Raw genomic sequence first — 57227 nt, 5'->3', positions numbered from 1 at the left:
GGCGGTCGGCTCGCTCAGCGGCACCATCAACGACTGGGTGCAGCCGTACATCTCCCTCGGCGCCGGTGTGAACACCATGGGCTGGCCGGCGATGAACGCCAACGACAAGCTCGGTCACTTCAACGGCCAGCTGGCCGAGGTCGCGATCTTCTCCGAGCCCCTCCCGGCCGACGTGATCAAGACCCAGTACGACTCCGCCACCCGGTCGGCCGGTCTCCTCCAGAAGATCACCACGCCCGGCGGCAAGACCCAGGCGTCGGTCGTCTACGACACCACCGACGACCGCGTCCTCCAGTCCACCGACGGCAACGGCGGCACCTGGAAGCTCAACCCGCCGACCATCACCGGCTCGTCCCAGGTCTACCGCTCCGCCGTCATGGGCTCCGCCCCGGCCGGCTACTGGCGCATGGACGACACCCAGGGCGCGGCGCAGGCCGCGAACCAGGTGAACACCGGCTTCGGCACGTACAACAACGTCATCCAGGGCGCCGAGGGTCCCTTCGGTCCGGGTGACGCGAGCGCGGCGACGTTCGACGGCTCGACCTCCTTCGTGGAGGTGCCGTACGGCCCGCTGCACGCCAAGGCCGACCGCTCGGTCGAGCTCTGGTTCAAGACGGCCGAGCCCGGCGTGATCATGAGCGATCAGAGCGTCGCACCGAACAACCCCGGCGGTGCCACCGGCAGCTGGAGCGACCTGCTCTACGTCGGCGCCGACAACAAGCTGCACGGCCACTGGTGGAGCTCCACCTGCAACGGTGCGGCCACCCTCGGCTCCACGGGCACGGTCACGGACGACAAGTGGCACCACGCGGTCCTCTCGGCCGCCGGCACCACGCAGACGCTCTACCTGGACGGCGCGAAGCAGGGCACCTGCACCGGCGCCCCGAGCGACCAGACGACCTCGCGGACGTTCATCGGCGCGGGCTTCGGGAAGAACTGGCTCAGCTCCCCGGGTGACGTCTCCTTCTTCACCGGCTCCCTCGCCGAGGTCGCGGTCCACGCCAAGGGCCTCACCGACGCGGACGTGGCGGCCCACTGGTCCGCCTACAAGGCGTCCTCGGGCATCGCCCCGGTCAAGACGGTCAAGCTGACCGACCCGAAGGACAAGACCCTCACCTACGTGTACGACGCCGAGATGGGCAACCGCCTGCTCGCCGCGATCGACACCGAGGGCGACCGCACCACCTACGGGTACGACACCGGCGGCTTCCTCCACACCATCACGGACGCCAACGGCAACCGCTCCATCACCGGCCACGACGTGCGCGGCAACACGGTCTCCCAGACCACCTGCCAGAACACGGCCGCCAACAAGTGCTCGACGGAGTACTACACCTTCTACCCGGACTCGACCACGGCCTTCCCGCCGATGGACCTCCGCAACGACCTGATCCTCACGGAGCGGGACGGGCGCTCGTCCGGTCCGACCGACAACGCCTACCTCACGAGCTACTCCTACGACGCGGGCGGCAACCTGCTGTCGGTGACCACGCCCCCCGTGGCCGGTCACCCGAACGGCCGGACCGCCTCGACCACGTACACCACCGCCACCACCCCGGCGGCGGAGGGCGGCACGGCGGTCACGCCGGCGGGTCTCGTGTCGCAGGTCGTGACGCCGGGCGGCCGGAAGACGACGTACACCTACTTCGCCAACGGCGACCTGGCGAAGATCACCGACGCCAACGGCGCCACGGTGGAGTACACGTACGACAAGCTGGGCCGCGAGATCTCCAAGAAGGAGGTCTCGGACGCGAACCCGGGCGGTCTGGTCACGTCGCAGACGTACGACAAGAACGACCAGGTCCTCACCGAGACGACCCCGGCCGTCACCAACCGGGTCACCGGCGCCAAGCACCAGGCGAAGACGACCACGGGCTACGACCCCGACGGCAACGTCCTGTCCCAGACGGTCCAGGACCTCACCGGCGGTGACACGGCGCGCGTCACGTCGATGACGTACGACGCCACCAACCAGCTGGCGACCAGGACGGACCCGGGCGGCGACACCACGTCGTTCGAGTACGACGTCTACGGCAACAAGGTGAAGGAGACGGACCCCGCGGGGACCGTCAACACCTACACCTTCGACGCCGAACAGCGCCCGCTCACCACCAACCTGCTCGACTACACGGGCGACCCGTACAACCCGACGGCTCCGACGACGCTCGTCCAGGAGTCCCGGGCCTACGACCCGGCCGGCCGCCTCGCGTCGATCACCGACCCGCTGGGCTGGCAGACGGTGTACACCTACACCGACGACGGCCTGTCGGCCTCCGTGGTCCGCAAGGACCCGCAGACCGGCAAGTCCTTCACGGAGCAGGCGAACACCTACGACGCCGCCGGCAACCTGATCGAGCAGGTCACCAACGACGGGCAGACCCGCACCACCTTCACGGTGGACGCGGCCGACCGTACGGTCTCCGAGATCCTCGACCCCAACGGGCTCGCCAGGACCACGCAGACGAGCTACGACCCGGACGACAACGTGGTGTCGGAGACGGACCGCGACCCGGCGACGGGCGACCTGTCCACCACGGACACCCGGTACGACGCCCTGGGCAACATCACCGGAACCACCAGCCACGACGGCACCACGGCGCCGGTGGCCCGCTACAAGCTGGACGAGACGACGGGCTTCGGCCTGGCCGACTCCTCCGGCGCCAACAACACCGGTACCCACGGCACCGGAATGCACTGGAACACCGACCGGGGCGGCAACGGCGCCTTCGACGGTGACGCCAACTCGTGGGCGCAGACCAACGGCCCGGTGGTGAACACCGCCGGCAGCTTCACGGTCTCGGCCTGGGTCAAGCTGACCAACACGACAGCCAACCGGACCTTCCTCGCGCAGGACGGCAAGGAGGCCTCCGGCTTCCAGCTGTACTACTCGACGGCCTACGGCTGGACCTTCAACCGGCACGCCACCGACACCTACGACCCGGCCATCGTGCGGGTCTCGTCGGGCACCGCCGCCGTCACGGCCAACACCTGGACCCACCTGGTCGGCGTCTACGACCAGGCGAGCTCCCAGATCCGGCTGTACGTGAACGGCGTCGCGAGCGGCACCCCGGCCACCTTCGGCACGCCGTGGGAGGCCACCGGCCCGCTCCAGCTCGGACGCCGCTGGTACAAGGGCGCCTACGCGGAGAACCACCTCGGCGGCCTGGACGACGTCCAGGTCTACGGCGAGGCGCTCACCGCGGCACAGGTCACGGCGCTCAAGGGCGGCACCCTGCCGGCCGCGGGCTCCACGGTCCGCACCACCACGTGGAAGCTGGACCAGCGCGGTCTGCCGCTGAACCAGACGGACACCGCGGGCAACGTCACCGACTACGGCTACGACGAGCTCGGCCAGCAGACCTCGGTCACCGAGCCGGCCGTCATGGCGGAGCAGAACGGCGGGACCCCGGTCTCCGTCCGGCCCGTCACGATGACCGGGTACAACACGTACGGCGAGGCGACGGAGTCCTCGGACCCGCTCGGCAACGTGGTGACGACGGCGTACGACGCGGAGGGCCAGGAGCTGTCGACGACGACTCCCGAGTACCTCGCGCCGGGTGCGTCGGCCCCGATCCGCGCCACCTCGTACAACGAGTACAACAAGCTCGGCCAGGTGACGGCGGAGGTCGACCCGCTCGGCGGCCGCACCACCTACACGTACACGCAGCTGGGCGACCTGGCCTCGGTCACCGAGCCGGGCGGCGGTACGACGAAGTACACGTACTCCACCAACGGCGACCAGCTGTCGGCCACCCGGCCGAACGGCGCCCGCCAGGAGATGACGTACGACTACCTGGGCCGCGAGCTGACCAGCACGGACATCGTGCGCCAGCCGACCCAGCGGGCGTACACGGCGATCAACGAGTACAACGCGCCGGGCGGCGAGCTGTCCCGGATCGTGTCGCCGCAGGGCGTCACGGAGTCGTACAAGTACAACGCCGAGGGCGAGGTCACCGAGGTGACCGACGGCGCGGGCAAGGTCTCGCGCTTCACGTACGACATGGACGGACAGCCGCTCACGGCCACCGAGCCCGACGGCACCAGCACCCGCAACACGTACGACGGCTTCGGCCAGCTGGTGAGGACGGACGACCTGGACGAGACGGGTGCCGTGCTGCGTACGGCGAGCACCGGTTACGACCGGGGCGGCAACATGGTCTCGGCGACCGATCACCGCGGTCACACGAAGACCTTCACGTACGACTCCTCGGGTCTGATCACGAAGGTCGTCGAGCCGGTCTCCGCGACCGAGTCGATCACCACGACCTACGGGTACGACGCGGCGGGCAACCAGACCCGCTTCACCGACGGGCGGGGCAACCCGTTCCTGACGACGTACAACACGTGGGGTCTGCCGGAGTCGCAGATCGAGCCGTCCACGCCGACCCATCCGAACCTCGCGGACCGGACGTTCACGGCGGTCTACGACGGCGGCGGCCGGATCAAGGAGTCCCGCTCTCCCGGTGGGGTGAGCGCCTCCTTCGAGTACGACGTGAAGAGCCGACTGGTCCGCCAGTCGGGTACGGGTGCGGAGGCCGCCACGGCCGACCACACGTACGCCTACGACGCCGACGACCGTGTCACGGCCGTCGCCGGTCTCGGTGAGGAGAAGAACACCTTCTCCTACGACGACCGGGGTCTGCTCCTGACCGCGAACGGGCCCTCGGGCTCCTCGTCCTTCGCGTACGACGGCGACGGCGGGATGACCTCCCGCACCGACGCCTCGGGCACGTCCACCTTCGGCTACGACACCGCCGGCCGCGTGAAGACGGCGAACGACGGTCTGACGGGCTCGACGGCGACGTACGGCTACGACGTCAACAGCAACGTGACGTCGATCGACTACGGCACGGGCAAGGCGAAGCGCAGCTTCGGCTACGACAAGCTGGAGCGACTGACCAGCGACTCGCTGACCTCGCCGACCGGCAAGACGCTCGCGTCCTTCACCTACGGGTGGGACGCGAGTGACAACCTGACGTCGAAGACGACGACGGGGCTCACCGGTTCGACGGCCAACACGTACACGTACGACTGGGCCGACCGCGTCATGTCCTGGAACAACGGGACGACGAACGAGGTCTACGGCTACGACGCGTCCGGCAACCGGACCCGGGTGGGTGGCGACACCTACACCTACGACGCCCGGAACCGGCTCACGTCGGACGGTCACAGCGCCTACACCTACACCGCGCGCGGCACGCTGAGCTCGGTGACGGACGAGGCCAGCCGGGTGACGACCATGAAGGTGGACGCCTTCAACCGCGTCATCCAGGAAGGAAACCGCACCTACACGTACGACGGTCTCGACCGTGTCCTGAACGCCAAGGACGAGACGGGCACCGAGCTCTACGCCTTCAAGTACAGCGGCGACGGCAACGAGGTGGCCTCGGACGGTCTGTCGACCTACAGCCGAGACGCCGGCGGCGCCGTGGTCGGTGTGAAGAACGCCGTCAGCTCCGTGCTGGCCCTGACGGACCTGCACACGGACGTGGTGGCGCAGTTCACCACCACGGGCGAGGCGCTGACCGGATCGACGACCTACTCGCCGTTCGGCAAGGTCGTCCAGTCGGCGACGATGCTCGGTTCGCTGGGCTACCAGTCCGGCTGGACCGACCCGGAGACGGCCAAGGTCAACATGGCCGCGCGCTGGTACTCGCCGGAGACCGGCCAGTTCAACAGCCGTGACACCGTCTCCCTCAGCGGGGTCCCGAACTCGATCTCGGCGAACCGGTACGCGTACGCGGACGGCAACCCGATGACGGGCATGGACCCGACCGGCCACTGGCCGGGCTGGGCCGACAAGATCGTCAAGAAGGTCAAGAAGAAGGTCACCAAGACCGTCAAGTCGGCCTACAAGCACGTCAAGAAGGCCGTCAAGAAGGTCGCCAAGGTCGTCAAGAAGGCCGCGAAGGTCGTCAAGAAGGCCGTCAAGAAGGTGGTAAAGCGGGCCAAGCGGGCGGTCAGAAAGGCCGTCCGGTACGTGGCCGACAGCGTCCGGAAGGTCAAGAGATACGTCAAGCGGGTCTACAAGACCGTGAAACGTGTGGCCCACAAGGTCGTCAAGCATGTGAAGAAGGCGGTCCGCAAGGTCGCCAAGGCCGTCAAACACGTGGCCAAGAAGGTGGTCAAGGCAGCCAAGAAGGTCGGCAGAGCCGTCAAGAAGGCGGCGAAGGCCACAGCCAACTTCGTCAAGCAACACGCCTCCACCATCGCCTCGGTCGCCGTCGGCATCGCCGTCTTCGCGGGCTGCACCGCGATCACGGCCGGCGTCGGAGCCATCGGCTGCGCCGCCCTCGCGGGCGCCGCGGGCAATGCCGTCGGCTACGCGATGAGTGACGGACCCAAGTCGGTCGGCGGATTCCTCGGCGCGGTCGCCATCGGCGCCGTGACCGGTGCCGCCGGTGGCGTCGGCGGCCGTCTCGCGGCGAGCGCCGCGGGCAAGCTGCTCTCCGGCACGGCCGGCAAGATCGCGACGAACGTCGCGGAGAGCGCCGGCGAGGAAGCCCTCGCGGGCGCGGTCGAGTACGGCACCTCGTGTGTGAACAGCGAGGAGGGCTGCTCGGTCGCCGGAGCCGCGAAGGCGGCGACGATCGGCGCGGTCATGGGCGGCGCGTTCGGAGCCAAGGGCAGCGGCAAGGGTCCGAAGGCGAATGATTCGCCCGGTGGCTCCTCCGGTCCCGGGTGCCCGATTCGCCGTGGCAGTACGCCGCACAGCTTCACCGGCAAGACGCCGGTGCTGATGGCGGACGGCACGACCAAGCAGATCTCCAAGGTCAAGGCGGGCGACAAGGTCCTCACAGCCGAGCCCGGCAAGAAGACCAAGGAGATCCACGAGGTCAAGCAGGTCATCGTCACGAAGACCGACCGCGACTACGTCGACGTCACCATCGTCGCGAAGGCCGGCCGGAAGACGATCGAGACCACCAAGCACCACCAGTTCTACGAGTCCACCCGCAACGCCTGGACGCAGGCGGGCGACCTCAAGGTCGGCCAGAAGCTCCAGAACGGCGAGGGCGCGCCGAGGGTCATCGTCGACGTCACGTCGTACAAGGCCGACAGGACCACGTACGACCTGAGCGTCGAGGGTCTGCACACGTACTTCGTGTTCGCCGGTGACACGGTGATGGCGGCCGACCCGGGCGACGCGGTGCTGGTGCACAACTGCGGTGGCAGCAACCCCGCCCACTCGCGCACGTGCACCTGTGCGGCCGGAAATCAGCCGCGCATGGCCAACGGGAGTATGGGCGCCAACCCGAACCCGAATCCGAGCCGGCTCAACCGGGACAACCAGTACCCGTCGGGATACTGGGCGGAAACCCACCGGGAAATGGCGAGGAACTGGAAGGACAGCGCCGGAAACTGGTTGGACAACGAGGGTAATATCGTTCCGGACGCCGAACTCACCTACGAGCACACGTATGCGGTCGTCGACCATTGGAACGCCGAAGGTCATAACCAGAGCAGAAGCGAGCGGGCGAAGTTCTTCAATGACACCACCAAAATGCATCCCATGCGCCGAAAGGCGAATTCAAGCGGTGGTGGTAGCATGACGGCTCGTTATCAGCAGAACACAGGTCCCAAATACTCGAATTAGAGGAGGCCTCGGGTGTCATTTGATGTGGAGCAGGCTGTAAGTGAAATTCCGAACGTAGAGAAATTCCCTGGCCTCGCACGCGCGTGGCGCTGGTCGCCCATGTTCCGGTTCGTGTTCTCCCTGGCGATGAACGCGGAGGGGACGCGCATCCATCAGGTGAACGCCCGAGACTCCTTCGACGAGGACCTGGCCCGGGCGGTGCTTACGTTCGCACGTGAGCACCGTGCCGGGCTCGGGGAGGACCCCCGCCCGTTCGAGGTCGTGCCCGGGTTCTCCCACCCGGGTTACGACTTCGACGCCCTGGTGGCCATCCAGCCCGAGATCCATGGCTACTACGTGGGCCGGAACGAGGAGCTCAACGAGGTCGTGGTCGGGGTCTTCCCCGCGTATGCCCGGGAGTTCTCCGGGAACGAGACGCCGGATGAGGCGTTCTTCCGATTCAAGAAGATGCTGAACACGGCGGACATGACGCGCGAGGCCGTGCCGTTCCTCCGGATGAAGTTCGACAACACGAGGACCGGTGGTGGCAGCGAAGGTGACCTCCGCGGCTTCACCACCCCCGACGTGCTGCTTCGGGAGCTGGAGCTCCTGGAGGGCGCGCCCGGCAGCTTCGTGGAGTACGAGAACCGTCACGGACGGGTCTGGCGGATCGAGTGGAACGGCTCGTGGGCCGTTGACGGCGAGGCCCGGGAGCACCAGCCGGCCCCCGCCGAGATCCTGGAGACCCTGAACTGACCTCGTCCTCGATTCGAGGACGAACCCTGCTGAAAACGAGGGCCGTCCACCCGGAACGCCGGGTGGGCGGCCCTCGTGCTGTGCGGCGGCGGCCGCGACGACGGCACGGTGCCGTCCCACCCGCCACTGCGGAGGTGCAGGCACCCCCTGCCCCTCAGCCCGTCTTCGCCCAGTCCCCGCACCCCGACGACTTGAAGTACCCGTCCGACGCGCTCACCTTCACGACCGCCGTGCCCGTCACGTTGTCGTTCGCCAGGATCGAGTCCGTGCCGTGGCTCGCGTCCTTCGCGCGCTCCCAGTAGCACTCCGCGTCCTTGTTGCCCGTCGACTTGTACGTGCCCGGGGCGATGTCGACGCCCACCTTGAACATGCCGCCGTCGCCCTTGAGGGTCGTCCCGGGGGTGCCCTTCGCCTTCGCGTCGACCGCTTCCCACGTGCCGCAGCCCGTCGACTTGAAGAGCTTGTCCGTCGCCTTGATCTCGACGTACGCCGTGCCCGTCACGTTGTCGTTGGCGAGGATCGAGTCCGTCTCGGACGAGGCGTCCTTCGCGCGCTCCCAATAGCAGCCCGCGTCCTTGTTGCCCGTCGAGCGGTAGAGGCCCGGCTTCGCGTCGGAGCCGACCTCGAAGTCGCCGTCCCCGTCGATCGTGGCGCCCTTCGGCTTGTCCTGGGCCTTCTTGTCGCCGCCCTGCTTCGCGGGCTGCTCCTGCTTCGCGCCCGCCGTGGGGGTGTCGGTGTCGCCGCCCCCGCCCATCGCCGCGCCGATCGCGATGACCGCGACGACCGCGCCGGCCGCGGTGAGGACCTTGTGGCGGGCGAACCAGTTGCGCTGCTGCTGAGACATGGCTGTGGCACCTTCCGGGCGCTTGAGGACTCCGCTTTCGGGACTCCGTGTTCCGATGGAGTAATCACAGCAGAAGCTGTGAACCGAGTCAACACCGTTCACGCGTTGCGAGTTTGCTCACGCCGTGAATCGGTTCGGCCGCTATGCTCGGTGTGTTCACACACGTACGAGGGGAGACGGACAGATGCCCGAAGACAGCACGGCAGAGGTCACCGCCGCCGGCATCGCCCGGCTCGCGGGGGTCGGCAGGGCCGCCGTCAGCAACTGGCGCCGGCGCCACGCCGACTTCCCCAAGCCCGTCGGCGGCACCGAGACCAGCCCCTCCTTCTCCCTCGCCGACGTCGAGCAGTGGCTCCGCGACCAGGGAAAACTCGCCGAAGTGCCGCTCCGCGAGCGGGTCTGGCAGCAGCTCGCCGGCCACCCCTCCGGCACCGTCGCCGGCCTCGTGCACACCGGCTGCGTCCTGCTCCTCCTCCGCGCCCGCCCGGGTGCCTGGACCGAGCTGGCCGCGCTCCCCGACGACCGGCTCGGCGAGCTCCTGCCCGGTGTCTTCGAAGAGGTCCTCACCGCCCGCTTCGGTCTGCCCAGGTCCGTTCACACCCCCACCCCGGCCGAGACGCTCCCCGCCGTCCCCCTGCTCCGCGCCGCCGTCGAGCTGGCCGGCGAGCTGGGCGGCGCCCGGCAGGCCTTCGAGTTCCTGCTCGGCCGCCACCTGGACGCCAACCCGCGTCAGTACACGCTCACCCCGCCCCCGCTGGCCGAGCTCATGGCCGACCTCGCCGCCGCCGCGGCGGCCACCGACGGCCGTCCCCTCGCCACCGTCCTCGACCCGGCCTCCGGCACCGGCGGCCTGCTGCGCGCCGTCCCGCACCCCACCGCGCTCCACGCCCAGGACGCCGACCCCGACCTGGCCGCCCTCTCGGCCCTCCGGCTCGCCCTCCACGGCGACGCCGACGTCCGCGCCGCCACCGGCGACACCCTCCGCGCCGACGCCTTCCCGACCCTCCGCGCCGACGCGGTCCTGTGCCACCCCCCGTTCAACGAGCGGGCCTGGGGCCACGACGAACTCGCCTACGACCCCCGCTGGGAGTACGGCTTCCCGGCCCGCACCGAGTCCGAGCTGGCCTGGGTGCAGCACGCCCTCGCCCGGCTCCGCGACGGCGGCGCCGCCGTCCTCCTCATGCCGCCCGCCGTCGCCTCCCGACGCTCGGGCCGCCGCATCCGCGCCGACCTGCTGCGCCGCGGCGCCCTCCGGGCCGTCGTCGCCCTCCCGGCCGGCGCCGCACCCCCGTACGGCATCCCGCTCCACCTCTGGGTCCTCGTCCGCCCGGGAGGCGGCGAACGCCCCCCGGCCGAGACCCTGTTCGTGGACACCGCCGGGCTCGTCCCGGACGCCGGACGCGACAGACTCCCCTGGACCGTCCTGCGGAACACGGTGCTCGACGCCTGGGCCGGCCGCGGCGGCGAGGAGTCCGTCGCCCGCGCCGTCCCCGTCATCGAACTCCTCGACGACGAGGTCGACCTCGCCCCCGCCCGCTACCTCGCCGCCCCCGCCGCCGGCGGCACCGCACCCGAACTCGCCGCCGTCCGCGACCGACTCGACGAGACCCTCCGCCGCACCCGCGGCCTCGCCCCCACCCCGGTCCCGGCCCGCCCCGCGCCCCGCCCCCTCACCACCGTCGGCGAACTCGCCCGCACCGGCGCCCTCCAGCTCCGTACGGGCGGCTCGGGCACGGCCCCCGCCGGCGGCGGCGTGCCCGTCCTCACCGAGCACGACGTCCTGTCCGGCGGCGCGCCCTCCGGCACCCTCCCCGCCGCCGGCGCGGAGGGCGAGGAGCGCGAGGAGCCCGTCCTCGTCGCCGAGGGCGACGTCGTCGTCCCCGTCCTCGGCGGCGGCTCCGTCGCCCGGGTGGTGGACGCCGCCACCGCGGGCGCCGCCCTCGGCCGCAACCTCCAGCTCCTGCGGCCCGAACCGGCGGCCCTCGACGCCTGGTTCCTCGCCGGATTCCTGCGCGGCACCGCCAACAACCGGCAGGCCAGCAGCTTCGCCTCGACCGCGACCCGGCTGGACGTGCGCCGGCTCCAGCTGCCCCGGCTGCCCCTGGCCGACCAGCGCCGCCACGGCGCCCACTTCAAGTCGCTCGCCGAGTTCGAGGAGGCCCTGCGGCTCGCCGCGCGCCTCGGCGAGCAGCTGGTCCAGGGGCTGTACGACGGACTCGCGGACGGAAGTGTGGAGCCCGCGTGAAGGCCGTCATACTCTCTTGGTCCGACTTGGTCCGGTCAACCGCAGAGGCCTGATCGTCCGTCCTGGGGGAGCGTCGTATGTACGGTCAGGTGCCCACACCCGCGGCCACACCCGCGCCCGTGCCGCCGCGTGCCACCGGCCCGACAGCGGCCACGATCACCGTCCGGGTCCTCATCACGGTCCTGGTGGTCCTGTCGCTCGGCTTCCTCGCGTGGGTCGCCATGCTCCGGATCGCGATCATGCGGCGCACCGGGCGCGACTGGGCCCTCTTCTGGGGCCAGTTGGTGCTGAACGTCGGGTGTGTGGTGCCGCTGGAGCAGCGGTTCGCCGGCACCTGGATGAACACCGCCGGCATGATCGTGCTGCTGGTCCAGATGGCGCTCGTGACCTGCTACTTCCTGGTGGTCGACATCCGCCACCACCAGCCGGCCCCGGTGGTGATCATGGTTCCGTCGCCGTCGCCGCCCCTGTCGCAGCCGTACGGGTACGGCACGCCGCCGCCGGGTTACCCGGCGCCCGGGTACGCCACCCCGGGGTACGGCTATCCGCCCGCCGCCGTGACGACGCCGAGCCCGAGCCCGAATCCGCATCCGAGCCCGGGCCCGAATCCGTACGCCTCCACCCCGCTCCCGGCGACACCGCCCCCGTCCGTCCCCGCCCCGCCCGCTCCCTCGGGCGCCCCCCGTATCGAGCAGGTCCGCGCCGAGCTCGACGAGCTCAGCGACCTGCTCCGGCAGGCCGGGGAAGGCGACGGCCGGGCATGAACGGGCGCGTGATCGGCGGGCGTTACGAGCTCGCCACCGTCATCGGGCAGGGCGGCATGGGCCAGGTCTGGACGGCGTACGACCGCAGGCTCGACCGCCGGGTCGCGGTGAAGCTGCTCAAGCCGGCCACCATGACGGGCCCGGCCACCGCAGCCGACGAGCTGCGCCGCCGCTTCGTGCGCGAGTGCCGGGTGACCGCGCACGTCGACCACCCCGGCCTCGTCACCGTCCACGACGCGGGCAGCGAGGGCGAGGACCTGTACCTCGTCATGCAGTACGTCGAGGGCGCCGACCTCGCCGACCACCTCGCCGAGCACGACCCGTACCCCTGGGAGTGGGCGGTCAGTGTCGCCGCGCAGTTGTGCGCCGTGCTTGCGGCCGTCCACGCGGTGCCGATCGTGCACCGCGACCTCAAGCCGCGGAACGTGATGGTCCGTCCCGACGGGTCCGTCCTCGTCCTCGACCTCGGCGTCGCCTCCGTCCTGGACAGCGACACCACGCGCCTCACCCACACCGGTTCGCCGATCGGCAGCCCCGCCTACATGGCGCCCGAACAGGCCATGGGCGGCGCCGTCGGCCCCTCCACCGACCTGTACGCGCTCGGCGTGCTGCTGCACGAACTCCTCAGCGGAAACGTGCCCTTCGCCGGGTCCACGGCGCTCGGTGTCCTCCACCGCCATCTGTACGAGCCTCCCGTGCCGCTCCGCCAGCTGCGGCCCGAGGTGCCCGAGCCGCTCGAAGGGCTGGTCCTCCGGCTGCTCGCCAAGGACCCGCGGGAGCGGCCGTCCGGTGCGCACGAGGTGTACGAGGGGCTGCTGCCGCTGCTTCCCGCGCGCGGGGCCCCGGCCGGGCCGCTGGACCCGACCCGGCCGTTCCTCCGCCCGCACGCGCCCTGGCCGGACCGCCCGGCGACGGCGACGGCAACGGCTCCGGCGGCGCCGGTCGTCCCGGTCGTTCCGGTCGTACCCGCCGTCCCTGTGCAGGTCCCGCCGTCGCTGCCTGTGGCCGCTCCCGCGGTCGCTGCCGGGAGCGACCCGAGGTCCTCCTACCGGCCGCCGGCCGCCGGCGCGCCCGTGCCTGCCGCCGCCTCCGCGCCCCATGGCGCTCCCGTGCCCCCGGCCGCCCCCGCCCGGCCCGACGTCGCCGCCGCGGTCGACGAGGTCAAGCGGCTGCTGGGGGAGGGGGCGCTCACCCGGGCCGTCGACATGCTCGGCGGGATCCTGCCCGCCGCCGCGGCCGAGCACGGCGAGCGGTCGCCGGTCGTCCGCATCCTGCGCAAGCAGTACGCGTCCACGCTGATGGACGACGGCCAGTACCGGCGCGCGCTGCCCGAGTTGCGGCGTCTCGCGGCGGACCGCGACGCGGAGGCCGGGCCGGCGGATCCGCAGGTTCTTCAATTCCGTTATGACGCCGCCCTGTGTCTGGAGCAGCTGGGGGAGACGGCCGCCGCGCTCGCCGAGTTCCGTGCGGTGCTGCCGTACTACGAGGGCGACCCGGCCCGTGCCTTCGACATCCGGCAGCGGATCGCCCTGCTTCTCGTGGCGACGGGCGAGCACGCGGCCGGGCAGGACCAGCTGCAGCGGCTGCTGTTCGACGCGGAGCGGGCGTTCGGGCCGTATCACCCGCTTCCGGCGGACTTGCGACGCGTGCTGGAACACCAGCGTCAGTTGGGGTCCCGGTCCTGACGGAGCGACAGCATCACGACTCGACAACTGATCGGTCAATGGATCTTCGTGATCCCCTTTGTCCTTTTTGGTGCATGTAGCGTTCGCGTCTGATCATGTTCACGTCCCCAAGGAATCCCTCATGGCGACGCCGCCCGCGCCCTTCACCCCCGAGCAGCCCCTCGCTCCGGAGCAGCCCGCCCCCGCGAAGAAGGGCAGCCGCATCCTCAAGAAGGTCGGCGGTGTCGTCCTCGCGATCGCCCTCGCCCTCGGCGTGAAGCTCGGCCTTCCGTACCTCACCGGCGACGCCCCCGTGCACGCCAAGGCCGGCGAGTGCGTCACCGTGACGGGCCCGGACAACGACCCCAAGGTCGACACCACGGACTGCTCCTCGGGCAAGGCCGACCTGTACAAGGTCGTCAAGGTCATCGACGACACCTTCGACGTGAACCAGTGCGGCGCGGAGCTGTCGGCGCTCGCGCAGCAGCTGGAGTCGGACAAGTTCGTGCTGTGCCTGGAAGAGGTCGCCGCGAAGTAGCGCGAAGCAGTCGGCGCGCACCCGCACGTACGGGAAGGGCCGGGACCCCCGCGGGGGTTCCGGCCCTTCCTGCGTGCCGGACCCTTCCGGCGTACCGGGCCCGGCCGCCGCCTACGGTCGGCCGACGGGCCTCGGGTCCGTCGGGGACGCCGGGTCCGCCGGCTCCGCCCCGGGCTGCGGCTCCGCTCCGGGCTTCGGCACCGCTCCCGGCTCAGGCTCCGCCCCGGGCTGCGGCACCGCCCCCGGCTTCGGACCGTTCTCGGACGGCCGCACCGCCCCCGGATCGGGGGCCGCGCCCGGCCCGGTGACCGACGGGGCGACCGGGGAGGGCTCGGGCGTGACCGGGGACGTGCTGACCCCCGGGGGCCGGGCGGGCGGCGCCGGGGTGGGGGAGACCGTGCCGGCGGGCACCAGGAGGAGCAGGTACGCGACCGCGGCGGCCGCGGCCGCGGCGACGGCACCCAGCGAGGCGAAGGCGACGCCGCGCACCCGCCGCAGCCCCCAGCTCCGCCCCTCCGGGGGCTCGTCCCGGCGCAGGTCCCGGTACGTGACGAGGGCCGCGCGCGCGGCGAACGCGGCGCGCAGCCGCTCCTCGGTGACGGTGCGGGGGTCCTCGGCGCGCGGTCTCATCGGCCCGCCTCCAGCTTCTTCTCCAGGGCGTCGAGCGCGCGGCTCGCGGTCGACTTCACCGTGCCGCGCGAGAGCCCGAGCGTCTGGGCGATCTGCGCCTCGGTCAGCTCCGACCAGTAGCGCAGCACGAGGACCTCACGCTGGCGCCGGGTCAGCTGCGCGAGCGCGTCGAGCACGTACCGGTGCTCCTCGGCGAGCAGCAGCCCCTCGTCGACGGGCGGCTCCGAGACCGGGTGGGGCGGGGTATACGCGCGCGCGGTGCGGCGCCTGCGCAGTACGGAACGGGCGGCGTTGACGACGGCGGTGTGCAGATACGCCCCCGGGTCCTGGAGCCCGTGCAGGGAGGTGCCGTACGTCCGGCACACGGCGGCGAACGCGTCCTGGACGACGTCCTCCGCGGTGTGCAGGTCGTCGACGAGGAACAGCGCGAGCCGCACCATGTCGAGCCGCCGTGCCCGGTACAGCTCCGTGAGGGTGGGCGGCGGCCCCTGGTCCTCCGGGCCGTCCACCGCACGCAGATGCCTTCCCCGTACGGCCCCGGGGGCGTCGTCGGTCCGAGGCCGGGGGCGGGTCCGGGGCATGCGGGCGAGCAGCCGGGCCCACCAGGGCGACGGCCGGTCCGGGTGTCCGGGGACGGGTACGGGCACGGGTATGGCGTACGACAACTGCACGGTCCTCGATCCGTTGCGGGACGGAGGGGCGGCCCGGCCGGACCTGCGCAAGTCCGGCCGGACCGCCCGCTCCTCGGTGCTACCGCGTGCCGCTACTTCCGGACGCGGGGCGCGGGGGCGGCCGGAGCCGGGGCGGGCGCGGGGGCGGCCGTCGGCTTGACCGCCGGGGCCGGGGCAGGGGCGGGGCGAGCCCCCTGGTCGGCGGGGACGGGCACGGGCGCGGGCACGGCGGCCGGGCGGGGCTTGCCGGGCGAGACGACCTTCGGCGCGGCGCCCGGGGCCGGGGCGGCGACGGGCTTCGCCGCCGGGGCGGGCGCGGCGGGCACGGCGGCCTTCGGAACGGCCTTCGGCGCGACGGCCGGAGCGGGGGCGGCGGCCGGAGCCGCCGGGGCCGCCGGGGCCGCGTCGGGGACCGCGACCTTCGGCGCGGCGGGCACGGGCCGCGGACCGGAGTCGGCGAGGGCCTGCGCGGCGAAGCCGCCGCCACCGAGAAGGAGCGCGGCGCCGGTGATGACACCCAGGATGCGGGGGCGGGGGCGGAAGGTCCGCTTGGCGTGGCTGGACATGGGTTCTCCCGAGGAAGGGACGGACACGGTCAGGTGGATCGGGTGAAGGGCGCCTTCACCCCACCAGACGTGCGTCACCCCACGAGGTTGCGACCGGCTCCGAGAAAGTTTCCTGCCCCTTCTGCCGACCCCGCCCGGCGGCTCCTAGTCGCCCAGCAACCGCCACGCCGCCAGGGCCATGCGGGCCCTGGTCAGGCCCGTCGGGGTGGTGAGGTCCACGGACAGGGCCCTGCCGATCAGGTCGACGCGACGGGCCACGCTGCTGTGGTGCAGGTGCAGGGCGTCGGCCGCCCGGCGCAGCGACCCCGCCGCGCAGTACGCCTCCAGGGTGTTCAGCGTGTCCAGCGCCTCCCGAGCCTCCCGGGGCGTCTGGGCCTCCCGAGCCTCCCGGGGCGCCTGGGCCTCCCGGCCGTCCCCGTTCCCCCGGGCATCCTCCTCGGGATCGCCCGGGGCACCGGCCAGCCGGACGAGGGCCGCGACGTCGGGGTTGCCGCGCAGCACCTCCCTCGGCACCTCCGCGAGCAGCGCCAGCGCACCCAACTCGGCGTGTTCGAGAACGGGTTCGCGCGCGGTGGTGAGCCGCAGGGCGGTACGGGCCTCCCGCCACGCCAGGTCCGGCCGGTCCGCCGCGCCCAGGCCCGCGCGGACGCCCGCCGGGAACCGGTCCCGGTCCACCGCCGAGGCCAGGAGCACGCCGACCCCGCCGATCCGCGCCGCCTTCACGGTCCCGCCGGGGCAGACGGCTCCGCCCACCTGGTCGAGCGGCAGTCGCGGCGACCGTACGGCGGCCACCCTCACCACCGGCCCTGCGGCGAAGCCGAGGAGCCGCAGCGCCCGGGCGCGGGCCGCCTCGTCGGTCTCGGCGCCGATGACCAGCTCGACGAGCGCGGGGTCCGCCATGGTCGTACGGGCCGGACCGTACCGTTCGACGGCTCCCGCCACGGCGAGGGCCAGCCGGTCGAGCAGCACCTCGTCGAGCGGCCCGGCAGGCCCGGCCCGCTCCAGCCACACCGTGCCGATCTCCTCCTCGTCGAGGACGACCGGGACCGTGCCGGACGCGGGCCCCGCAGTGCCGGGGGCCTCGCGGCCGTCGGGCCCGACGCGGATCGTCCGCCCGGTGCCGCGGAGTCCGACGCCGGCGACGCACTCGGCGAGACCGGCGGAGGCCCGGGCGAGCGCGGGAAGGTCCACCCGCCTGCGCATCAGGGTGTCGTAGAACGCGACGATGCGGAGCGCGCCGTCGACGTACGGATCGAGTCCAGACAGCCGTACGGCCAAAGCCTCCATGGCAGCAGGATAGGAGGACGGGGCGGCGGGACGGTTGCGCCGATCGGCGCGCGATCGGCTCCCGATGCCCGACGGACGGCGGACGACCCGGCGCGGGCGGCTCCCCGAGGATGACCGTCATGGACCCCGAACTCGAAGCCTTCGTACCGTTCTTCCCCCGCACCGACCTCGCCGACCCGGTCACCGCGCGGAAGGACTTCGCCCGACTGGCCGCCGCCGTACCGGCCCCCGACACCACGGACATGGACGTCGAGGACCACGTGGTTCCGGCCGAACCGCCCGTGCCGGTACGGGTCTACCGCCCGCACGGGGCCCGGGGCGCCGTCATCTGGCTGCACGGCGGCGGATTCCTCATGGGCGACCTGGACACCGAACACCCGTGGGCCGGCCGGATCGCGGCCTCCTCCGGAGCGGTGGTGATCTCGGTGGGCTACCGGCTCGCCCCCGAACACCCCTACCCGGCCGCCCTGGACGACGCGTACGCCGTGCTGGAGTGGGCCGTCGGACACGCCGCCGCGCTCGGCGTCGAGCCGGACCGCATCGCGGTCGGAGGCCACAGCGCCGGCGCCAACCTCGCCGCCGCCGTGGCCCTGCGGGCCCGCGACCGGCAGGGGCCGCCGATCCGCTTCCAACTGCTCAACCAGCCGGGGCTCGACGGCCGGCAGGACTCGTGGTCGGCGCTGAACTTCACCGACACCCCGTGGTTCCACCGGTCCAAGGCCCTGGCCTCGTGGCAGCACTACCTGGGCGGCCGGCCCGCGACCCCGTACGCGGCCCCGGCCCGCGCCGAGGACCTGACCGGGCTGCCGCCGGCCTACCTCGCCACCGCCGAGTTCGACCCGAACCGGGACGAGGGCCTGGCGTACGGGCTTCGCCTGCTCCAGGCGGGGGTGTCGGTGGAGATCCACCAGTGGCCCGGCACCTTCCACGGCTCGCAGGCGCTGCTCTCCGCCGAGGTCTCGCAGCGGCAGAACGCGGAACTCGGCGCGGTCCTGCGCCGGGCCCTGACCGGATGAGGCCACTCCGGCCACCCCACCCTCCCCAGCCGACCTCACCCACGTCACCCACGTCACCCACGTCACCCACGTCACCCACCTCACCCCTCCCCGTCCGAAGGAGTCCGTACGCCGTGAAACTCCGATCGAAGATCCGCCTCTCCCTGATCGCGGGAGTGACCGCGCTCGCCGCCTGCGTCGGCACGGTGGCGGCCGCCGGGCCCGCCCCGCACCCGGCGGCGGCACCGTCCCGGCTCGACCCGGCCCGGCTGCGCACCGCCATGGACGCCGTCCACCGGGCGGGCGTCCCCGGGGTGTTCGACGAGGTGCGGGACGCAGGCCGGACCTGGCGCGGGGCCTCCGGGGTCGCCGACCTCGCCACCGGACGGCCGGTGAGCCCCGACATGCGGCAACGGGTCGGGAGCATCACCAAGACCTTCACCGCGGCGGCCGTCATGCAGCAGGTCGAGCGGGGCCGGATCCGGCTCGACGCGCCCGTCGGCGCGTATCTGCCCGACCTCGTACCGGGGGAGCGGGGCCGGCGGATCACCGTCCGGATGCTCCTCAACAACACGAGCGGCATCCCCGACTACATCGCGTACGCCTTCCCCTCCCTCCAGCGGAACTCGCCCGCCAGCCTGGACGAGAACCGCTTCCGTGAGTTCCGGCCGGAGGAGCTGATCGCGCTGGGGCTCGCGGCGCCGCCCGCGGGCGAGCCCGGCGGTCCCACCGGCGTGTACTCCAACACCAACTGGCTGCTGCTCGGCCGGCTCCTGGAACGGGTCACCGGAACGACCGCCGAGCGCTACATCACCCGTCACGTCATCGAGCGCGCGGGGCTGCGGCACACCGGGTTCCCGGGCGGGCCGACGATCGACGGGCCGCACCCGCGCATGTACGAGTCCCTGTGGGGTCTGCTCGAACCGCCGCGCGACTACAGCGTCTACAACATGTCGTGGACGGGCACGGGGGCCGCCCTCGTCTCCACCATGGACGACCTCAACCGCTTCTACGCACGGCTGCTCGACGGCGGCATCGTCAGCCGGTCGTCGCTGGCGCAGATGCAACGTACGGTCCCGGTCCGCGCTCTGGACGGGACGATGATCGAGTACGGTCTCGGCCTGCACAAGGTCGTCCTCCCCGGCTGCGGCACGTTCTGGGGACACGACGGCACGGTCTGGGGAGCGGGCACGATCTCCCTGACGCGGGCGGACGGGGGCCGCCAGATGTCGGTGGCGGTCAACCTCCAGCGCTGGAACGCCCGGAGCGCGGAGGGAGCCACGCAGCCCCACCCCGTCGACACGGCCCTGAAGTCGCTGTACGACCGGTCGCTCTGCGACGCGTGATCCCGCGGCCGCGGCCGCTGCGGAAGGCCGCCAAGCCGCCGAGTCGCTTGGCGAGCCGGGCCGCCCCGCAGGTAATCCGGTGCGTCCGGCCGGGCGCCCGCATAGCCTCCCAGGCATGACCCTTGAGATGAACGACGCCGTACGCGGCCTGCTCGACGCCCCGCACATGGCCGTGCTCGCCACCCTCCAACCGGACGGCTCCCCGCAGAGTTCGGTGGTGTGGGTCAGCCGCGACGGCGGCGAGTTGCTGATCTCCACCACGGAGAGCCGGCGCAAGGCGCGGAACATGCTCAGGGACCCGCGCGTCGGCCTGACCGTCTTCGATCCCGCCGACCCCGAGCTGTACGTGGAGATACGCGGCACCGCCACCGTCACCGAGGACACCGGCCGGGCGGTGGCCGTCCGCATCGCCGAGGAGTACCTCGGTCCGGGCGGCGGCAAGGAGTACGAGGAGGCTCCGGCGGATCACGTCCGCGTGGTCGTCCGCATCACGCCGACCCGGATCCTGGGCAGCGCCGCCAGGACCGCTCGGCCGTAGCCCGGTAGCCCGGTAACCCCGTAGCCCGGTAACCCCGTAGCCCGGTAACCCCGTAGCCCGGTATCCCCGTAGGCCCGTGGCCCGGCGGTCAGCGGCCGTACAGCGCGCGGGCCCGTACCAGGTCGAGGGGTGTGCCGTCCTCGGGCACGTCCAGGAAGTGGTCCAGCTGCCAGGCCTGCGTACGGGAGGCCTGGCCGTTGGCCGTGGTCACCCAGGGCGGGTAGACACGGAACCCGCGCTTCCCGCCCGACCCGTTCTCCGAGACGACGCCGTGCCGGCGGAGCGCCTCCACCGGGAAGACGAACTGCCCGAAGCGGCCCGCGTGCCGGCCGTCCCGGCAGCTGACGACGACGAGGTCGATGCCGTCCGCGGTGTCGAACGGCGCGATCGGTCCGGCCGGCGACCTCTTCCACACGGTGACGAACTGGCCGACCTTGGTGGGCGTCGTCTTCGCCACCCGGAAACGGACGGCGCGGCCGTCGAGGACGAGCGCGTGGGCCGCGTAGTCGGCGGACTCGGCCTCCGGCACCGCCTCCGAGCACACGAGACCGCAGGGCCCGAAGACGAGCGCCCGCACCGCGAGGAGGTCACCGGGGAGCGAGGCGGCGAGGCCGGCGGGATCGGCGGGATCGGTCGGGTCGGGGGAGCGCGCGGAGCCGGTCGTCATGAAACCCACCCTGCCACGGAGCCACCGCCCGGCCGCCCCACCGCCCGACCTCCCGAGTCACCCCCCCAGGCCCCAAGGCCCCAGGCATCAGATGCCGGAAATCAGTCCTGAGGCAGCTCCGCCAGCCAGCGCTCGTCCTGGAACTCGGCCGGGACCTCGTCCTCCCACGGGTCGATCCCGCGGCGCTCCAGCTCGTCGAACCACCGGTCCCGCTGCGACTCGGGGAGCCGGCGTCCGCACCAGGGGCAGAACTCGACGGTGACGCTCGACGTGCCGCCGTCGTGGATCAGCAGCCCGTACTCCTGGAACTTGGCGCTGAAGCCGATCAGTGTGTCCGGGCAGTCGAAGGGGTCTTCGTGCTGGTCGCATTCCACGTCTACCAGGCGGTTCATCGTCTCGCAGCAGTGCTCGGTCATCGTGTGCGTCTTCTCTTCCATGGCTGTCGTCGAGTGGGTGGCCGGCCCGGACACACCTCTCGTCCGTGCCGACGATGACCGTGGGGGTCGGGGAATGTCGTGCGTCCCGCGGGAAGAGTAGCGAGCGGCCGGGTGGCCTGATCGTGCACGTGGGCGTGCGAGCATGCCCCCGTGCGTGAACTGAGTGAGTTGATCGAGGTCGAGGACCCGGCCTGGCCGGTTCTCGGGGAGAAGCTGCGGGCCGCGGCCGTGACCGTCGAGGTGCTGGGCGCCGACGCGGTGCGGGGTGCGGCCGCGCTGTTGCGGACGCAGGTGACCGTGCGGTCGTTCCTGGGGGCGTTCGTCCTCCACAGCGGCGGGGCGTTCGTAGACGACGGCTGGCTGCGGGTGTACGGCAGCCCGGCCGCCGACAACGACCGGCGGCTGCCGTCGCTCGCGCAGGTCAACGGTTTCCCCGCGGACGCCGCGGCCGATCCGGGGTGGCGGCCCGAGGCCGGGCTCGTCGTGGCCCACGACGTGCTCGGCGGGGTGTTCGTCCTCCAGGGCGGGCCCGCGGACCAGGTCGGGCTGCCGGGGCAGCCCGGCGAGATGGTGTACTTCGCGCCGGACTCGCTGAGCTGGGAGGCGCTCGGCGCCGGATACGGGGCCTGGCTGTCGTGGGTGCTGTCCGGCGGCACGGAGGAGTTCTACGAGGGTCTGCGCTGGCCCGGCTGGCAGGACGAGGTCCGCCGGCTGGACGGCGACCGGGGGCTCACCCTTTACCCGCCGCTGTGGTCGGCGGAGGCGCACCAGGACCTGGCCGCGACCAGCCGCCGCGTCGTGACGATGGCGGAACTCCTGGACTTCGCGCGGGAGACGAGCGTGGGGCTCGACGAGAGCGACCCCGGTTTCCTGGGGAACGTATGAGTGGGGGAGAGGGGAGCGCGGGGGAGGGGAGCGGGGTGGCCGCGCGTACGGTGCGGACCTCCCGCCTCGACCTCGTCCCGCTCGCCGTCGCGCACGCCGAGGAGATGGCGGGCGTCCTCGCCGACCCCGCCCTGCACGCCTTCATCGGCGGCACCCCGCTGAGCCCGCCGGAACTCCGCGCCCGGTACGGGCGGTTGGCGGCCGGGTCGCCCGACCCGGCGACGGTCTGGGGCAACTGGGTGGTCCGGCTCCGCGCCGAGGACCGGCTCACCGGGACCGTGCAGGCGACGGTCACGGAGGACGGGCGGGGCGCGGAGGTCGCCTGGGTGGTCGGCACGGAGTGGCAGGGCCGGGGCATCGCACGGGAGGCGGCCGAGGGTCTGGTCGCGCTGCTCGTGGAGCACGGCGCGCGGACGATCGTGGCCCATGTCCACCCGGACCACGCGGCGTCGGCGGCGGTCGCCGCTGCGGCCGGCCTCGCGCCCACGGACCGGACCGTGGAGGGCGAGGTCAGGTGGGAGCGGCGGGTGTCGGGCTGAAGGCCGCCGACGGTTCCTCAACTCTTCCTCAGGGAAATCGAATTGGCGTTCCCCGGCCCGGGGGTGTGACCTAGCGTCGCTGGTCGGACCGTTCGACCAGGGGGAGACTGCTGATGACCAGAATGCGTGCGTATCTGCTGACGGGGGCCGCGCTCGGGCTGCTGTCGGTCGGAGCCGTCGGATGCACGGAGCCGGGGCCCGCCCCGGCATCCGCCAAGCCCGCCGAGTCCGCCCCGCCCACCGCGTCGACGCCCGCCGCCGCCACGCCCCCGGGCCGTGGCACGGCGGCGGCCGCCGCGCAGGAGAAGCGCGTCAAGGACGTCCTGGACACGATCTCCCCGGACGCTCCCGCGTTCGTGGAGTCCGGGGTCGAGCGGGTGGAGGACGGCGTGCACCACCGGTCCCGGCTGACGAAGGGGTCCGCCTACCAGCTGGCCGTCGTCTGCGTCGGTGAAGGCACGGTCGTGCCCGTCGTCGGCGGCGAGGCGACCGAGGCCGTGCCCTGCGACGGCGTGACCGTGACGCACCGGATCGCGAGCGCGCCCGCCGAACTCCCCCTCGCCGTCGACGGCCGGGCCGGCGCCTCGGGCGCGGTCGGCTGGCGCGTCGTCGCGGTCACGGGCTGAGCGGGATGGACCGACCGCTCCGCCTTCCGGCCGCCTCGGGCTGAGCGGTATGGACCGGCCGCTCCGCCCCCGGCGGCCCCGGGCGCCGGGGGCGGAGCGGGACCGGCCCCTCCACCCTCCGGCGGCCCCGGGCGCCGAGCCACAGGGACGCGGCGAGCAGCAGTACGCCCGCCGCCCCCGCCGCCTGCCCGGCCCGCAGGCCCGGCGGGCGGAAGCGGCAGCTCACGGTCGTCGTCCCCGGACGGACGCCGACGGCGAGCAGGCCGCCGTACGCACTCGCCCTCCCGCCCTCGCAGCGCCAGCCGGCGATCCTCGGGGCGGCCACCACCGCCGTGCCCGTCACGCCCGGCGGCAGCGTGGCCGTCAGGCCGTCGTCGCGGACGTCGATCCTCGTCGCCGCCCGGGCGCGGAGCCCCGCCACGGCCGCGCGCAGGCGGTCGTGGTCCAGGCAGGCGATCTCGGCGCGCCCGCCGGGCGGGACCCGGGGCGCGGTCCCCTCCCGCTGCTGCACGCCCAGGGACGTCAGCGCCGCCAGCCGCTTCGGCCGGCCGCCGAGCAGCCGCGTCTCGTAGCCGCCCAGGCGGGCCGGGCCCGTCGCGTCCGGGGCCCAGAGGAAGACCTCCGTGCCGACCCGGCACGCGCCGCCCGCCCCCGGGGCCTCGTACACCCGGGCGCCCAGCAGGAGTTCCTGGTTGCGGAAGGGGGACCTGCCGTAGGCCGGGGCCGGTCCCGGCGGCCGTACCGTCACCAGCGGGAGCGGCGGCGCCGACGGCTCCGCGCGGACCACCGTCCCGTCCCGCCACCTCGCCCCCACGCCGAACAGGGCGTCCGTCACCGGGTTGTCCAGGCTCAGCAGGTTCCGGCCCCGGGAGGTCCAGCCGCCGCCCAGCGCGGTCAGCGTCCCGGTCAGGACCGCCGGGGTGTGGCTGCTGTAGTACGCGGCGCCCTGGCCGCCCAGGAGCAGCGGGTCGTTGCCCGCGACCCGGGGCAGTCCCGGGTCCGTGCGGTACGTGGGCCAGCCGTCCGCCTCCGCGAGGGCGTCCGCCCGCCGCTGCTGCCCGGCGCCCCAGGGCGGGTAGTCGTCGAGCCGGGCCGGCCGCTCCCGGTCGGCGTACGCGGTCGTCGCCGCCGCCTGGCCGACGACGGTGCCGATCACCAGGAGCGCGGCGAGCACTCCGTACCGGCCCCGGCGCGGGAGCAGCAGCGCGGCCGCCACCGCCGCCAGGCCCGCGGCCGTGAGGACGAGTGCCCAGGACGTGAGGAAGGAGCTCGGGAGCGAGCCGAGGGACAGGGCCGCGACGACCGCCGCCCCGCCGAGCAGGGCCCGGCGGCCCGGACGGCCGTGGGCGAAGCCGGTCCACGCGGTGAGGACGAGGACACCGGAGAGGACGAAGGTCTGGCGGTACGGGCTGCCGTTCGGGGTGGCGAACGCGTGCCAGAGGAGGTGGGTCGGGCCCCACTGCATCGAGGCCAGGACCGCCGCGCACAGGCCGGCCCACGGCCATCGCTCCCGGCCGGGGATCTCGCGGCGGAACAGCAGCGCGGCGACGAGCAGCAGCACCGCCGTGGAGACGAAGGCCGCCGGGGTCGAGAAGCTGTACGTGACGGGGAGCAGCCGGGCGAGGACGTCCGGGGCGGGCGCCGGGTCGAACTCCCTGACCAGGCCCGGGTGGGCGTGCCGCGAGCCGAGGAGGACGGGGACGAGGACGGGCGCCGCGAGGGCGACCCCGATCCCGGTCGTCAGCCCGGCCCGCAGCAGCGTGCGGACGACGGCGAGGCGCGCGCCGGTGCCGAAGCGCCCGCCATCGCCGCGCCCGGCCGGACCAGCACCTCCGCCACCGGCGCTGGAGACCTCCCCCGCCGCACCGGCTGCAGAGCCCGCCCCCGCGCCGCTCGCCGAGCCCGCCGCGGCGTCCCCGGCCGCGTCCGCCGTCCCGGCCCGGGCCGTCAGGAGTCGCACCAGGAGGACCAGGGCCGCCCCGATCGTCGCCATGTACGCCGTGTAGAAGTTCGCCACCCAGCAGACCGCGACCACCAGCGGGCCGAGCAGCGGCCGCCTGCCCTCCCGTACCCACTCGCCCACCAGGCAGAGCAGCGGGAAGGCGATCAGGCCGTCCAGCCACATCGGGTTGTACGTGCCCTCCGCGAGCGACCAGCCGCAGAGCGCGTACGAGGCGCCGAGGGCGGACGCCCACCACCAGGTGCCGGGGCCGAGGCGGCGCAGCAGGTACGTCATGGCCGCCGCGGCGACGGCGGTCTTCAGGACGGTGATCCCGTACACCGCGTACTCGATGTCCCCGCGCGGGAAGAGCGCGACCAGCGGTGCGAAGGGGCTGGACAGGTAGGTGCCGTAGTCGGGGAGGAAGCTCGTCCCCCAGCCGGCCTGCCAGTCGAGCAGCAGGCCGCCGTCCGCCCGGCCGCGCAGCAGGTCCCACAGGTGTGCGTGGAACGGCACGAACTGGTTCGCGAGGTCGTTGACGGCCCGGTGGCGCGGTCCGAAGGGGAAGACCCGGGCGGCGGCGTCGCCGCCGCAGACGGCGAGCACGGTGAGCAGCGCGGCGAGGAGCAGGGAGCGCGGGCCCTCGGCCGTGAGCCGGGCCGCGCGGGCCGCGGCGGTCGGTGCGGGGGCGGTCGGTGGGAGGGCGGGCTGGGCCGAGCCCCGCGTTCGAGTGGCGTGCGACATGACCCGTCGAATATGCCAGCGTCCGCACGGGAAAGTCCGTTCCCCGCGGCCTCGTTCACTCAATGGTCTTCTGCACGCCATCCATGCGGACCGGCCGGGACACCGGGCTCCGTTGTCGTGGTCCGCGTGCTGCTCTCGATCGTCGTCCCGTGCTTCAACGAGGAAGACGTCCTCGCCCGTTTCCATGACCACGTGACCACCGAACTCGCCCGATTCGACGGCGAGTTCGAGATCGTCTACGTCGACGACGGAAGCCGGGACGGGACGCTCCCCCTCCTCCAGGAGCTCGCCGCGCGCGACCCCCGCCACGTCCGGTACGTCTCCTTCAGCCGGAACTTCGGCAAGGAGGCGGCGATGCTGGCCGGCCTCCGCGACGCCGCGGGCGACGCCGTCGTGATCATGGACGCCGACCTCCAGCACCCGCCGGAGCTGGTGCACCGCATGGTCGCGCTGCACGCCGAGGGGTACGACCAGGTCGTCGCCCGCCGCACCCGCGAGGGCGACCGCGTCACCCGCACCCTGACCGCCCGCCTCTACTACTGGGCGATCAACCGGCTCGTCGACGTCGAGCTCGTGGACGGCGTCGGGGACTTCCGGCTCCTGTCCCGCCGCACCGTCGACGCGGTCCTCGGTCTCGGCGAGTACAACCGCTTCTCCAAGGGCCTCTTCTCCTGGGTCGGATTCCGGACGACGACGTTCTCGTACGAGAACGCCGTCCGCGAGGAGGGCCGCTCCAAGTGGACCTTCGGCAAGCTCCTCAACTACGGCCTCGACGGCCTCCTCTCCTTCAACAACAAGCCGCTCAGGGCCGCCGTCCACCTCGGTCTCCTGCTCGTCCTCGTCGCCCTCGGCTACGCGGCCTGGATCGTCGGGGACGCGCTGGTCAACGGCGTCGACACACCCGGCTACGTGACCCTCCTCGTCGCCGTCACCGCCCTCGCCGGCGTGCAGATGGTGATGGTCGGACTGATCGGCGAGTACGTCGGCCGCATCTACTACGAGGTCAAGCGACGGCCGCACTACCTGGTCAAGGAGACGCACGAGGGGGCGTACGAAGGGACGTACGAAGGGGCGCGCGAGGGGGCGGACACGGGTCGGGTACCGGCCGACACCCGCGGTGCCGGTGAGTCGTTGTGGGAAACAGTCGCACCGAAGTAGTGGCTCCGGCCCGGGCGACTCCCTAACATCGATCACCGCAAGGTCGTTCAACTGACGCACGACCAGCCCGGGAGGCTCCTTTGCACCGCCGCACTGCGCTCACCGTCTCCGCCGCACTGCTCGCCGCGGCCCCGCTGCTCACCGCCTGCGGCAGTGACGCCCACCCAGGAGCGGCGGCCGTCGTCGGCGGCGAGCGGATCGACGTCTCCAGCCTGCAGGCGCAGGTGCAGGACGTGCGCGCCGCCCAGGAGCGCTCCCCGCAGGCCACCCAGCTCGTCCAGGCCACCGGTGACCTGCCCCGCCGCAAGCTCAACGTCATGATCTTCGACCGGGTCGTCGACAAGGTCGCCGCGGACAACGGCGTCGGCGTCAGCCGCGCCGAGCTCCAGGAGACCAGGACCGCGTTCGTCCGCGAGAGCGGCGGCGAGGACCGGCTCGCCGACGTCCTGCTCCAGGAGCAGGGCGTGGCGCCCGGCGAGATCGACGACGTCGTCCGCCGCAACGTCCTCATGAACAAGATCGCCGCCAAGCTGGGCGTCACGGACACCCCGGAGGGCCAGCGGAAGCTGACGGAGGTCTTCTCCGCCGCCTCCAAGGACCTCGACATCGACGTGAACCCGCGGTACGGCGCCTGGGACGACGCCCAGGTCCGGCTCGGCAGCACCACCGCGCCCTGGCTGCGGCAGATCAGCCAGGACCCGGGCGCCGTCCCGGCCGGTGCGTGAGGCGGAGTAAGTTCAAGGGGTGACATCTGAGAGCCCCGGCCGCATCGTTCTGCTCACCGCCAGCCACCGCGTGGCACCCGGACTGCTGTCCTGGCCCGCCTGGCAGGCGCTGCGCGCCGCGGACCGGGTGCTCTGCCCCGACGAGCACCACCCCCAGCTGCCGTACCTGCGGGAGGCCGGGGTCGCCGTCGAGCACCTCCGGCCCACCGCCGAGCAGCTCGTCGAGGCGTGCGCCGGAGGCCGTACGGTCCTGCTGCTGCCCTCCGGCGAGGGCGACCGGGCGCTGACCGACGGGCTCGCCCGGCTCGCCGGCTCGGGCCGCTACTCGATGCCCGACCTGGAACTGCTGCCCGGCTCGTACGACCTGCCCGGCGCCCGGCTCCTCGACCTCGTGCAGATCATGGACCGCATCCGGCGCGAGTGCCCGTGGTCCTCGCGCCAGACGCACAAGGAGCTCGTCAAGTACGGCATCGAGGAGGCGTACGAGCTCGTCGAGGCGATCGAGGACGACGACCGGGACGCGCTGCGCGAGGAGCTCGGGGACGTCCTCCTGCAGGTGGTCTTCCACGCCCGGATCGCCGAGGAGGACCCGGAGGACCCCTTCTCCCTGGACGACGTCGCCGGCGACCTCGCCGAGAAGCTGATCCACCGGCACCCGCACGTCTTCGGGGACGCGACGGCCGAGACGCCGGAGGACGTACGCGCCCACTGGCTGCGCACCAAGGCCATCGAGAAGCAGCGGGAGTCCGTGACGGACGGCGTGCCGCTGGGGCAGCCGGGGCTCGCGCTCGCGGCGAAGCTCGGCGGCCGGGCGCGCGTGGCGGGTCTCGACGTGGCCCTCCCGGCGGACCGGGGCATCGGGTACGAGCTGCTCGCCCTCGCGGTCCGCGCGGAGGCGGAGGGGGTGGACCCGGAGGCGGCGCTGCGCGCGGCGGCCCGGACGTACCGGGACGCGATCCGCGCGGCGGAGGGTGTGACGGCGTAGCGGTTCGCGGCCGGACCGGACCGGACCGGGGGGCGAGGGCCGGGGTCGGGACCTGGCTGAGGCTCAGGACCGGGATCGGGACCAGGACCGGGCTGAGGCTCAGAGCTGGGATCGGGACCGGGACCGGGATCGGGACCAGAGCCGGCGACCGGGACCGGAACAGCGCTTCGGCCGCGGCAGGTCTCAGGGCTCGCGGGGTGCCCGGGCGCCCGGGTTGTGCCAGAGCGGGGGCGGCGGGCCCAGGAGCCGCTCCGCCGGGGTGTTCGGGCGGAAGGTGAAGCGGCCCACCGGCTGCAGGGTGTCGTGGTGGATCCGGTACGGGTCGGTGCCCAGTTCCACCAGCACCTCGGCGACCTCGGTCAGGAAGCCCGGCGGGCCGGCCAGGTAGACGTCGTGCGAGGGCCAGTGGACGCAGGCCCGCAGCGCCTGGAGGAGCCGTTCGGTCGCCTGGTCCTTGCGGTGGCCGGGGGCCGAGGTGATGTAGGTGACGCTGAGTCCGCTGAGACGTTTCTGCAGTCGCTCCGCGTCCCGCCGGCCGTACAGGTACTCCTTCGCGCGGGCCACCACGAACAGCCGCCCCTTCAGCTCCGGCTCGGCCTCCGCCGCCTCGGAGAGGAGCGCCTTCACCGGCGCCCAGCCCGTACCCGCGCATATATAGGTACGGAGTCCGCCCGGCTCCGTGCACGCGGTGAGGCCGCCGCCGGGCGCGCTCAGCCGCAGCGTCTCGCCCGGACCGGTCCCGTCGACGAGGGCCGTGCTCATCGCGCCGCCCGGGATCCGGCTCACATGGAGTTCGACCGTGCCGTCGGGGCGGGGCGCGTCCGCGAGGGAGTAGGTGCGCCAGACGCGCGGCACGCGCAGCGAGCTGACGCTGACGTACTGCCCGGGCAGGAAGGGGAAGGGCTGCCGGGGCCGCAGGGTGAGGACGGCCAGGTCCTCGCCGTACCGCTCGTGCCGGAGGACGTCCGCGTCCCACCAGGCCGGCTCCCCGGCCCCGGCCGCCTCCTCGGCGCCCGCCAGCATCAGGTCGGCGACATGCCCGTACGCCTCGGTCCAGGCCTTCTCGGCGTCCTGGCTCCAGGCGGCCCCGGCGGCGTGCGCGAACGCGGCGAGCAGGCTCGTCCCGACGGCGGCGTAGAGCGCGGGGGAGGCGAGGAACTTGCGGTGGTCGCGGCCCAGCTGCCCCAGGTACGCGGCGAGCCCCGGCGACTCCAGATGGGTCACCACATGGGTGAGCGCGGCGAAGAGCCGGTCCCGCTGGGGCTGCATGTCCTCGGGGAACAGCTCGCGCAGCGCGGGGTTGTTCCAGAAAAGATGCGAGTAGAAGAAGGTGACGGCGTGTTCGGCCCGTCTCTCGACGACAGCGAACGTGCTTCTGAGCATCTGAGGATCCACCGACAAGAATCTAGGGCACCACCCCCTTCTTGATCACAGGATCCGGCAGACCTCGCCTTCCGGACCGCCCTGTACGGTCGGGGAGTGAGCACCACCCCCGGAACCGGTCCCGCCTCCTGCCCCGTGTCGTCGCCCGCTCCCGAGCTCTTCACCTGGGAGTTCGCGAGCGATCCGTATCCCGCGTACGCCTGGCTCCGGGAGCACGCGCCCGTGCACCGGACGACGCTGCCCAGCGGGGTCGAGGCCTGGCTGGTGACGCGGTACGGCGACGCCCGGCAGGCGCTCGCCGACCAGCGGCTCTCCAAGAACCCCGCGCACCACGACGAGTCCCCGCACGCCAAGGGCAAGACGGGCATCCCGGGCGAGCGCAAGGCCGAGCTGATGACGCATCTGCTCAACATCGACCCGCCGGACCACACCCGGCTGCGGCGGCTCGTCTCGAAGGCCTTCACCCCGCGCCGGGTCGCCGAGTTCACCCCGCGCGTGCAGGAGCTGACCGACCGGCTCATCGACGCCTTCGCGGAGAAGGGGAGCGCGGACCTCATCCACGAGTTCGCCTTCCCGCTCCCCATCTACGCGATCTGCGACCTGCTCGGCGTGCCCGAGGAGGACCAGGACGACTTCCGCGACTGGGCCGGGATGATGATCCGGCACGGCGGCGGCCCGCGCGGCGGGGTCGCGCGGTCGGTGAAGAAGATGCGCGGCTACCTCGCCGAGCTGATCCACCGCAAGCGCGAGGAGCCCGGCGAGGACCTCATCTCGGGACTCATCAAGGCCTCCGACCACGGCGAGCACCTCACCGAGAACGAGGCCGCCGCCATGGCGTTCATCCTTCTCTTCGCCGGCTTCGAGACGACCGTCAACCTCATCGGCAACGGCATGTACCAGCTCCTGCGCCACCCCGAGCAGCGCGAGCTGCTCCAGGCGTCGGTCGCGGCGGGGGAGACCGGTCTCCTGGAGACCGGGATCGAGGAGCTGCTGCGGTACGACGGGCCGGTGGAGATGGCCACCTGGCGGTACGCGACCGAGCCGCTGACCATCGGCGGGCAGGACATCCCGGCGGGCGACCCCGTCCTCGTGGTGCTCGCCGCCGCGGACCGGGACCCGGAGCGGTTCGACGGGCCGGACGTCCTGGACCTGGCCCGGCGCGACAACCAGCACCTCGGGTACGGGCACGGCATCCACTACTGCCTCGGCGCGCCGCTCGCGCGGCTCGAAGGACAGACCGCGCTCGCCACCCTGCTGACGCGGCTTCCGGACCTGCGACTTGCCGCCGATCCCGAGGAACTGCGCTGGCGGGGAGGGCTCATCATGCGGGGATTGCGCACGCTTCCGGTGGAGTTCTCCCCTTCCGCACGACCTCCACGAAGTGACGGCCCCTCAGAAATGTGATCTTCACGTGATCGCGGGTGCATCGACTTGTGATGAGCGTTCGAATACGGCTACCTTCCCCGTCAGCTCGGTTCGTCAACGTGGTTGAGTAATTCGGCCACGTCGGCAACTCGGGTCGTCCACACAGTCGTCACGCGAAAGGCGCTCCTATGCGTTCCGGGAACGGACGTCACCGTCGCCCCCGTCAGGCCCCCGCAATCGTCGTCGCCGCGGGCGTGACCGGCTCCGCCATGGCGCTGCCGCTGCTCGCCACCGGGTCCGCCTCCGCGGCCGACGCCGCCACGTGGGACCGCGTCGCCGAGTGCGAGTCCGGCGGCCAGTGGAGCGCCAACTTCGGCAACGGCATGTACGGCGGGCTCCAGTTCACCCAGGACAGCTGGGAGCGGAACGGCGGCCTGACGTACGCGCCCAGCCCCGACCTGGCCAGCCGCGCCCAGCAGATCGCGGTGGCCGAGAAGGCCCTTGCGAAGGGCTCCACCGAGTGGGCCACCTGCGCGCCGATCGCCGGCCTGACGAACGACGGCACCGCGCCCGGCGTGGACCCCGGCCCCGCGAGCGTCCCCAAGGCCCCCACGGGCCCGGTTCCCGAGTCGAACTGGACCACGGGCCTTCCCGGGACCTCCGAGGGGTCCGCGGAGGAGGCGAAGGAGTCCAAGGCGCCCGAGAGCGCGAAGAAGGCCACTGAGTCGGCTTCGCCGACCGCGCCCGCCACTCCCGTCTCGCCGACCGCTCCCGTCACGCCGACGACCCCGACGAGCCCCTCCGTGTCGACCGACCCGAGCCACCCGACGGTGCCCACCACTCCGGGCACGCCCGATGAGTCCGTTACGCCGGTTACGCCCGGTACGTCCGGCGAGCCGGGGGCCACCGCGCCCGGCGGGCCGACGGACGACGTGTCGTCGACCACGCCCGGAACCGGCAAGCACCGGGGTGACGCCGCTCCGGAGGAAACCGGCAACCCGGACAGTTCTACCGAATCGGGTAGACATGCCTCATCCGACAGCAAGTTGACTGAAAAGCCCCTGGAGAAGTCCCCGGCTGACGCGTCGAAGGAATCGGACGCAACGGACAGTCAGGGCAAGTCGGACGCATACCTCGTGCAGCCGGGCGACAATCTGTCCGACATTGCACAGGAGAACGAACTCCCCGGAGGCTGGACCGCCCTCTACGACGCCAACCGGCAGACCGTGGGCCAGGATCCGGACCTCATCCTCCCTGGTCAGGCCCTCGACCTGACGAACGGTTCGACCGTGTCGGCAGAGTGATTCGGGGGCGTATGTCCTGTTCTGGGCAAGTGAGACATGGGTCTCTTCACCCCAACTGGCGTGTCCCGCCCGCAAACTTTGCTCCCGTCACCTCCCACCTGCACAAACACCCCCCACCGGAAGGCAAGCAGGGGCGTTATTTCCGCAATACGCCTCTTTGAACTTCCGGTGGGTCTGTGTCTACGGTCGTCACCGCTCGCCACCGCGGGCCCCGTCGACCGAAACGCCGAATCCTGCCGTCGGCCGATGGGAACAGTCGTCGCGCAAGCGCCGAAGGCAGGAGTGGGGGACCCAAGGTAAGTGCCGGTCCCGGCCGTTGAGACAGACGGCCGGCGAACGGCTTGGGGTGAAGCCGCGTGCTAGGACACGCGGCCGGGCAACTTTCCGGCCCGAACCCGACAGCTCACCTCACAGGCGTCGGTGAGGAGAATCTCCATGCTGTTTTCCGGTAAGGGCAAACACCGCCGTCCCTCCAAGGCCACCCAGGTCGTCACGCTCGTCGGCGTCACCGGTGTCGCCGTCGCCGCCCCGCTGATGACCGCGGGCACCGCCTCGGCCGCCACGGTCTCCGAGTGGGACACCGTCGCCGCGTGCGAGTCCGGTGGCAACTGGTCCATCAACACGGGCAACGGCTACTACGGCGGCCTGCAGTTCTCCGCCTCCACCTGGGCCGCGTACGGCGGCACCGCCTATGCCGCGACCGCCAACCAGGCGTCGAAGTCCCAGCAGATCGCCGTCGCCGAGAAGGTCCTCGCGGGCCAGGGCAAGGGCGCCTGGCCGTCCTGCGGCGTGGGCCTCTCCGGCGCCTCGCCGAACACCGGTGCCGCCGAGAGCGCGCCGCAGCAGAGCACCCAGCAGCCGGAGCGGAAGGCCGAGCAGCCGACCACCCGCAGCGAGCAGCGCCAGGCCCCGAAGAAGGCCACGCAGCAGCAGGCCGCTCCGCAGGCCGCCGCGAAGAAGACCGTCACCACCCCGACCGGCAAGAAGGTCGAGAAGGGTGACGGCGAGTACAAGGTCACGGCCGGCGACACCCTCAGCACGATCGCCCAGGCGCACGGCGTCAAGGGCGGCTGGGCCAAGCTCTTCGAGCTGAACAAGGACGTCGTCGACGACGCCGACCTGATCTACCCGGGCCAGCAGCTTCACCTGAAGTGAGCCCGGCGGCTCGCGTGAGTCCGGCGGCTCACGCGGCCCCTCCGACCCTCCCGCGGTGACCACCCCGGCCCGGCGCGCCACTCCCCCGTGCGCGTCGGGCCGGGGTTCCCCCGTTTCCGGAGACGTAGCGGAGAGACCGGCAGTCGGAGGAGCCGGCAGCGGTAGGGAGGGGGCGGCCTGCGGGAACACCGGACGGCCGACACGGTTACCAGCCGGTAGATCTGAGGCCCTTCGTCCCGACATGCCTGCCCTTGGGTCCTTTTTCGTCCCAGGGGGCGGGCGCCCGGCTGGCCGGAGCCCCCGAGCCGGTTAGGCTCTTGTCGCAAGGCCAAGCGACCCTGCACCGACCTTGCGTCACATCCAGCGTCACATCCCAAAAAGGAGATGCTCGTGCCGTCCATCGACGTCGTCGTAGCCCGGGAAATCCTGGACTCCCGAGGCAACCCCACGGTCGAGGTCGAGGTCGGCCTCGACGACGGCAGCACCGGTCGTGCTGCTGTTCCGTCCGGCGCCTCCACCGGTGCGTTCGAGGCCATCGAGCTTCGCGACGGTGACCCGAACCGCTACCTGGGCAAGGGTGTCGAGAAGGCCGTCCTCGCCGTCATCGAGCAGATCGGCCCGGAGCTCGTCGGCTACGACGCCACCGAGCAGCGCCTCATCGACCAGGCCATGTTCGACCTGGACGCCACCGAGAACAAGGGCTCCCTCGGCGCCAACGCCATCCTCGGCGTCTCCCTCGCCGTCGCGCACGCCGCGTCCGAGGCCTCGGACCTCCCGCTCTTCCGCTACCTCGGCGGCCCGAACGCGCACCTGCTGCCCGTTCCGATGATGAACATCCTCAACGGTGGGTCGCACGCCGACTCCAACGTGGACATCCAGGAGTTCATGATCGCCCCGATCGGCGCGGAGTCCTTCTCCGAGGCCCTCCGCTGGGGCGCCGAGATCTACCACACCCTCAAGGCCGTGCTGAAGCGCAAGGGCCTCTCCACCGGTCTCGGCGACGAGGGCGGCTTCGCGCCGAACCTGGAGTCGAACCGCGCCGCCCTCGACCTCATCGTCGAGGCCATCAAGGAGGCCGGCTACACCCCGGGCTCCGACGTCGCGCTCGCGCTCGACGTGGCCGCGTCCGAGTTCTACAAGGACGGCACGTACGAGTTCGAGGGCAAGTCCCGCTCGGCCGCCGAGATGACCGAGTACTACGAGGAGCTCGTCTCCGCGTACCCGATGGTCTCCATCGAGGACCCGCTGTACGAGGACGACTGGGCCGGCTGGAAGGTCCTCACCGACAAGCTGGGCACCAAGGTCCAGATCGTCGGCGACGACCTCTTCGTCACCAACCCGGAGCGCCTGGCCCGCGGCATCGAGGAGGGCACCGCGAACGCCCTCCTGGTCAAGGTCAACCAGATCGGCTCGCTGACCGAGACCCTCGACGCGGTCGAGCTCGCCCAGCGCAACGGCTTCAAGTGCATGATGTCCCACCGCTCCGGCGAGACCGAGGACGTCACCATCGCCGACCTCGCGGTCGCCGTGAACTGCGGTCAGATCAAGACCGGCGCCCCGGCCCGCTCGGACCGCGTCGCCAAGTACAACCAGCTGCTGCGCATCGAGGAGATCCTCGACGACGCCGCGGTCTACGCCGGCCGCAGCGCCTTCCCGCGCTTCAAGGGCTGATCACCCCGCAAGGCTGATCGACGGCTGAACCTCTCCGCAGGGCAGCTTCCGTACGTCCCCGTACTCGGTCCCGTACCGTGTGCGGGGACGTCCGCGTGAACAGGGGAGGCGACACGACATGGCCGCGAAGGACCGGGACCGGTTCTCCACCGCGACCCGGATCAGACTGCTCGGCGAGCAGACCGCCGCCCGTGTCTACCGCTCCCAGACCCGCCGCCAGGCCCGCCGCTCCCGGCTCACCGGCCGCGCGGCCTTCCTCGCCCTGGTCGTCTGCTCCCTCGTCGTGGCGCTCGCCTACCCGATGCGGAGCTACGTCTCCCAGCAGGGCGAGATTGCCGAGCAGGAGCGCAGAGCCGCCGAGGCCGCCCGCCGCGTCGAGGAGCTCAGGGACGAGAAGGCCCGGCTCCAGGACCCGGCGTACGTCCGCCGCCTCGCCCGCGAGCACCTCCACTACGTGCTGCCCGGCGAGACCGGCTTCACCGTGAACGACCCCGACGCGGAGCAACGGCCCCGCGGCGACCAGGGCGCGGCGGACCGCCCCTGGTACGACAACCTCTGGGACGGCGTCGACCGCGCCGACCGTCCCTGACCCCTCCTCCGCACCAGACGAGCAAGGCAACCGAGACACACATGGACACGCCCCCTCCGCAGACCGAACGCACCGAGCCCACCGAGCGGGACATCGCCGCCTTCGAGCTCCAGCTCGGCCGGCCGCCCCGCGGCCTGCGCGCCATCGCGCACCGCTGCCCGTGCGGCAACCCGGACGTCGTCGAGACCGCGCCCCGGCTCCCCGACGGCACGCCGTTCCCGACCACGTACTACCTGACCTGCCCCCGGGCGGCCTCGGCCATCGGGACCCTGGAGGCCAACGGGGTCATGAAGGAGATGCAGGCCCGGCTCGCCACCGACCCGGAGCTCGCCGCCGCCTACCGGGCCGCCCACGAGGACTACATCGCGCGCCGTGACGCCATCGAGGTCCTGGAGGGCTTCCCGAGCGCCGGCGGCATGCCGGACCGCGTGAAGTGCCTGCACGTCCTCGTCGGCCACTCGCTGGCCGCGGGACCGGGCGTGAACCCGTTCGGCGACGAGGCGCTCGCGATGCTGCCGGAGTGGTGGGCGAAGGGCGCCTGCGTCACGCCGTGCGCGGACCAGGACGAGGAGAAGAAGGAGGAGGCGCGGTGACCCGGGTCGCCGGAATCGACTGCGGTACGAACTCCATCCGCCTGCTCGTCGCCGACGTCCACCCCGAGACGGGCGACCTGATCGAGCTGGACCGCCGGATGACGATCGTCCGGCTCGGGCAGGGCGTCGACAAGACCGGCCGGCTCGCCCCCGAGGCCCTGGAGCGGACCTTCGCCGCCTGCCGCGCGTACGCCGAGGTCATCAAGGACCTCGGCGCCGAGAAGCTGCGCTTCGTCGCCACCTCCGCCTCCCGCGACGCCGAGAACCGCGCCGACTTCGTGAACGGGGTCGTGGAGATCCTCGGTGTCGAACCCGAGGTGATCACCGGCGACCAGGAGGCCGCGTTCTCCTTCACCGGCGCCACCGGCGAGCTGCACGGCGACGACCGCCGGCTGGTCGTGGACATCGGCGGCGGCTCGACCGAGTTCGTCGTCGGCAACCGGCACGTCGAGGCGGCCCGCTCCGTCGACATCGGCTGCGTCCGGCTCACCGAGCGGCACGTCCGGCACGACCCGCCGACCGCGGAGGAGGCCGACGCGATCCGCGCCGACGTCCGGGCCGCGCTCGACCTGGCCGCCGGGACCGTCCCGATCGACACCGCCGAGACCCTCGTCGGCCTCGCCGGATCGGTCACCACGGTCGCCGCCATCGCCCTCGGGCTCCCGGAGTACGACTCCGAGAAGATCCACCACGCGCGGATCTCCGCCGCCCAGGTCGCCGAGGTCACCGACCGGCTGCTCGCCTCCACGCACGCCGAGCGGGCCGCGATCCCCGTCATCCACCCCGGCCGGGTGGACGTGATCATCGCCGGCGCGATCGTCCTGAGGGAGATCGTCGAGCGGGTCGGAGCGCACGAGGTCGTCGTCAGCGAGCACGACATCCTCGATGGGATCGCCCTATCCGTCGCATAGTGGGCACCTATCGACGCCCCCCGGAGGGGTGCCGGCCGGAAAGTTCGTGAAGTTCTTCACAAGGAAAAGGGCCCTGATGGCGTCCGAGGGGGGTCTTTGGGCCCTTCGGGTGGCGCCTCAGGGCCCTTTCGCAGGTGCGGGGGTCGATTCGCTCGATGTTTCCATCGTGTGAACGGGGGTCCCGGTTCAGCGTTAACGGGGGCTCTCCGGGCCAGTTCACAAGGGGTGAACAACGTTCACCCCGGCACTCCGGTTCCTTTGCAGCACCATGACATGGATCACGTGGGCGGCGGAGTGTAGCAGAGGTGTCCAGAGACCTTGTGAAGGGGCGCACGAGCACCCCCCTCAGGAGGGGTGGATACTCGATCTCATGAGCACCACGGAGCGTCCCAGGATCCTCGTAGTAGGCGGCGGGTACGTAGGCCTGTACGCAGCTCGGCGCATCCTCAAGAAGATGCGCTACGCGGAGGCGACCGTCACGGTCGTCGACCCGCGGTCGTACATGACCTACCAGCCCTTCCTCCCCGAAGCCGCCGCCGGCAGCATCTCGCCGCGCCACGTCGTCGTCCCGCTGCGACGCGTCGTGCGCGGAGCCGAGGTGCTCACCGGCCGGGTCACCACCATCGACCAGGACCGCAAGGTCGCCACGATCGCGCCGCTCGTCGGCGAGGCGTACGAGCTGCCTTTCGACTACCTCGTCATCGCGATGGGCGCCGTCTCCCGTACCTTCCCGATCCCCGGCCTCGCCGAGCAGGGCATCGGCATGAAGGGCATCGAGGAGGCCATCGGCCTGCGCAACCACGTCCTCGAGCAGCTCGACAAGGCCGACTCGACCACCGACGAGGAGGTCCGCCGCAAGGCGCTGACCTTCGTCTTCGTGGGCGGCGGCTTCGCCGGCGCGGAGACCATCGGCGAGGTCGAGGACCTGGCCAGGGACGCCGCGAAGTACTACCAGAACGTGTCGCGCGAGGACATGCGCTTCGTCCTGGTCGACGCGGCCGACAAGATCCTCCCCGAGGTGGGCCCCAAGCTCGGCCAGTACGGCAAGGAGCACCTGGAGAGCCGCGGGATCGAGATCTACCTCGAGACCTCCATGGACTCCTGCGTCGACGGCCACGTCGTGCTGAAGAACGGCCTCGAGGTCGACTCCAACACGATCGTGTGGACCGCCGGCGTGAAGCCGAACCCGGCGCTCTCCCGCTTCGGTCTGCCGCTCGGCCCCCGCGGCCACGTGGACTGCAACGAGAAGCTCCAGATCAACGGCCTCGACTACGCCTGGGCCGCGGGCGACAACGCCCAGGTCCCGGACATGGTCGGCCGCAAGGCGGGCAACCCGAACGCCTGGTGCCCGCCGAACGCCCAGCACGCCCTGCGCCAGGCCAAGGTCCTCGGCGACAACGTGGTGGCCGGCATGCGCGGCTTCCCGCAGAAGGAGTACAGCCACGCCAACAAGGGCGCGGTGGCGGGTCTCGGCCTGCACAAGGGCGTCGCGATGATCGTCATGGGCAAGGTGAAGATCAAGCTCAAGGGCCGTCTCGCCTGGTACATGCACCGTGGCTACCACGGCATGGCGATGCCGACCTGGAACCGCAAGATCCGCGTCTTCGCCGACTGGACCCTCGCGATGTTCCTCAAGCGCGAGGTCGTCTCCCTGGGCGCCATGGAGACGCCGCGCGAGGAGTTCTACGAGGCCGCCAAGCCCGCCCCCGCGCCGGCCGCCCCGGCGCAGGAGAAGGCCAAGGCCTCCTGACCCGAGCAGGGTCCGCGGTACCGGCAGCACACGCGGTACCGGCAGTACACGTAGTACCAGCAGCACACGTAGCACCAGCAGTACCAGCAGTACACGCAAGGCCGTAAAAGGGCCGTCCGCCATCCGTGGTGCGGACGGCCCTTCGCGTGTTTTGCCGACTGATTGCGCTGTGCCGGGACTGCAAACACCTACGGACGGTGTTCCCTTGGTGACGAGCATTTCTGGGGCACGAGATCACGGAGGTGTGCACCATGGCCGACGCCGCGTCGCGGCTGACGACTCTCGCCGAGGAGCTGCTGGGCGAACCGCTCCCGGTCCGGCTGCGAGCCTGGGACGGCAGTGAGGCCGGGCCGGTGGGCGGCCCCGTCCTGATCGTCCGCGACCGCCGCGCTCTGCGGAGGATGATCTGGAAGCCCGGCGAACTGGGCCTGGCCCGCGCCTGGGTGGCCGGGGACCTGGACGTCGAGGGAGACCTGTACGCGCTGCTCGACGCGCTCTCGGGCATTCTCTGGGAGCGGGACGGGGACACCAGGGGGCTGCTCGCCTCCGCGCGCGACCCGAAGCTGCGCGCCGCCGCCCGCGCCCTGCTGAAACTGGCCGGTCCGCCGCTGCCTCCGCAGCCGCCCGCCGAGGAGATCCGCGGCCGCAGCGGCGGCCGGCACACCCGGCGCCGCGACAAGCAGGCGATCAGTCACCACTACGACGTCGGCAACGACTTCTACGAGCTGGTCCTCGGCCCGTCGATGGTCTACTCGTGCGCGTACTGGGCCTCCGACGGCCCCGACGCGACCCTGGAGGACGCCCAGCGCGACAAGCTGGACCTGATCGCCCGGAAGCTGAACCTGAAGGAGGGCGACCGGCTCCTCGACGTGGGCTGCGGATGGGGCTCCATGGCCCTCCACGCCGCCCGGGAGTACGGGGCCAGGGTCGTCGGCATCACCCTCTCCCGCGAGCAGGCGGCGTACGCCCGCAAGCGCATCGCCGAGGAGGGCCTGACCGACCTGGTCGAGATCCGCGTCCAGGACTACCGGGACGTCACGGACGGCCCGTACGACGCGATCTCCTCCATCGGCATGGCCGAGCACGTCGGCGCCGTCCGGTACCGGGAGTACGCCGACATCCTGTACGGGCTCCTCAAGCCCGGCGGGCGGCTCCTCAACCACCAGATCTCGCGGCGCCCCGAGCCCGACGAGGGGGCGTACGAGATCGACGCCTTCATCGACGCGTACGTCTTCCCCGACGGCGAACTCGCCCCCATGGGCCGCACGCTGAGCACCCTGGAGGACGCCGGCTTCGAGGTCAGGGACGTGGAGGCGATCCGCGAGCACTACGCCCTCACCCTGCGCCGCTGGGTGGCCAACCTGGAGCGCGAGTGGGACCGGGCGGTCCGGCTCACCTCGCCGGGCCGGGCGAGGATCTGGCGGCTGTACATGGCGGCCTCCGCCGTCTCCTTCGAGCGCAACCGGATCGGCGTGAACCAGTTCCTCGCCGTGCGGACCCCGGTGTCGGGGAGGAGCGGCACGGCGCTGCGGCCGCGCGTCTGGAACGAGAAGGCCTGACAGGCCGGCCTGACAGGAAGGCCTGGCAGGAAGGCCTGAGGTACGCCGAAGGGCCGGCCCCCGGGTGGGGGACCGGCCCTTCGTGCCGGGGCTCGCGCCGCCGGGCTACTCGGCCTTGATGGCGGCGAGCATGTTCAGCCTGGCCGCGCTGCGGGCCGGCCACAGGGAGGCGAGGACGCCGACCAGGGCGGCCAGGACCAGGAAGATCCCGATCCGGTCCCAGGGCAGGACCAGGGCGTAGCCCGGGATCTGCTCCCTGATCGTCTCGCCGATCGCCCAGCCGAGGAACGAGCCGAGGCCGATGCCGACGACCGCGCCGAACACCGAGATGACCACGGCCTCCAGACGGACCATCCGCTTCACCCGGCGCCGGTCGAGACCGATCGCCCGCAGCATGCCGATCTCCTGCTGGCGCTCGAAGACGGACATCGCGAGGGTGTTGACGACGCCGAGGACCGCGATGATCAGAGCCATGCCGAGCAGGCCGTACATGATGTTGAGCATCAGGTTGATCGGGCCGCCGAAGGAGTCGCGGATGCCCTTGTGGTCCATCACCGTGATGTCGGGGTTGTCGCCCATGGCCTTCGCCAGGGCCCGCTCGTTGGCCGCGCTCGCGCCGCCCTCGGTCGAGACGAAGATCTGACGGATCTCCGCGCGCTCCTCGTGCGCGGTGACCAGCTTGTGGTCGATCAGGACCGGGGAGACGAACTCGCTGGGCTCGAAGACCGCGCCGACCTTCAGCGTGGCCTTCTGCTTGTCGAGGTACTCGACGGGGACGGTGTCGCCGACCTTGAGGCCGCGCTTGGCGGCGGTCTTCTCGTCGACGGCGATGGCGCCCTTGTCGAGGGCGGACAGCGAGCCCTTCACGACGGTGAGGTTGAGGACCTTGCCGATGTCGCCGGGGGTGACGCCGGAGGCCGAGACGTAGTCGCCCTTGATCTCCAGGGCGCCCGCCTGCTGCGGGGAGATCGCGGTGACGCCCGGTGCCTTCTCCAGGGCGGTCAGGGCCTCGGGGCTCAGGCTGTTGCCGCTGGCCATGGTGACCATGTAGTCGGCCTTGATCTGGTCCGTGGTGGCCTTGTCGAGGGCCGTGCCGACCGTGGCGCCGAGCACCGAGAGACCGGTGACGAGCGTCAGGCCGATGGCGAGCGCGGAGGCGGTGGCGCCGGTGCGGCGCGGGTTGCGGACCGCGTTCAGGCCGGCGAGCTTGCCGGAGACCCCGAAGAGGTTGACGAAGACGGGGCGGATCACGGCGATCACGGGCCGGGACAGGAACGGGATCAGCACGATCACGCCGATGAGGGCGAGGAAGGCGCCGCCCGCGATGAGCATGCGGCCCTCGTCGCCGCCCTGGCCGGCGCCGAGCACGATCAGGACCGCGCCGAGCGCGGCGAACGCGGCGCCGATGGAGTTGCGCACGACGAGCGACTTGGTGCTCGCGGTGGCGTGGACGCTGCTCATGGCGGCGACCGGCGGGATCTTCGCGGCGCGGCGGCCGGGCAGCCAGGCGGCGAGCATCGTGATCAGGACGCCGACGGCGAAGGCGCTGACGGCCGGGGTGGCGGTGAGCACGAGACCGCCGCCGGGGACCTTCATCTCGAAGGCGCTCATGGCCGAGCGGAGCGAGACGGCGAGGCCGATGCCGAGGACGTAGCCGACGGCGGAGGCGAGCAGGCCGACCAGGCCGGCCTCGGCGAGGACGGAGCGGGTGATCTGCTTGCGCGAGGCGCCGACGGCGCGCATCAGCGCCAGTTCCTTGGTGCGCTGGGCGACCAGCATGGTGAAGGTGTTGGAGATCAGGAAGATCCCGACGAAGAGCGCGATGCCCGCGAAGCCGAGGAGGACCTGGTTGAGGGCGCCGAGGCCGGCCTCGATGTCCTTGGCCTGCTGCTCGGCGAGGGCCTCGCCGGTCTGGGCGGTGGCCGCCTTCGGGACGACCTTCAGGACCTCGTCGAGGAGCTTCTCGTCGTTCGTGCCGGGCGTGGCGCTGACGGCCAGGTCTCGGTAGTAGCCGGGCTTGAGGTAGAGCTTCTGGGCGACGGCGGTGTCGAAGACGACGAGGCTGCCGCCGGCGTTGACGGCGCCGTCCTCGGTGGTGAAGACGCCGGAGAGCTCGTACTCCTTCACCGGGCCGGTCGTCGCGACGCGGACGGTGTCGCCGACCTTGTAGCCGCCCTTGTCGGCGGTGTCCTTGTCGAGCGCGATCTGGCCGGCCGAGGCAGGGCCGTTCCCGGAGGTGAAGGCGTACGCGCGGTCCTTGCCGTCCTTGCCGGGGGCGAAGTTGGTGCCCTTGTTGGACCAGCCGACGCCGATCAGCTTGCCGTTCTTGTCGGGCACGCCGGCGAAGCCGTCGACGCGGGGCGTGACGGAGGCGACCCCGTCGAGCTTCGCGACCTTGTCGACGTCCTGCTGGGAGAGGCCGGGGGTCTTCCGGGCGTCCTCGGCGGACGGGTACATCTCGACGGCGACGGCGACGTCGTCGTAGCTCTTGGCCGACTGGTTACGGAAGGCCTGGCCGAGGGTGTCGGTGAAGACGAGGGTGCCGGAGACGAAGGCCACGCCGAGCATCACGGCGAGGACGGTCATCAGCAGCCGCGCCTTGTGCGCGAGGACGTTGCGCAGGGCGGTACGGAACATGGGTGTGTCCTGGAGGAGGAGGGACGGCGGTCGGTGCGGGCTGTGCCAGGGGGTGTCCTGCCTGGTCGGCGGGACGGCCCGGCGGCGTCAGCTCGTGCGGCCCTTGGCGTCGAAGGCCTTCATGCGGTCGAGCACGCCGTCCGCCGTCGGGTGCAGCATCTCGTCGACGATCCGGCCGTCGGCGAGGAAGATCACGCGGTCCGCGTAGGAGGCGGCGACCGGGTCGTGGGTGACCATGACGACGGTCTGGCCGAGCTCGCGGACGGAGTTGCGCAGGAAGCCGAGGACCTCGGCGCCCGAGCGGGAGTCGAGGTTTCCGGTGGGCTCGTCACCGAAGATGATCTCGGGGCGGGAGGCGAGGGCGCGGGCCACGGCCACGCGCTGCTGCTGGCCGCCGGAGAGCTCGGTGGGGCGGTGGCTGAGCCGGGCGGAGAGCCCGAGCATGTCGATGACCTGCTGGACCCACTGCTTGTCGGGCTTGCGGCCGGCGATGTCCATCGGCAGCGTGATGTTCTCCAGGGCCGTCAGCGTCGGCAGCAGGTTGAAGGCCTGGAAGATGAAGCCGATCTTGTCCCGGCGCAGCTGGGTGAGCTGCTTGTCCTTCAGGGTGGAGAGCTCGGTCTCGCCGATGCGGACCGAGCCGGAGGAGAAGGAGTCGAGGCCGGCGACGCAGTGCATGAGGGTCGACTTGCCGGAGCCGGAGGGGCCCATGATCGCGGTGAACTCGCCCTGGCGGAAGTCCACGGTGACGTGATCGAGCGCGACGACCTGGGTCTCGCCGTGTCCGTAGACCTTCGAGAGATCCGTGGCGCGGGCGGCCACCGCGGTGGCGCGGGACACGGTGGGGGTGGTGGTCACGAGGGACTCCTGTCACTGCGGGGCTTCTTCGGGAACCCCTCCATCGTGTCGAGCGTTCGTGCTCGGATCGTCCGCCCACATGCCCGTTCCCGGGGCAGTCTCGAGTCGGACCGGGAGGTCCGGTCCTCCTCCTGAGGTATGACGGCGGCCCTGAGAGCCGGGTTCACGCCGACGTGACACACGTGCGACGACTTTTCGTCATTCCGGGGGGTGCGGCTTTGCGCCTGCGACCCCTGTCACAGTTCGGTGAAACGGCCCCCACCTGCACTGACACACCCTCAGGCGTCAATAAAATAAGACAACATCGGGAGGATGTTCCGCTGAACGGGGGATGCGCCCCGGATAGGCTCATGTGCCAACGCGGAGCTTCGCGACGCCCGGATGGTGGAATGCAGACACGGCGAGCTTAAACCTCGCTGGCCTTCGGGCCGTACCGGTTCGAGTCCGGTTCCGGGCACCACCTACAAGAAGCGATCTACCTGCGTAAACGGCGTGATCCCGCCCCTCGAATCCCGCCCTGCGGGAACACGGCGGGAACACGGTGGTCTATCGTCCTGCCATGGCGAGCGTGCACGCGCGGAGGAACCGCGCAGGAGAGATCACGAGCTATCAGGTGAAGTGGCGCGACGGCGGTGGCCGGACAGGCGCCCCTCAGTCGGAGAAGTTCGACGGTGATGAGGCCGGCCAGGAGGCCGCCGCCATCTTCAAGGCGGCCGTGGACGAGGCGGGCCAGCGATGGCCTCTCGGATGGGTGAAGGGCCAGGGATTCATCGTCCCGGAGGACCCTGGGGCCACCGAAGACGCGCGGTTCAGGTTCCGCGCATTCGCCACCGAGGTCATCGAGAACAAGACCGGCATCGAGGAGCACTACCGCAACGCGTGCATGCGCGAGCTGGAGATGTACGTCTTCCCCACCTTCGGCGAGTGCGACGTCCGGTCCGTCGAACACTTCAGCAGCACGACCGTACGGGCCTGGGTGCGTGTCCTTGAGCGGACCATGGTCCGCAAGGGCCGAGGCCCGTACAACCGGAAGATGTCCCCCAAGACCATCCGGAACCTTCACGGGCTGCTCTCCAGCATCCTGAACGAGGCCGTACAGGCCGAGCCGCCGCTGCGGGCCCGGAACCCGTGCGAGCGCACGAAACTCCCGCGGAAGGACGACGGCGGCGCAGTCGCCGGCGACGAGGACGTTGAGTTCCTGACCCCTCAGGAGGTGGCCGCCATCCGGGCATGCATGACGCTCCGCCAGGACCAGCTGATGCTGGACGTCAAGTACGGCACCGGGGTCCGCTACAGCGAGATCACGGCACTCGCCCCGTTCTGCCTCCTCGACGCCGGGACGCCCCGTGTGCGGCTCCAGGTGCACCGGGCGTGGAAGAAGGACGGGAACGGCGGGTACTACATCGGGATGCCGAAGTCGGCGCGGTCGCGCCGCACCATCCGTGTCAGTACGACCGTGATCGAGGCCCTCGCAGAGCTGCAGCGCGTCGAGGCGCTCGACGTGGACGCGCACTTTTTCACGGGGGACGAGGGGCAGCGGCTCCACTACAGCACGTTCTACGATCGGTGGCTCCGCGCCGTGCGCAAGGCCAAAGCCGAGGGGCTGCTGGCCGTCTACAAGAACCCGACTCCGCATGACCTGAGGCACTCGCACGCGGCCGCTCTCATCTCGGCCGGCCACTCGCTCACGTACGTGCAGCGGCGCCTCGGCCACGAGTCGATCAAGACCACGTCGGACCTCTACGGGCATCTCTTGCCCGAGGCGGACGACGACGCGATGGAGACGATCGAGACCGCCCTGCAGGGCGCCCCGCCAACCCTCCGCGCCGTCTCCTCGGCGTAGCGCGGCCGGCGACGCGCCGATGCCCCGGCGGCCGAGCCGCAAGAACGGCTCTGACTGCCGGGGCATCGGGAGAAGGTCATCCCCACAGGAGCCACGTGACGGCCGTGGCGGTAATCGCGCCGACCACCGCGCCCAAGACCATGCCGAGCTCGGGGCGGCGGCGCTGCTGACTCGTCTGGACGGCCGAGGGGGCCGCGGCCGGCTCGTCGAGGAGGCGCTCGATGCGCAGACAGGCCACCTCGGCGCGCAGATCGTCCACCTGCCCTCGGAGGGACCGGAATGTGAGGGCGAGCGTGACAACAGCAAGGGTCAGTACGCCGAGGACCATTACCCGGACTACGTCCGTCATTTCTTCCACCCATCCCGGCGTAGTCGCCGGATCCAGGTCTCCCCCCGTGCGCGCGCTGTGCACTCGGGCCGATAAAGGGGCTCGCCCGCCGTGTGGGGGTTGGCGGGCGAGCGACCGAAGCATGGTGCCGAGCTGCCTATCCCCAGCCGGGGTCGTTCGCCGGCTCGCTGGGTGTCGGTGTCGGTGTCGCGGCCGGTGTCACCTCGGCGGAGCGGCCCCATCCCGGATCCGCCTGAGCGGCCGTGTTGATGCCCACGACCGCGGCGACGGAAAACAGGACGCCGACGACAATCTTGATCACTCTCTGTCCCATGCGAGTCCCCTCCCTGTATCGATCACAATTCGAACGCGCATACGCCTCTTGACGTGGACCCTACGCTGACATGTGGCGATGGCGTATGCCACCAGTTACCTAGTGAAAAGTTGGACAAGTCCGAAAGAGGACAAGAACAAGGAGCGCGGTATGGAAGTGGACGCCAGTCTTCGGCTTACGGCGGAGGAGGAGCAGGCCTACCGCGACGTCGCGGAAGGGCGGCCAGTGGCCGCCTCGGGCGCCCTCGACCGACTCCGCCATCTCGGCCTCGTACGCGACATCGGAGGCACGGTGGTCGCCCTCGACCCGAGGATGACGGCTCAGCACCTCCTGACCGGCTACCACGGCCAGCTTGCTCGCACGCTCCAGTTGATGAGCCAAGTCGCGCAGGTCGAGGCGCTCTCCCGCCACTACGACCCGCAGCGCGCGTACGGCGGTCCGGCCAGCGAGTTCGTCCACAGTAGGCAACTGATGAACGAGCGGATCGGGCACGCGCTCCTTGACGCGCAGGAGGGGCTCCTGACTGTTCAGCCCGGTGTGCCGAGTGAGCGAAACCCGGAGGTCCTCCAGGAGGCCATAGTGCGGGCCCGTGCGCTCCTGGAGCGGGGCGTCATGGTCCGGTCGCTCTACCCGGCCGCTGCGCTCACCCACGCGGCGACGATGGAGTACGTCGACTGCGTCATCGAGGGTGGCGGCGAGGTCCGCGTGGGTCGCGATCTTCCACCGCGCATGGTCCTGGCGGGCAGGGACCTGTTCGTCGAGAACCATGTCGTACCGGCGGAGGTCGACTCGGGCTGGCACATCAAGGACGTTGCCGGCGCCGCCTTCGCCCGATCGGTGTTCGAGGGGTACTGGGTCAGAGCTACGCCGTGGCAGGAGGCACGCGCTGCCCTCGCGGACGCCGTCACCACTCCGCGTCAGCGCATGATCCTGCGCGGCCTGGGTGAAGGTGACACGCAGGCGGTCGTGGCCAAGGCGCTGGACGTGAGCGGCAGGGAGGTCGGCCGCGAGCTGGAATCGCTGCGCGACGAACTGGGGCTCAAGTCGACGAACCAGCTGATGGTGTGGTGGGCGACGAGTCGAGACAGGGAAGTGCCGTAGCGGCCGCCGCCTGTAGTCGGGCGGCGCGGGGGTGACGTGGGCCATCAAAGATCCAAAAATGCCTGGCTAGCCGTGCATACAAATGATCATGGTGCATTCAGTGTGGGCATGTGGTCCGCCCAAGTTCAGCCCCGCCCCCCGACTGGGTGCTTGCCCGTCGTGCTCGGTTCGGGGCGAGGGTGCGCGACGCGCGGATGTACGCGAACCTGACGCAACAGGCCGTCTGCGAGCGTTCAGGCCTCGGGCGGGCGACCGTGCAGGAGATCGAGGCCGGGCGCGCCGCGCCCACGGTCGACACCGTCTTGCTCCTGGCGGACGCGATCGGGATTCCCCCTGGCGAGCTGTTCGAGTAGCTCCGGCCGGAAGGTCTCCGGCCGGAGCTGGGTACAGCTACAGGGCCGGCTGGCCGCTGCCCGGGCAGGTCTCGGTTCCGGTGCCGCCGCGCTGGTGCATGGCCGTCGGCTCGCCGGTCGAGGCGCCCACTCCTGCGCCGCAGACGGGGCAGGATCCCTCACACATGCCGGGGTCGAATCGCTTGCTCACGGTGCAGTCCTCCTGGGTTAGGTGGTGCTGACGGTGGTGCGATGTGCACTCCCCGGGCGGTGCCGGGGAGGGTCAGATGGACGCCTGGAGGTCGAACTCGCGGCCTCCGAGCGTCTGGCCCGAGCGGGCGGTGTAGTGGAGCAAGCAGAAACCGCGGGCGCCGTTGTGGAAGAGCACGCCGAACCCGGGGTGCTGGGCGTCGGAGCTGTACGCGGAGGACTCGGCGATCTGCTTGTTGCCGCTGTTCGCCAAAGCGGCGGCCAGGTAGGCCGACAGGCGGATGGGCGTCGTGGACTTGTTCTCGAACAGGGCCGGGTAGGGGACCTCGGCCGGGGGCTCGCCCTCGACGGGGATTTCGGGCCCCTCCCACTTGTCACCGGGGGCCGCGGCGGCCGTGACGCCGATCCAGGCCTGTGCGCCGGTGGTGAGAGTGACGTGGATGCCCCGCAGGTGCTCCGCGCCGCGCTCCCACGGTACGGAGGACAGGACGTCGGGTGCTTCCGCCAGCGCGGAGAGTGCGAACGCGTGGAATGTGTCGAGGCGCATTTGGTGATCTTTCGGTCGGTGGCAGCCGAGCCAGTCTAGGCAGGCGCGGAGGATCCCTCGGGTGCGATGCCGAGAACGAGCGCGGCGAGCATGCAGGCCAAGATCAGGCAGTAGATCACTTGCCTCTGCCACTCCCTCACGGGGCGGCCGGCGCGAGCGGGGGCAGGCCGGGACGCCCGACGAACGGCGCGCGGGACTCCTCCGCCGCGCGGTACTCACGGAACGTCGTGACCATGCTGCGGACGACCATGGCGAGCTGCCGGGCGTACGACCAGGGGCCGAGGGGCCCGTCACCGGGCCCGTCCTTCTGGAGCATGGCCCAGTCCCGCAGGGCGCCCTGCCCGCGCACGGGACGCCGCCCGGCGGGAATCGCCTCGATGCCCTCGGCAAGGCTCGCGGCGTGCGTCAGGAGTGCGTCGGTGAGCTGCGCGAGCGCCAGGGCGTCGGGGTTCTGCTGCATCGTGAGGGCCCGGCGGACGGTGAGCAGCGCCTCGTCCTCCGCGTGCTCCTCGACGGACGTAGCGATCTGGCGGAGAGGCGTACTGAGATCAACCTCAATGGTGCGCTCGGACTGCTCGGGCATCAGGTGCTCCCTACCGTCGCGGGGCTGTCGGTACTGCGACGGTAGGGGCCTCAGGAGAGTGCGAGGGGTACGAAAGTACCCCCTTGTCTCAGGCGGCCAGGAGACCGACTTTCACCGCCAGTCGGGAGGCTCGCTCGCGGCGGCCGGCGGTGCGAGCCGAGCACTCCTCAAGGATCAGGGACTTTGCGTACCCGTTGTAGCGGATGGTTTCCGGCGCCGCCTCATGGGCTTTCTCGAGCGTCGCGATGGCGACGTCAGGCTGGTTGTTGAGCTGGTAACCGCGGGCTTCCTCGATGCGGTGCCGGGCGCGCCGCGGCCGGGACGGAATCGTCGTGGCGTCCGCGCGGGCGGCCTGCCGTACGGACTCGCCGCCGGCGTGCAGCTCCACAGCGACGGTTACCGCGTGGGCGCCCATGATGGCCTGAGAGAAGCTGGTCACCGGGTGGAAGTAGTCGTCCGGCAGGGCCTTGGCCATCTTGCGGGCCTTGCTCCAGTGGCTCCAGGCCGTGCCCTTGCTGCCCCTTCGGGCCGCGGTGTACCCCGCTTCGAACCGCAGGGCGCCAGCGATCGCGAGGACGCGGTCGTCGGCGTCCGGCAGCAGCGGGGCGAGGTGCTCCAGTGCTTGCATGGTGACGGCGTCTGCGGCGTCGTAGTGGCCCGGGCCGGAGTCGCGGTGTGCTTGTGCCATGAGCCAGGCCGAGACGCCGATGGCGTGCGGGTCCGTGGACTGGGCGGCGGCGACCATGCTGCGCTCCGCGACGCGCCACAGCAGCGACGGATCAGGCTGGTACGCGAGGAAGAACTGGCTGAGCGAGTAGGTCTCGCTCAGCACTGCCTGGGCTGCACGCCACTCGGTCTGCGTCTCGGCGTGCTGTACGGCGAGGTGGGCATCACGGATGAGGCCCGGCAACAGGCTGCCCAGGATCTCGCGGTGGTTCGGCGCCGAGTGCCGCGACTGCCAGGCCACCGAGAGTCGTGCCGCGAGGTGTTCAGCGCGGGGCGGGGCCGCCGTTGGTGCGCCGATCGGCAGTGCATCGACGGCGGCGCGAACGGCGGCGAGCCGGGGATGGCCTGGGCCTTGGAAGAGGGGGGCGGGCATGTCGCTGCGTCCTGTCAGGTCGGATAGGTCCCGGACTCGGAGCGCCTCGGCGCACCGCAGTACGGTGCCGAGGCCGGGCTCCTCGATGCGCCCGCTCTCGACTCGCTTGACCCACTCAACCGACATGCCGACGAGGCCGGCCAGAACCTCACGGGTCATACCGCGGTGCTGACGCAGGATCTGGAGTCGTGTGCCGAAACGCACCGGGTCGGCGTACGGGTCGGGGGTAGCATCACGTGGCATGGGCCTTGCCCCTATCTCTGATCAGACTCGACACCTGTCAGGGTAGGGGGCAGGGCCTCTCCCATGTGATCCAGAACGCAAGAAATCGCCCTCTCTCGCAGGCTGCGAGAGAGGGCGCGTCGGTTCAGGGGTACTGGCGGCGGGTGGGGTCCAGGGCGGCGGCCTCGGCCCGCTTGAACGGGGTCTGCGTCGGGGTGGGTGCGGTGGGCGGGCGCTGGCAGGCGAGGACGTTGGGGTCGCCGCCGAGGGGCTGCAGGGTGTACCCGTCGGGGCAGGGCTGGCCGTCGGTGCCGTCCCGGCCGTCGTCCCCATCCTGCCCGGCGGGCCCGGTCGGCCCCTCAGGCCCTGCGGGCCCGGTGGCACCCGCGGGGCCCGCCGGGCCTTCCGGGCCTGTGACGGCTGGGCCGGCGGGGCCGGTCGGCCCGGGCGGGCCCGTGATTGCCGCGCCAGGCTCACCCGGGGTACCGGGCGGCCCGGTGGCTCCGGGGCGCCCGGGCTCCCCTGGCTCGCCCTTGGCTCCGGTGGGACCGGCGGGCCCGGGGATGGGCACGGGGACCGTTGTGCGCTGAGGGAGGTCCTCGACGGCCTGTTCCGGGTCGGGCGCCGCCGGTGCCTCGCCGAGGGCCTCGACCTGCGCGCGCAGGACGCGGACGTCGCCGGCGAGCGTCGAGGCCGCGTCCCCGCGGAGATTCGCCTCGGTGATGGCCTGTTCGCGGGCCTCGGTCTCGTGGGTGATCCGCAGCCACACCAGTACGACCGCGCCGGACAGCACGAGGAGGAAGGCAGCGAGCCCGAGGGCGCGCCACCGGTGGGCGAGGGTGCGGCGCAGGGCGGTGGGCTGGCGGTGCGTCGTCGGCGTCACGCGGGGCGTCCTTCCAGCTCGGCGAGGCGCACGCGCAACCCGTCGCACTCGGTGGTGAGTTCGGCTATCCGATGGTGCAGGGCGGAAGTGCTCGCGCGCTCCTCCGCGAGCTCGGCGTAGGCCGCGGCGAGCTCCTCCGCCTTGGTGGTCAGCTGTCGCCGCAGCTGCTCGCGCTCCTCCTGGAGGTCGTCGACGAGTGTCGAGTAGCCGCCGAGGACCTGTCCGTCTCGCGCTGAGCGGGACTGGCTGCGGTGCCCGGCGAGGGAGGCACCGGCCGCTGCGAGGCCGACGAGGATGGTCCCGAGTGCGCCGAGCGTCGCGATGTCCACGCGGTGGCCTCCGGTCTGTGGGGCTGGTGTTACTGGCGGGGCGGGAGGGTGCGGGTCGGCGGCTGGTCGGTACGGAGCCAGCCGGGGAGGAGCCGCTGCACGCCGGGGAGGGCCATCACGCGCGTGAGGCCTCCGGCGACGGCGAGGGCGCCGGCGACCCAGGGCAGGGCCTCGGGGATCCCGGCCGCGGTGACGATGGCGGGGAGGACCACGGCGATGCCGAGCCCGGTCTGCAGGACGGTCCGTACGGTGCGCTTGGTGCTGTCCTTCATGGGGGTGGTGTCCTTTCAGGAGAAGAGGAGGTGCCAGGTGAGGGGGCCGGGATAGCCGTCGGCGTCGCCCCGGAGCTGGGGCTGGGAGCGCTGGAAGTCGCGCACGTTGAGGCGGTCGGCCTCGCCCCACTGCCGGGACGGGCCGACGCGGTAGTGCCGGCCGTAGCCCTTCTTCACCAGCTGGCGGCCGAGCTGCTCGATGGCGGGGCTCGACTGGCCGAGGGCGAATGCGGCGCGGCCGGGGAACGGCGGCCGCGAGCGGCCGGGCGCCGGCGTCTCGGGCTTCTTCGGCGGGACCGGCGCCAGGTCGAGGAGGGCGGCGACCCGGGTACGCATCGAGTCCATCGAGAAACCGCGCGGGTCGCTCTTACCGGGCTGCCACTCGAGGTGGCCAATGACGGAGCGCTCGCCCCAGCCGTACGCGCGGCAGACGGCGGCCGCGGCCTTGGCGATGGCCTCCAGCTGGACCTTGGGCCAGGGGTCCTTGCCGTCGCCGAGGTTCTCGCACTCGAACCCGTAGAAGTACCGGTTGCCGTCGGTGTCGGCCTCGTCGTCGACCGGCAGGGGCCGCTCGTCGGTGACGGCCTGGAGGACGTCGCCGTCGCCACTCCCTGCGTGGTTCGCGCGACCGGCGGACAGCAGGTGCACCACGCCGTCCTTGGCGATGACGCCGTGGCAGAGCGGGCCCGGGAGCCCGGCGTACCCGTCGTGGCAGATCCGGACGGTGGTCGTCGTGCCCTTGGTGACGGTGTGGTGGATCATCACGCCGTGCACCGGGCCGAACGGGCCCTTGTGGTTGCGGTTGTGGGTGCGCCAGCCGTCGTGTTCGACGACGGTCAGGCCGGCGCCGCGGAGCGCAGCGAGGAGCCGGTCCGCGGTCAGTGGTGCGGCCATGGTGAGGACCTCCAGAAATGCAGAAAGCCCCGGCCGGAGGCGGGGCGTACGGGGTGTGAGGGGTCAGATGGGGCCGTCGATGAACAAGCCGTCGAGCATGATCCCGTTGGTGTTGTTGCCAGCCGCCGCGGGCACGCCGAACTGGAGCGCGCCGGACGGCTGTGAGGTGGTGCGGACGCCGTAGAAGCCGGTGGTGCCGCCGGCGAGTTGCCAGCCGTGCTCGAACGTGGGTCTGTGCGGAGCATTGAAGTTGAAACCCGTGGTGTTGGAGTTGGCCACGAGGGTTCCGGCGACGACGGAGATGCGCCCCTTCAGCTCCCAGCGGTCCTGCCCGAGGACGCGGAGCTTGCGCAGCATGGGGGTGAGGGTGGCCGCGCTGAATCCGGTGACAAAAGTGCCGAGGGTGGTGAGCGGGGTCCACTCCATGACCTCCTCGAACAGGCGCGAGTTGAGCTTGCCGGCGGTGAGGAGCTCCCCCGCGAGGAACGGGATGTACGGCGCCACAGGTGCCTCCTACAGGGCGAGGACGAGGGGTTGGGCCAGGGCGACGGCGGCTCCGGTCGAGTGGGCCTTGACGATGCCGTTGATGGAGCGGACGACCGTGGCGGTCTGCGTGAGGGTCGTGCCAGACATGGCGGTGATGCGGACCTGTTCGCCGCCGATGAGCACGTCGAACGGGAACTCGCTCGGGAAGGCGGCGCTGTCGATCCAGCGGGGCCCGGGCGAGGAGACGAGGGTCATGCTGGTCGCGCTCGATGAGACGCCGGCGCCGAGGGTGCAGCCGTCGGTGTCGAGCCGTCCGAGGTTGGGGTCGTCGAGGACGCCGACGGTCCAGGGCCCGGCGGGGGTGCAGTTGAGGACGACGTCCCACGTGTAGAGGTCCAAGACCTGGCTCCAGCCCTGGACGATCAGGTCGACCGGCCCGGGCGGCAGCCAGGAGGGGAGGTTGGTGAGCCGGATGCGGTCGCCGACGGTGAGCCCGAGGAACGCGGGGATCAGGTGGGGTGCGGCGTGGAGCATGAGGCGCACGCTGGGGTAGCGGGCCTCGTCCCAGGTGCCCAGGTGCAGCCGCCACCCGGCGATCTGCGGGGGCTGGTCGTCGTTGTGCAGGTTGAGGGTGACGGAGTCGTCGTAGACGCCGATGCCGTTCGGCGGGGCGGCCGTCGACATGGGGCCGGTCTCCTGGACCGACCGGGCCGAGGAGCCGGCCGTCCGCGTGACGGTGACGTCGTTGCGGCTCTTCTGGTCGTCGTCGACCGGCTCCAGCGGGGGCCCGATCTCACCCTCGGCGGTGTAGCTGAGGGTCATTCGGGGCGTCTGGTTGTAGAGGGTGCGCAGGTCGCGGTAGGCGAGGGAGGCGTCGGTCTTGGACTCGTAGAGGATGCCGCCGTCGGCGTCGGCGCAGTCCTGCAGCAGGGTGAGGAGGTCGGCGGGGCGCTGGGGGCCGAGGGCGGCGGACGGGTTGGCCGGGTCGGTGTAGGTGGAGAGGGCGACGGTCCGGCTCTCCTCGTTCGCGAGGCGGGCCATGCGGGTCGTGGCGGTCTCGCCGGTGAACCCGTGGTCGGCGGAGGCGTACGCGGCGGCGACGATGTCGGCGGCGAAAACGGCGAGGTGGCCGATGCTGAGAGTCGGGATGCCAGGGCCGAAACTGGTGTCGACCTGGTTGACGACCCCGACGGTTCCGGCGTAGCTGCCTGACACGGGGACGCCTGACGACACACCGACCTTCGTCCACGTGATGGTGTACGAGACGTTCCCGCCGGACTGCTCGGCGGCGAACTCCAGCCTCCACCACGCGCTCCACAGGTTCGTACCCGTAAGGATGGTGCTGTCCAGTGCCAGGGCGCCGGTGGCGTCGTAGCCGAGGATGTGTGTGCTCGTGCTGCTCATCAGGATGCGCCACCGACGGATGGTTCCCGTGGTGGTCCACGAGAGCATTTCCTGTTCGGCGGCCGGTGGCGTGCCGTCTGCTCGGTAGGGCAGGCACAGGGCCCATGCGGTGGATGCGGTGGTGGGGACGCGGCCTCGCAGGGTGGCGCCGGGGGCGACGTTGGGCAGGGCGGCCGATCCGCCGAGGCTGTCGTCCTGGGCGAACTGCCACCCGGTGACGGCGAGCGGGGCGACGCCGGTGATCGGCGAGTAGGCCTGGGTGGCGCCGTCGTCCTCCTCGCACGGCCAGTAGGCGAGCGGGGAGTAGGACGGCAACCGTCGGCGCAGCGTGGAGGCGAGGGCCTTGGTGCCCTGGCCGAGGCGGCGCAGGGTGCCGGAGGCCTCGACGGACACCCACACGTCCTTCCCCGAGACGTCCCAGCGGGTGGGCCAGGAGGAGATCGCGCCGCTGAAGATCCGCTGCTGGTTGGAGATCGACCCCTGCGGATTCATCGTCCAGACCTTGCCCGTGGAGTCGGTGATCGACGGAGCCCCGGGCGTCTGGCCGGCGAAGGTGGGTGAGGCGACGAGGGTGCCGGCGATGCCGTTGCGGAGCTCCATCGCGTGGAACTGGCCGAGGGGCTTGGTGTACAGGAGGTTGGTGGCGTTGCCGACGGCGACGGGCGTGGTGGAGTTGAAGATCGAGGTGACGCCGGCGCCGGTGACTGGGTCGCCGAGCTGGGTCCAGGGGCCTGCGATCGTCGGGGCGGTGTAGAACGTGGCGGTCCAGCCGCCGGAGCCGTTGTTGACGTCGAGGGTGGCCCGCCAGGCCATGCGCCGGGACGGCGGGACGGCGGGGGTGGTGGCGCAGTGCGCGCCGATGGTGGTGGTCCCGTCCGGCGACCACTCCAGGTAGGGCCGGCCGTTGCGCTGCTGGAACATCCAGGAGCGTTGCCCGCCGGTCGTGATCCACTTTCCTGTGAGGTCGGTGCCCTGAATTCCAGCGGGAGTGGTCCACAGGTCGAGGGTGGCGTCGAAGCGGATGTCGATGTCGCCGGTGATGTCGAGCGCGGCCGCGTCCGGCGTCGTCGCTCCGGTGTTGGTCGTCCCGCCTGTGACACGCAGGTACGTGGCGCCTCCGAGGACGGACACCTGCACCGGGGTGTTGCGGCCGATGAGCCCGTAGTACGGGCTCATCGGGTTGCGCGGGGAGTACTTCCCGAGCCGGTTGTTGAACTCCAGGCTGGCGCGGGACGGGTTGGTGCGGGCGCTCTCCTCGGAGCGCCCGCACTCGATCCCGATCGGCGAGCGGGTGTAGCAGTCGGCCGTGACGTCCGTCCAGACACCGCCGATCTGCAGCTCGGTCCGGACGTCGAGCGGGGTCTGGGGGAACGCCACGACAGGCCTCCTCTACTGCCCGAAGGCGACTTGGACGTTGCCGCGCCCCTCGACGCGGACGATCTTTTGCAGGAACGTGCGCGTGG

51 protein-coding genes, 1 tRNA gene and 1 riboswitch (2 of these 53 running past the window's edge) are annotated in these 57227 nt (G+C 71.9%); of the genes, 28 read left to right on the top strand and 24 right to left on the bottom strand.

The window, feature by feature from the left end:
• Positions 1-7594 carry the 3' portion of a LamG-like jellyroll fold domain-containing protein gene (locus AMK27_RS31490; protein WP_241847659.1) on the top strand. It extends 3092 nt beyond the left edge of the window, so only the last 7594 of its 10686 coding nucleotides appear in the window; the start codon falls outside the window, past its left edge; its stop codon occupies positions 7592-7594.
• Between the two features lie 99 nt (positions 7595-7693).
• Positions 7694-8329 carry a hypothetical protein gene (locus tag AMK27_RS31485; protein WP_073915930.1) on the top strand — a complete coding sequence of 212 codons (636 nt, stop codon included), beginning with the start codon at positions 7694-7696 and terminating at the stop codon, positions 8327-8329.
• A 154-nt stretch (positions 8330-8483) separates the two neighbouring features.
• Here the strand turns inward: AMK27_RS31485 and AMK27_RS31480 are convergent, their stop codons facing one another.
• Entirely contained in the window at positions 8484-9173 is a 690-nt protein-coding gene (locus AMK27_RS31480) for a hypothetical protein (protein ID WP_073915927.1), read from the bottom strand.
• Between the two features lie 184 nt (positions 9174-9357).
• Here AMK27_RS31480 and AMK27_RS31475 point away from each other — a divergent pair, with 184 nt between their 5' ends.
• The 4 genes from AMK27_RS31475 to AMK27_RS31460 all read left to right on the top strand — a co-directional run bounded on the left by AMK27_RS31475 (position 9358) and on the right by AMK27_RS31460 (position 14384).
• A complete protein-coding gene (locus AMK27_RS31475) occupies positions 9358-11418 on the top strand; it encodes an N-6 DNA methylase (protein WP_073915925.1) in 2061 nt (686 codons plus the stop codon).
• 77 nt (positions 11419-11495) lie between these two features.
• Entirely contained in the window at positions 11496-12182 is a 687-nt protein-coding gene (locus AMK27_RS31470; RefSeq protein ID WP_073915922.1) for a hypothetical protein, read from the top strand.
• Complete coding sequence (locus AMK27_RS31465; RefSeq protein WP_073915920.1) at positions 12179-13867, top strand: serine/threonine-protein kinase; 1689 nt, start codon at positions 12179-12181, stop codon at positions 13865-13867. Before AMK27_RS31470 ends, AMK27_RS31465 begins: the two co-directional genes overlap by 4 nt.
• A 121-nt stretch (positions 13868-13988) precedes the next feature.
• Positions 13989-14384: an LppU/SCO3897 family protein gene (locus AMK27_RS31460; protein ID WP_073915917.1), complete on the top strand. Its 396-nt coding sequence runs from the start codon at positions 13989-13991 to the stop codon at positions 14382-14384.
• 111 nt (positions 14385-14495) lie between these two features.
• Here the strand turns inward: AMK27_RS31460 and AMK27_RS43110 are convergent, their stop codons facing one another.
• From AMK27_RS43110 to AMK27_RS31440, 4 genes are all read right to left on the bottom strand, one after another.
• Complete coding sequence (locus AMK27_RS43110; RefSeq protein WP_073915914.1) at positions 14496-15014, bottom strand: hypothetical protein; 519 nt, start codon at positions 15012-15014, stop codon at positions 14496-14498.
• Positions 15011-15679, bottom strand: coding sequence for an RNA polymerase sigma factor (locus AMK27_RS31450; RefSeq protein WP_445194887.1), 669 nt, complete (start codon positions 15677-15679; stop codon positions 15011-15013). The genes AMK27_RS43110 and AMK27_RS31450 overlap by 4 nt, the downstream gene beginning before the upstream one ends.
• A gap of 98 nt (positions 15680-15777) precedes the next feature.
• Complete coding sequence (locus AMK27_RS43105; protein ID WP_073915909.1) at positions 15778-16251, bottom strand: hypothetical protein; 474 nt, start codon at positions 16249-16251, stop codon at positions 15778-15780.
• Positions 16252-16395: 144 nt separating this feature from the next.
• Complete coding sequence (locus AMK27_RS31440; protein WP_073915906.1) at positions 16396-17538, bottom strand: helix-turn-helix domain-containing protein; 1143 nt, start codon at positions 17536-17538, stop codon at positions 16396-16398.
• A 119-nt stretch (positions 17539-17657) separates the two neighbouring features.
• Between AMK27_RS31440 and AMK27_RS31435 the strand changes: the two genes are divergently transcribed.
• The 3 genes from AMK27_RS31435 (at position 17658) to AMK27_RS31425 (ending at position 20417) form a co-directional block, all read left to right on the top strand.
• Positions 17658-18554 carry an alpha/beta hydrolase gene (locus AMK27_RS31435; RefSeq protein ID WP_079188660.1) on the top strand — a complete coding sequence of 299 codons (897 nt, stop codon included), beginning with the start codon at positions 17658-17660 and terminating at the stop codon, positions 18552-18554.
• A gap of 113 nt (positions 18555-18667) precedes the next feature.
• A complete protein-coding gene (locus AMK27_RS31430; RefSeq protein ID WP_241847658.1) occupies positions 18668-19879 on the top strand; it encodes a serine hydrolase domain-containing protein in 1212 nt (403 codons plus the stop codon).
• Between the two features lie 115 nt (positions 19880-19994).
• Entirely contained in the window at positions 19995-20417 is a 423-nt protein-coding gene (locus AMK27_RS31425; protein ID WP_073915899.1) for a PPOX class F420-dependent oxidoreductase, read from the top strand.
• A gap of 88 nt (positions 20418-20505) precedes the next feature.
• Here AMK27_RS31425 and AMK27_RS31420 read toward each other — a convergent pair whose 3' ends face one another.
• Positions 20506-21084, bottom strand: coding sequence for a MepB family protein (locus tag AMK27_RS31420; RefSeq protein WP_079188652.1), 579 nt, complete (start codon positions 21082-21084; stop codon positions 20506-20508).
• Positions 21085-21185: 101 nt separating this feature from the next.
• Positions 21186-21521 carry a DUF6980 family protein gene (locus tag AMK27_RS31415; protein WP_445194886.1) on the bottom strand — a complete coding sequence of 112 codons (336 nt, stop codon included), beginning with the start codon at positions 21519-21521 and terminating at the stop codon, positions 21186-21188.
• Between the two features lie 150 nt (positions 21522-21671).
• On the opposite strand from AMK27_RS31415, the gene AMK27_RS31410 reads away from it, so the two are divergent.
• The 3 genes from AMK27_RS31410 to AMK27_RS41345 all read left to right on the top strand — a co-directional run bounded on the left by AMK27_RS31410 (position 21672) and on the right by AMK27_RS41345 (position 23571).
• Complete coding sequence (locus AMK27_RS31410) at positions 21672-22406, top strand: DUF2625 domain-containing protein (RefSeq protein ID WP_073915896.1); 735 nt, start codon at positions 21672-21674, stop codon at positions 22404-22406.
• Positions 22403-22945 carry a GNAT family N-acetyltransferase gene (locus AMK27_RS31405; RefSeq protein ID WP_073915892.1) on the top strand — a complete coding sequence of 181 codons (543 nt, stop codon included), beginning with the start codon at positions 22403-22405 and terminating at the stop codon, positions 22943-22945. The genes AMK27_RS31410 and AMK27_RS31405 overlap by 4 nt, the downstream gene beginning before the upstream one ends.
• A 113-nt stretch (positions 22946-23058) precedes the next feature.
• Positions 23059-23571, top strand: a complete 513-nt coding sequence (locus tag AMK27_RS41345; RefSeq protein ID WP_143204892.1) for a hypothetical protein — start codon at positions 23059-23061, stop codon at positions 23569-23571.
• Here the strand turns inward: AMK27_RS41345 and AMK27_RS42060 are convergent.
• Positions 23561-26254 carry a YfhO family protein gene (locus tag AMK27_RS42060; RefSeq protein ID WP_241847657.1) on the bottom strand — a complete coding sequence of 898 codons (2694 nt, stop codon included), beginning with the start codon at positions 26252-26254 and terminating at the stop codon, positions 23561-23563. The genes AMK27_RS41345 and AMK27_RS42060 overlap by 11 nt on opposite strands.
• Before the next feature lie 126 nt (positions 26255-26380).
• Between AMK27_RS42060 and AMK27_RS31385 the strand changes: the two genes are divergently transcribed.
• The 3 genes from AMK27_RS31385 to AMK27_RS31375 all read left to right on the top strand — a co-directional run bounded on the left by AMK27_RS31385 (position 26381) and on the right by AMK27_RS31375 (position 29122).
• Positions 26381-27412: a glycosyltransferase family 2 protein gene (locus AMK27_RS31385; protein ID WP_241847656.1), complete on the top strand. Its 1032-nt coding sequence runs from the start codon at positions 26381-26383 to the stop codon at positions 27410-27412.
• Positions 27413-27492: 80 nt separating this feature from the next.
• Positions 27493-28137, top strand: a complete 645-nt coding sequence (locus tag AMK27_RS31380; RefSeq protein ID WP_073915886.1) for a SurA N-terminal domain-containing protein — start codon at positions 27493-27495, stop codon at positions 28135-28137.
• A 19-nt stretch (positions 28138-28156) separates the two neighbouring features.
• Entirely contained in the window at positions 28157-29122 is a 966-nt protein-coding gene (locus AMK27_RS31375) for a nucleoside triphosphate pyrophosphohydrolase (RefSeq protein ID WP_073915883.1), read from the top strand.
• A 183-nt stretch (positions 29123-29305) separates the two neighbouring features.
• Here the strand turns inward: AMK27_RS31375 and AMK27_RS31370 are convergent, their stop codons facing one another.
• The gene (locus AMK27_RS31370) at positions 29306-30505 is read right to left on the bottom strand and encodes a globin domain-containing protein (RefSeq protein ID WP_073915880.1); all 1200 of its coding nucleotides are present in this window, start codon (positions 30503-30505) and stop codon (positions 29306-29308) included.
• A gap of 96 nt (positions 30506-30601) precedes the next feature.
• On the opposite strand from AMK27_RS31370, the gene AMK27_RS31365 reads away from it, so the two are divergent.
• The 9 genes from AMK27_RS31365 (at position 30602) to AMK27_RS31325 (ending at position 41402) form a co-directional block, all read left to right on the top strand.
• Positions 30602-31909 carry a cytochrome P450 family protein gene (locus tag AMK27_RS31365; protein WP_073915878.1) on the top strand — a complete coding sequence of 436 codons (1308 nt, stop codon included), beginning with the start codon at positions 30602-30604 and terminating at the stop codon, positions 31907-31909.
• Positions 31910-32058: 149 nt separating this feature from the next.
• Positions 32059-33174 (top strand): LysM peptidoglycan-binding domain-containing protein, encoded by a 1116-nt coding sequence (locus tag AMK27_RS31360; RefSeq protein ID WP_073915875.1) that lies wholly within the window; start codon positions 32059-32061, stop codon positions 33172-33174.
• A gap of 258 nt (positions 33175-33432) precedes the next feature.
• Positions 33433-33606: riboswitch (cyclic di-AMP (ydaO/yuaA leader) on the top strand.
• A gap of 3 nt (positions 33607-33609) precedes the next feature.
• Positions 33610-34329: a LysM peptidoglycan-binding domain-containing protein gene (locus tag AMK27_RS31355; RefSeq protein WP_073915872.1), complete on the top strand. Its 720-nt coding sequence runs from the start codon at positions 33610-33612 to the stop codon at positions 34327-34329.
• 384 nt (positions 34330-34713) lie between these two features.
• A complete protein-coding gene (gene eno / locus AMK27_RS31350; protein ID WP_073915869.1) occupies positions 34714-36000 on the top strand; it encodes a phosphopyruvate hydratase in 1287 nt (428 codons plus the stop codon).
• 118 nt (positions 36001-36118) lie between these two features.
• Positions 36119-36589, top strand: coding sequence for an FtsB family cell division protein (locus tag AMK27_RS31345; protein WP_073915866.1), 471 nt, complete (start codon positions 36119-36121; stop codon positions 36587-36589).
• A gap of 41 nt (positions 36590-36630) precedes the next feature.
• Complete coding sequence (locus AMK27_RS31340; RefSeq protein WP_073915863.1) at positions 36631-37182, top strand: DUF501 domain-containing protein; 552 nt, start codon at positions 36631-36633, stop codon at positions 37180-37182.
• Positions 37179-38093: a Ppx/GppA phosphatase family protein gene (locus AMK27_RS31335; RefSeq protein WP_073915861.1), complete on the top strand. Its 915-nt coding sequence runs from the start codon at positions 37179-37181 to the stop codon at positions 38091-38093. Before AMK27_RS31340 ends, AMK27_RS31335 begins: the two co-directional genes overlap by 4 nt.
• Before the next feature lie 370 nt (positions 38094-38463).
• Positions 38464-39843, top strand: a complete 1380-nt coding sequence (locus AMK27_RS31330; RefSeq protein WP_030315263.1) for an NAD(P)/FAD-dependent oxidoreductase — start codon at positions 38464-38466, stop codon at positions 39841-39843.
• Between the two features lie 251 nt (positions 39844-40094).
• Entirely contained in the window at positions 40095-41402 is a 1308-nt protein-coding gene (locus AMK27_RS31325) for an SAM-dependent methyltransferase (RefSeq protein ID WP_073915858.1), read from the top strand.
• Between the two features lie 105 nt (positions 41403-41507).
• Here AMK27_RS31325 and AMK27_RS31320 read toward each other — a convergent pair whose 3' ends face one another.
• Positions 41508-44039 (bottom strand): ABC transporter permease, encoded by a 2532-nt coding sequence (locus AMK27_RS31320; RefSeq protein WP_073915854.1) that lies wholly within the window; start codon positions 44037-44039, stop codon positions 41508-41510.
• Between the two features lie 87 nt (positions 44040-44126).
• Positions 44127-44897: an ABC transporter ATP-binding protein gene (locus tag AMK27_RS31315; RefSeq protein ID WP_030315258.1), complete on the bottom strand. Its 771-nt coding sequence runs from the start codon at positions 44895-44897 to the stop codon at positions 44127-44129.
• 375 nt (positions 44898-45272) lie between these two features.
• On the opposite strand from AMK27_RS31315, the gene AMK27_RS31310 reads away from it, so the two are divergent.
• Positions 45273-45357: transfer RNA gene (locus AMK27_RS31310), tRNA-Leu, on the top strand.
• A gap of 99 nt (positions 45358-45456) precedes the next feature.
• Complete coding sequence (locus tag AMK27_RS31305; protein WP_073915851.1) at positions 45457-46740, top strand: tyrosine-type recombinase/integrase; 1284 nt, start codon at positions 45457-45459, stop codon at positions 46738-46740.
• A 76-nt stretch (positions 46741-46816) separates the two neighbouring features.
• Here AMK27_RS31305 and AMK27_RS31300 read toward each other — a convergent pair whose 3' ends face one another.
• Together AMK27_RS31300 and AMK27_RS42775 are read right to left on the bottom strand one after the other, a co-directional pair.
• Positions 46817-47089 carry a hypothetical protein gene (locus tag AMK27_RS31300; protein ID WP_073915847.1) on the bottom strand — a complete coding sequence of 91 codons (273 nt, stop codon included), beginning with the start codon at positions 47087-47089 and terminating at the stop codon, positions 46817-46819.
• Between the two features lie 136 nt (positions 47090-47225).
• Complete coding sequence (locus AMK27_RS42775; RefSeq protein WP_158076939.1) at positions 47226-47402, bottom strand: hypothetical protein; 177 nt, start codon at positions 47400-47402, stop codon at positions 47226-47228.
• 150 nt (positions 47403-47552) lie between these two features.
• Here AMK27_RS42775 and AMK27_RS41335 point away from each other — a divergent pair, with 150 nt between their 5' ends.
• Together AMK27_RS41335 and AMK27_RS31290 are read left to right on the top strand one after the other, a co-directional pair.
• Positions 47553-48503, top strand: a complete 951-nt coding sequence (locus AMK27_RS41335; protein ID WP_079188649.1) for a hypothetical protein — start codon at positions 47553-47555, stop codon at positions 48501-48503.
• Positions 48504-48613: 110 nt separating this feature from the next.
• The gene (locus AMK27_RS31290; protein WP_073915844.1) at positions 48614-48856 is read left to right on the top strand and encodes a helix-turn-helix domain-containing protein; all 243 of its coding nucleotides are present in this window, start codon (positions 48614-48616) and stop codon (positions 48854-48856) included.
• Positions 48857-48893: 37 nt separating this feature from the next.
• On the opposite strand, the gene AMK27_RS42770 is transcribed toward AMK27_RS31290, so the two are convergent.
• The 11 genes from AMK27_RS42770 to AMK27_RS31240 form a co-directional block, all read right to left on the bottom strand.
• Entirely contained in the window at positions 48894-49046 is a 153-nt protein-coding gene (locus AMK27_RS42770) for a hypothetical protein (RefSeq protein ID WP_158076937.1), read from the bottom strand.
• 72 nt (positions 49047-49118) lie between these two features.
• The gene (locus tag AMK27_RS31285; RefSeq protein WP_073915842.1) at positions 49119-49592 is read right to left on the bottom strand and encodes a hypothetical protein; all 474 of its coding nucleotides are present in this window, start codon (positions 49590-49592) and stop codon (positions 49119-49121) included.
• A 136-nt stretch (positions 49593-49728) separates the two neighbouring features.
• Entirely contained in the window at positions 49729-50175 is a 447-nt protein-coding gene (locus AMK27_RS31280) for a DUF6415 family natural product biosynthesis protein (RefSeq protein ID WP_073915839.1), read from the bottom strand.
• A gap of 88 nt (positions 50176-50263) precedes the next feature.
• The gene (locus tag AMK27_RS31275; protein WP_073915837.1) at positions 50264-51517 is read right to left on the bottom strand and encodes a helix-turn-helix domain-containing protein; all 1254 of its coding nucleotides are present in this window, start codon (positions 51515-51517) and stop codon (positions 50264-50266) included.
• Positions 51518-51641: 124 nt separating this feature from the next.
• Positions 51642-52379, bottom strand: coding sequence for a collagen-like protein (locus tag AMK27_RS31270; protein ID WP_241847655.1), 738 nt, complete (start codon positions 52377-52379; stop codon positions 51642-51644).
• Complete coding sequence (locus tag AMK27_RS31265; RefSeq protein ID WP_073915835.1) at positions 52376-52708, bottom strand: hypothetical protein; 333 nt, start codon at positions 52706-52708, stop codon at positions 52376-52378. Before AMK27_RS31265 ends, AMK27_RS31270 begins: the two co-directional genes overlap by 4 nt.
• A 29-nt stretch (positions 52709-52737) precedes the next feature.
• Entirely contained in the window at positions 52738-52980 is a 243-nt protein-coding gene (locus tag AMK27_RS31260) for a hypothetical protein (RefSeq protein ID WP_073915832.1), read from the bottom strand.
• A 15-nt stretch (positions 52981-52995) separates the two neighbouring features.
• A complete protein-coding gene (locus tag AMK27_RS31255) occupies positions 52996-53874 on the bottom strand; it encodes a peptidoglycan-binding protein (protein WP_073915829.1) in 879 nt (292 codons plus the stop codon).
• 63 nt (positions 53875-53937) lie between these two features.
• Entirely contained in the window at positions 53938-54378 is a 441-nt protein-coding gene (locus AMK27_RS31250) for a hypothetical protein (RefSeq protein WP_073915825.1), read from the bottom strand.
• Positions 54379-54387: 9 nt separating this feature from the next.
• The gene (locus tag AMK27_RS31245; protein WP_073915820.1) at positions 54388-57141 is read right to left on the bottom strand and encodes a hypothetical protein; all 2754 of its coding nucleotides are present in this window, start codon (positions 57139-57141) and stop codon (positions 54388-54390) included.
• A 12-nt stretch (positions 57142-57153) separates the two neighbouring features.
• A protein-coding gene (locus tag AMK27_RS31240; RefSeq protein ID WP_073915817.1) for a phage tail tape measure protein crosses the window boundary here: on the bottom strand, positions 57154-57227 show its final stretch. The gene runs 2947 nt beyond the window's last position; 74 of the gene's 3021 nt are visible here — the last part of the coding sequence; its start codon lies beyond the right edge, outside the window; its stop codon occupies positions 57154-57156.

It is taken from the genome of Streptomyces sp. CB02009, from assembly GCF_001905825.1.
In the GTDB taxonomy this organism is placed as follows: Bacteria; Actinomycetota; Actinomycetes; order Streptomycetales; family Streptomycetaceae; genus Streptomyces.
The sequence above is the reverse complement of the archived record's forward strand: the minus strand, read 5'-3'. Positions and strand labels throughout refer to the sequence as shown.

Excerpts from the sequence above, each read along its gene's own strand:
- AMK27_RS31435 (WP_079188660.1), top strand. The coding sequence starts at position 17,658 with ATGGACCCCGAACTCGAAGCCTTCGTACCGTTCTTCCCCCGCACCGAC.
- AMK27_RS31475 (WP_073915925.1), top strand. The coding sequence starts at position 9,358 with ATGCCCGAAGACAGCACGGCAGAGGTCACCGCCGCCGGCATCGCCCGG.
- AMK27_RS31480 (WP_073915927.1), bottom strand. The coding sequence starts at position 9,173 with ATGTCTCAGCAGCAGCGCAACTGGTTCGCCCGCCACAAGGTCCTCACC.
- AMK27_RS31255 (WP_073915829.1), bottom strand. The coding sequence starts at position 53,874 with ATGGCCGCACCACTGACCGCGGACCGGCTCCTCGCTGCGCTCCGCGGC.
- AMK27_RS31305 (WP_073915851.1), top strand. The coding sequence starts at position 45,457 with ATGGCGAGCGTGCACGCGCGGAGGAACCGCGCAGGAGAGATCACGAGC.
- AMK27_RS31405 (WP_073915892.1), top strand. The coding sequence starts at position 22,403 with ATGAGTGGGGGAGAGGGGAGCGCGGGGGAGGGGAGCGGGGTGGCCGCG.
- AMK27_RS31300 (WP_073915847.1), bottom strand. The coding sequence starts at position 47,089 with ATGACGGACGTAGTCCGGGTAATGGTCCTCGGCGTACTGACCCTTGCT.
- AMK27_RS31370 (WP_073915880.1), bottom strand. The coding sequence starts at position 30,505 with ATGCTCAGAAGCACGTTCGCTGTCGTCGAGAGACGGGCCGAACACGCC.
- AMK27_RS31285 (WP_073915842.1), bottom strand. The coding sequence starts at position 49,592 with ATGCGCCTCGACACATTCCACGCGTTCGCACTCTCCGCGCTGGCGGAA.
- AMK27_RS31420 (WP_079188652.1), bottom strand. The coding sequence starts at position 21,084 with ATGACGACCGGCTCCGCGCGCTCCCCCGACCCGACCGATCCCGCCGAT.
- AMK27_RS31280 (WP_073915839.1), bottom strand. The coding sequence starts at position 50,175 with ATGCCCGAGCAGTCCGAGCGCACCATTGAGGTTGATCTCAGTACGCCT.
- AMK27_RS31460 (WP_073915917.1), top strand. The coding sequence starts at position 13,989 with ATGGCGACGCCGCCCGCGCCCTTCACCCCCGAGCAGCCCCTCGCTCCG.
- AMK27_RS31260 (WP_073915832.1), bottom strand. The coding sequence starts at position 52,980 with ATGAAGGACAGCACCAAGCGCACCGTACGGACCGTCCTGCAGACCGGG.
- AMK27_RS31355 (WP_073915872.1), top strand. The coding sequence starts at position 33,610 with ATGCTGTTTTCCGGTAAGGGCAAACACCGCCGTCCCTCCAAGGCCACC.
- AMK27_RS31340 (WP_073915863.1), top strand. The coding sequence starts at position 36,631 with ATGGACACGCCCCCTCCGCAGACCGAACGCACCGAGCCCACCGAGCGG.
- AMK27_RS31485 (WP_073915930.1), top strand. The coding sequence starts at position 7,694 with ATGTTCCGGTTCGTGTTCTCCCTGGCGATGAACGCGGAGGGGACGCGC.
- AMK27_RS31440 (WP_073915906.1), bottom strand. The coding sequence starts at position 17,538 with ATGGAGGCTTTGGCCGTACGGCTGTCTGGACTCGATCCGTACGTCGAC.
- AMK27_RS43110 (WP_073915914.1), bottom strand. The coding sequence starts at position 15,014 with ATGAGACCGCGCGCCGAGGACCCCCGCACCGTCACCGAGGAGCGGCTG.
- AMK27_RS31345 (WP_073915866.1), top strand. The coding sequence starts at position 36,119 with ATGGCCGCGAAGGACCGGGACCGGTTCTCCACCGCGACCCGGATCAGA.
- AMK27_RS31275 (WP_073915837.1), bottom strand. The coding sequence starts at position 51,517 with ATGCCACGTGATGCTACCCCCGACCCGTACGCCGACCCGGTGCGTTTC.
- AMK27_RS31470 (WP_073915922.1), top strand. The coding sequence starts at position 11,496 with ATGTACGGTCAGGTGCCCACACCCGCGGCCACACCCGCGCCCGTGCCG.
- AMK27_RS31465 (WP_073915920.1), top strand. The coding sequence starts at position 12,179 with ATGAACGGGCGCGTGATCGGCGGGCGTTACGAGCTCGCCACCGTCATC.
- eno (WP_073915869.1), top strand. The coding sequence starts at position 34,714 with ATGCTCGTGCCGTCCATCGACGTCGTCGTAGCCCGGGAAATCCTGGAC.
- AMK27_RS43105 (WP_073915909.1), bottom strand. The coding sequence starts at position 16,251 with ATGTCCAGCCACGCCAAGCGGACCTTCCGCCCCCGCCCCCGCATCCTG.
- AMK27_RS41335 (WP_079188649.1), top strand. The coding sequence starts at position 47,553 with ATGGAAGTGGACGCCAGTCTTCGGCTTACGGCGGAGGAGGAGCAGGCC.
- AMK27_RS31360 (WP_073915875.1), top strand. The coding sequence starts at position 32,059 with ATGCGTTCCGGGAACGGACGTCACCGTCGCCCCCGTCAGGCCCCCGCA.
- AMK27_RS31425 (WP_073915899.1), top strand. The coding sequence starts at position 19,995 with ATGACCCTTGAGATGAACGACGCCGTACGCGGCCTGCTCGACGCCCCG.
- AMK27_RS42060 (WP_241847657.1), bottom strand. The coding sequence starts at position 26,254 with ATGTCGCACGCCACTCGAACGCGGGGCTCGGCCCAGCCCGCCCTCCCA.
- AMK27_RS31415 (WP_445194886.1), bottom strand. The coding sequence starts at position 21,521 with ATGGAAGAGAAGACGCACACGATGACCGAGCACTGCTGCGAGACGATG.
- AMK27_RS31330 (WP_030315263.1), top strand. The coding sequence starts at position 38,464 with ATGAGCACCACGGAGCGTCCCAGGATCCTCGTAGTAGGCGGCGGGTAC.
- AMK27_RS31320 (WP_073915854.1), bottom strand. The coding sequence starts at position 44,039 with ATGTTCCGTACCGCCCTGCGCAACGTCCTCGCGCACAAGGCGCGGCTG.
- AMK27_RS42775 (WP_158076939.1), bottom strand. The coding sequence starts at position 47,402 with ATGGGACAGAGAGTGATCAAGATTGTCGTCGGCGTCCTGTTTTCCGTC.
- AMK27_RS41345 (WP_143204892.1), top strand. The coding sequence starts at position 23,059 with ATGACCAGAATGCGTGCGTATCTGCTGACGGGGGCCGCGCTCGGGCTG.
- AMK27_RS31325 (WP_073915858.1), top strand. The coding sequence starts at position 40,095 with ATGGCCGACGCCGCGTCGCGGCTGACGACTCTCGCCGAGGAGCTGCTG.